The organism is Microbacterium petrolearium (genome assembly GCF_054782875.1).
This window is the reverse complement of the sequence record NZ_BAAGRQ010000005.1, coordinates 113,529-168,764: the sequence shown is the minus strand read 5'-3', so window position 1 is coordinate 168,764 and position 55,236 is coordinate 113,529. Positions and strand designations below refer to the sequence as shown.

The window sequence follows — 55,236 nt, the reverse complement described above, 5'->3', positions numbered from 1 at the left end:
CGAGTGCCTGGGTGAGGAAGGCGGTGATGTCGCGGTCGTGCGCCACGGCGGCGTCGACGCGCGGATCGGCTCCCGGCTGGTAGGCGCCGATGTCGATGAGGTCCTTGGCGCCGCGGCGCGCGGCCATGACGGTGCGCAGCTGCGTGGCCAGCCGGCGCTGGTCGGCCGTGGTGATCTTCGACGCGACGCGCGAGATCGATCCGAGCGCGTCGATGGCCGGATGATGTCCCGTGACGGCGAGCGCGCGATCGAGGACGATGTGGCCGTCGAGGATCGAGCGCGCGGCGTCGGCGATCGGCTCGTTGTGGTCGTCGCCGTCGACGAGCACCGTGTACAGGCCGGTCACCGATCCGCGGCTGCCCGTGCCGGCGCGCTCGAGGAGCCGGGCGAGCACCGAGAACGTCGACGGCGGGTAGCCGCGCGTCGCCGGCGGCTCGCCGGCCGAGAGCCCGATCTCGCGCTGGGCCATGGCCACGCGGGTGAGGGAGTCCATCATGAGCACGGCGTGCGCGCCCTCGTCGCGGAACGACTCGGCGATGCGCGTCGCCGTGAACGCGGCGCGCAGGCGGGCCATCGCGGGCTGGTCGGAGGTCGCCACGACGACGACCGAGCGCGCGAGGCCCTCCGGCCCGAGGTCGTCCTCGAGGAACTCGCGCACCTCGCGGCCGCGCTCGCCGACGAGGGCGATGACGGCGACCTCGGCCTCGGTGCCGCGCGCGATCATCGACAGCAGCGACGACTTGCCCACGCCCGATCCGGCGAACAGGCCCAGCCGCTGGCCGCGGCCCACCGTCGTGAGCGTGTCGATCGCGCGCACGCCGAGCGAGAGCGGCGTGTCGATGCGGGCGCGATCCATCGCCGAGGGCGGATCGTTGTCGAGCGTGACGCGCGGGGCGTCGATTGGGCCCTTGCCGTCGATCGGGCGGCCCAGCCCGTCGAGCACCCGTCCGCGCAGCGCGTCGCCGGCGGGCACGCGCAGCGGTCCGCCGCCCGCGCGAGCGGGGGCGCCCGCCGTGAGCCCCGTGACGGGCGCGAGCGGCATGCAGCGCGCGCCGTCGGTGCCCGTCGCGACGACCTCCGCCGCGATCCCGTCGCCGAGCGTGACGAGGTCGCCGACGGCGCTGTCGAGCCCGCGCACCTCCACGGCGAGTCCGCGCACCTGCGCGACCGAGCCCATCCGCTCCGGTCGCACGGCCTCGAGCACGGCGTCCCAGCTCATGACCCGCCACCCGTCTCGGCGGCGTCGCCGGCCTCGAGGGCGCGGCGGGCGCGGTCGAAGGCCGCCGCGACCCGCGCGTCGACGAGGCCCTCGGGCAGCACCGCGACGGCGTCGCCGCGCGCCAGCGAGGCGTCGGCCGTGAGGGCGAGCCCGTCGGGCGCGGCACCGGCCTCGCGCAGCGTCTCGAGATCGACGGGGTTGAGACGCAGCTCCCGCACCTCGGCCGCGCCGGCGCCGGACAGCGCGCGGCGCACGGCGAGCGCCGCGGCGTCGTCCGCGGTGCTCAGCTCGCGGCCGACGACGGCCTCGGCCAGATCCACCGCGAGCCGCTCGAGCGTGCGGCAGCCCGCCTCGACGAGCTCGCGCTCCCGCGCGGCGAGCGCGGCCACGGCGGCGTCGAGCGCGACGAGCGCCTGGCCGATGCGGCGCTCGGCCGCGATGCGCTCCTGCTGGCGCTCGTGCGCGAGCTCCTCGCGGATGAGCGAGACGGCCTCGTTCGCGGCGCGCATGCCCGTGGCGTGACCGGCGGCGTAGCCGCGGATGCGGGCGGCCTCGAACTCGCGCTCCAGCTCGGCGCCGCGCCGGTCGATCCGGGGGAACACCGCTGAGGTGAACGAGGGGGCGTCAGTAGACATACTCGTCCTCGTCCGAGCGGTGCACCGTGATGTCGCCCGACGCCGCGAGCGAGCGGATCGTGCGGACGATGTCCGCCCTCGCCTCCTCGACCTGCGAGACGCGCACCGGGCCCATGATCCGGATCTCCTCGTCGAGCACCTCGCGGTTGCGCTCCGAGACGTTCTTGCGGATGACGTCGGCGATCGCCTGGTTCACGCCCTTCAGCGCAAGGGCCAGCGTGCGGATGTCGACGCCGCGCAGCACGCGCTGGGCGTCGCGGTCCTCGAGCTTGACGATGTCGGCGAAGGTGACCATGCGCGAGCGGATCTCCTCGGCCAGCGCCGTGTCGCGCGCGTCGATGCTCTCGAGCAGCGCCTTCTCGATCGTGGCGTCGGAGCGGTTGATGATCTCGACGAGCGGCTGCACGCCGCCCACCGCCTCGGCCCCCTCGCGCATCGCGAACACGCCCGTGCGCGAGCGCATCGTCTCGGCCACGACCGCGATCGCCTCCTGCGTCGCCGATCCCATCGTCGCGATCGACTGCGCGACGTCGGTGCGCAGCGGATCGGGGAGGGCGGCGAGCACGTGGGCGGCGTGGCTGGTGCGCAGGTGCGCCAGGATGAGCGCGATCGTCTGGGGCAGCTCGCCCTCCAGCAGCGTCGCGAGCTGCTCGGGGTCGGCCGCGTTGAGGAACTCCAGCGAGGTGCCGGCCATGCTCGAGTTCACGCGCGTGAGCACGCCCGCGGCGCGGTCGGCGCCGAACGACGCCTCCAGCAGCGAGGCGGCGACGTCGCGGCCGCCGCGGCCCGGCGGCAGGTGCCCCTTCGCGAGCCGGTGGAACTCGCGCAGCGCGCGCGCCGTCGTGGCGGCGTCGGGCTGGCGCATCCGGATGATCTCGGCGGCGATCTCCTCGGCCTCGGTCTCGGTGAGGTGCTTCATGACCTCCACCGCCCGGGAGCGATCGAGGTTCATGAGGACGACGGCCGCCTTCTGCGTGCCGGTGAGCGTGCTCACACGCTCACCTCCTCGCCGATCATGGCGCGCAGCGCCTCGGCGGTCTTCTGCGGGTCGCGGCGCGCGATCGACTCGAGCTCGATGCGGTGGCGCTCGAGCGCGATCTGGTCGGGCTCCGGCCCCTCGGGCTCCGGGTCGATGTCGAGGCCGAGCGGAACGGTGGGCGGCGTCTCGATCTGGGGCGTCTCGAAGGCGACCGTGGGCGGCTCCGCCGCGTCCTGCGGCGTGAGCAGGAGCGTCGGGGTGGCGTCGAGGGCGGCCATCGGCTCCATCTCGTCCGCGGTGCGGCGGCGGCGCAGGCGCACGGCGAGGATGATCACGCCGATCAGCAGCGGCAGGGCGATGGCGACGGCGATCGCGGCGGTGCGCAGCAGCGCGTCCATCCGCTCGGCCTGCTCGGCCTCGCGCGCCTGCTCCAGCGCGGCCTGCGCGGCATCGGCGTCGGCCGTGCTGAAGGGCATCGTCGCCACGGTCACCTGGTCGCCGCGCGCGGCGTCGAGGCCGGCGGCGGTGGCGACGAGCTCCTCGAGCTGGCCCACGTCGAGGCCGGCGGCGGCCTCCTCGTTCACCGCGACCGAGACCGTCTGGCGCTCGATGGCCCCGGCGGGCGTCGAGACGCGCTCGGTGCTCTTGTTCACGCTGTTGTCGACGATCGTCTCGCTCGACTCGTACGATCCGGCGCCCTGGCCGTCGGGCACGGCGATGTTGTCGGGGCCGAGCACGCCGGCGCCGCCTCCCGTGCCCGTGTACGTCTCGGTGCGCGTCTCCTCCGTCGCGGGCGGCACGTCCTCCGGGTTCGTGAACGTCTCGTCCACCCGCTCGCTCGTGGCGTTGGACACGTCGGCGGCGACCGTGACGGTGGCGTTGCCGGCGCCGACGACGCGATCGAGCATCTCCTGGATGCTCGCGGCCACCTTGGCCTCGTAGGCCGAGGCCTGGTCGTCGAGACCGCCGGCCGGGCCGGTGCCCACGGCCGAGAGCGTCTCGCCCGCCTGGTCGATCACGGCGACGTTCTCGGGCGCCATGCCGCTGATCGCGGCGGAGGTGAGGTGCACGATCGCGTTCACCTGTTCGCGGCTGAGCGTCGATCCGGACTTCGTCTCGACGAAGACCGAGGCGGTGGGATCGACCGTCTCGGAGACGAATACGCTCTCCTCGGGGATCGCCAACTGCACCGAGGCCGCGCCTACGCCCTCCATGGACGAGATCGTGCGGGCCAGCTCGCCCTCGATCGCGCGCTTGTACGTGACCGACTGCTGGAACTCGCTCGTGGTCACGCCCATGTCGTCGAGCAGGGTGTAGCCGTTCGTGCCGTCGCCCGGCAGGCCCGCCGCGGCGGCGGCGAGGCGCTGGTCGTACACGTCCTGCTGCGGCACGAGCACCGTCGCGCCGCCGTCGGCGAGCTCGTACGGAACGTTCGCGGTCTGCAGCTGCTCGACCACGGCGCTCGCGTCGGTGGCGGTGAGCCCCGTGAACAGCGGCGCGTACTGGGGCCGCGTCAGCCAGCTCGTCAGGGCGATCACGCCGAGCGCGAGCACGGCCACGCCGATGATGGCGATCGTGCGCTGCGCGAGCGTGAAGCCCGAGATCGCGCGCCCGATCCGCCCGAAGAAGCCGCTCACCGCCTGGGGCATCAGGCTTGCATCCTCATGATCTCGTTGAAGGCGTCGACGCCCTTGTTGCGCACGGCCGCGACGAGCTCGAGCGTGACCGAGGCGCGCGTGGAGGCGATCATCGCCGAGTGGATGTCGTCGAGGTCACCGGTCACGGCGGCCACGGCGAGCTCGTTCGAGGTGGCCTGCAGCTTCGCCAGCTCGTCGACCGCGCCCGTGACGGAGTCCGCGAACGCGGTGCCGTCGGTGGCGGGGGCCGTGGGGCGGGGGAGCAGCGCATCGGCCGCGCCCGAGAGGGAGTCGATGGCGTCGATGGGGGGCATCAGGAGCGTCCGATCTGCAGGGCGGCCTCGTAGGTCGTCTTCGCGCGGTCCACCACGGCGGCGCTCGCCTGGTAGCCGCGCTGGGCCAGGATGAGCTGGCTCATCTGGGCGCCGAGGTCGATGTCGGGGTAGCGCACGTAGCCGTCGTCGTCGGCGAGCGGGTGGTCGGGCTCGTACACCACGCGGCCCTCCTCGTCCCCGTACGCGATGCCCGCGACGTACACGCCGGGGCTGTCCGCCGAGTTCTGGACCGTCACGTAGCGCTCCTGGAACGCCGCCTCGTCGGTGGCGCGGGCGTTGTTGACGTTGGCGATGTTGTCGCTGAGGGCGTCGAGCCACTTGCGGTGCACCGTCAGGCCGGTGCCGGCGATGCCGATCGCGTCGAAGGTCACGCGTTCCTCCTCACGAGGTCGTGCGCAGGGCCGTGCGCACGCCGTTGAACGAGCCGCCGATGGCCTGGCTGGCGAACTGGTAGCGCAGGACGGTGTCGATGTTCGACAGGGTCTCGGTGTCGAGGTTGACGTTGTTGCCGTTCAGCCGCGTGGGCTCGAGCGACTCGGCGGTCGTCGCCTCGGCGACGCCGGAGCCCTCGGCCACCGAGCGGGCGAGGGCGTCCTCGAACTGCACCCGCTTGGCGTGATAGCCGGGGGTGTTGACGTTCGCGATGTTGTCGGCGATTGCGCGCTGTCGCTGCGACAGGCCGTCGAGCGCGCTCGTGAGGGCGCTGAGGGTGACCGAGTCGAACACGAGGACGTGTGCCCTTCAATAGCAGCTGTCCGGCCGATCCGTGGCCTGAGGGTCGAGCGATCCGTGCTCACGGTGCTCTATCGGCAGCCGCGCGCCGCGCGTTAGGAGCGGGTTCTCAGCCGTCCAGATCGACGTACGCCGGGCGGCCCTCCGGGGCGCCGGGAACCCGGCGCAGCGCCGTCAGCTGCGCGAGGGTCTCGTCGCGCTCGCGGGCCAGCGCGGCCACGCGCTCGCGCTGCGCCTGCAGCACGCGGCGCGCCCGCGCCTCGAGCTCGGGCGGCAGATCGGCGGCCGGCCTCGCCCACGCCGTCGGCGCGGTGCCGGGCGCGAGGTCGCGCTCGAAGCGGTCGAGGAGCGCCGCCCATTCGCGCAGCGCGTCGCTGTCAGGCATGGGCGTGCACCGGGGCGGCCGCGGCCTGCGCGGCGCCGTGCCAGGCCTCGCGCAGCGGCGCGATGAGGTCGCGGCACTCCCGCGTGCGCTGCGGGTCGCGCCCGATGTTCGCGCCGATCAGGGTCGTGGTGAGGTGCACGTAGAGCGCCCGCAGCGAGGCGCTGCCGTCCCACGTGTCGGCGAGCGATGCGTTCAGCTCGGCGACGATCGCCTGCGCGTGCACGAGGTGGGTGGACGCGTCCTGCCAGTTCCCCGAGAGCTGGGCGGCCTCGGCGCGCTCGACGTCGAGCAGCAGGCGGTCGTACAGCATCGTGACGAGGCGCTCGGGCGTGGCCGAGAGCACGGCGTCGGTCTGGTAGCGCTGCTGGGCCGCGCGCAGCTGCGCGACGCGGGCGCCGGGTGCGAATGCGGTCATCACTTCTTCCCGTTGTTGTAGGTGGGCAGCGCGGAAAGCTGCGAGGTGAGATACGCCTGCTGCGACTGCATCTGGGAGAGCATCGTCTCGAGGCTCGCGTAGGTGCGCTCCAGCGTGGCGCGGCGCTGCTCGAGGCGCAGGTCCCAGCGCTCGATCTGGTCCTCGAGGGCGTCGACCTCGCTCTCCTGGCCCGTGATGCGGGAGGTGAGCAGGCCGTCGTAGCGGTCGGAGTACTGGTCGGCGACGGTCTCGACGCGCGTCGCGATCCCCGTGAAGACGCTCTCGACGAGGGCGGGATCGTCGGCCATGGCGGCCTCGAACTTCTCGGCGTCGAAGGTGAGCACGCCGTAGCGGTCGATCGAGATGCCGATCGACGAGGGCGAGACGCCGTCGACGGGGTACTGCACGGCGTCGGCCAGCGCGCGGCGCAGCGCCCGCACGGTGCTGTCGCCCGTGTAGACGCCGAGGGTCGTGCTCTCGCCGGCGCCGCCGACCGTCGCCTTGGAGCCCTCGTCGATGCGCTTGAGCACCGCGGCGATCGAGTCGACGAACGACTTCGCGGTCTTGGCGCTCGCGGCGGTGTCGGCGGAGACCGAGACGGTGACGGGCTCGCTCGTGACCTTCGACACGGTCACGTCGATGCCGGGCATGAGGTCGTCGAAGGTGTTCGTGGACGAGGTGACGACCTGCTCGGCCGCCGTGCCCGCCCACAGCCGCACCTGCGCGTCCTGGCCCTGGGCGACGACGGCCGCGCCGGGCTCGGTCGCGAGGTCGACGGCGGTGCCCGCGTCGACGGAGGCGGCGTCGCCCCGGTACAGCTGGAAGGTGCCGGCGGCGCCGCTGGCGTTCGCGACGAGCTGCAGGCGCTGCAGCGGGTCGCCGTTCGCGTCGACGCCGGCCGAGACGACCTGCGCGGTCACGGGCGCGCCCGCCTTGTTGATGGCGGCGGCGACCTCGGTGAGAGAGGTGCCGACCGCGACGATCTCGGTCTGGTTGCCCTCGGCGTCGACGAGCGTGAGGGTGGGCGGCTGCTCGGGCCACTCCGTCAGCGCCGACGTCACGACGGTGTGGGCCGTGGCCACGCGGTCGACGACGACCTCCATGCGCGACGCGGCGGCCCCGGCGGAGGCGGTCACGGCGACGGCGTCGCTCGAGCTCGTGGCGGTGTAGGCGGCGAGTGAGTCGGCCTTCTTCGCGCCGGTCGCCTTCGTGAGCAGGTCCTGCAGCGAGGTGTTCAGGGTCTGCAGGTGGCTGATGACGACGCCCTTGTCGTCCGCCTTGTTCTGCAGCAGGGTGCGGGGGATCGCCTGGACGTCCATGAGGGCGTCGATCAGCGCTGTCGTGTCGAGTCCGGACGCGAGTCCGTCGAGCGAGAGTGACATGTCGCCTTCCCGGTTCGGGGGATGGTGGGGGACCGCCCGGGCGAGAGCGGAGGCCGCGTCTCGCCCGGGCGGTCAGCCGGCTCACTGCAGCAGCTGCAGCACGCCCTGCGTCGACTGGTTCGCCTGCGCGAGCATGGCGGTGCCGGCCTGCGACAGGATGTTCGCGGCGGTGTACTTGACCATCTCCGACGCCATGTCGGTGTCGCGGATGCGGCTCTCCGCGGCCGAGAGGTTCTCGGCCGACACGTTGAGGCTGTTGATGGTCGACTCGAAGCGGTTCTGCGCCGCACCGAGCTCGGCGCGAGCCGACGAGATGTTCGTGATCTGCGTGTCGAGCGCCGCGATCGACGCGGCGGCGTTCGCCGCCGTGTCGAACGTCAGGGCGCCGACCGCCGTCGCGACCGCGGTCACGTCGGCACCGGTCAGGTCCACGACGATCTGGTCGTTCGCAGCGACGCCGCCGGCACCGACGTGGAACGTCAGCTGGCCGCTGCCGTCGCCCGCCGTCGCGCCCGTCAGCAGCGAGATGCCGTTGAAGTTCGTCGACGTCGAGATGCGGGTGAGCTCCGAGGTCAGCTGGTCGACCTCGGTCTGGATCGCGGCGCGCGACTTGTCGTTGTTCGAGTCGTTGCCGGCCTGCACCGCGAGGTCGCGCATGCGCTGCAGGATGGAGTGGACCTCCGTCAGGGCGCCTTCCGCGGTCTGGATGACCGAGATGCCGTCCTGGGCGTTGCGGGCGGCCACGTTCAGGCCGTTGACCTGCGAGCGCAGGCCCTCGGAGATCGCGAGACCGGCCGCGTCGTCCGCCGCGCGGTTGATCCGCAGGCCGCTCGAGAGCTTCTCGAGCGACTTCGACAGATCGTTCTGCGTGTTGGACAGGTTGCGGTAGGCGTTGAGCGCCGACACGTTGGTGTTGATCTGCATACCCATGGTGTTCCTCCGTGACTGGGTGGTGGTGCGGAGCCCGTCCGTGAGCTCCATGCAGACCTATCGGCAGCGCCCGCCCATCCGTTAGGCGCGGCGCGAGCCGATCAGGCGCCGGCCGCGCGGGGGAGGAACGCGTGGGCGAGGCGGCCGCCGCCGGCGGCGATGCGGTCGAAGTACGACTCCCGCGCGGAGGCCGACACGCGGGAGGTGGGCACGGGCAACGCGGTGGGCTCGTCGGCGTAGAAGCGGTCGAGCGCGTCGCGCAGCAGGCGCAGCGCCTCCGAGCGCTGCTGCGACACCGCCGAGTGCGACACGCCCAGCTCCGCCGCCACGTCCTTCACCGGGCGCTCCTCGAAGTACACGGCCTGCACGATGAAGCGCATCCGCTCCGGCAGCGCGGCGATCGCGCGGGTCAGCACGTCCTGCCGCTCGCCCAGCACGGCGGCGTCCTCGGGCAGCGGCTGCTCGGCGGCCACCTCGTAGACGCTCGGCTCGTCGATGCTGGTCATGGTGCGGGCTGCGTCGGCGAGGCTCTCGGCCACCGCCGCCGTGTCGACGCCCATCGCCGTGGCGATCTCGTCGTGCGTGGGCGTGCGTCCCAGGCCCGCCGCGAGCGTGTCGCGCACGGCCACGGTCTCCTTGATGCGGCGGCGGATGCCGCGCGAGGCCCAGTCCATGGAGCGCATCTCGTCGGCGAAGGCCCCGAGGATGCGCCGCCTGGCGTACGCTCCGAAGGGAACACCCTGATCGGGGTCGAACGCCTCGGCGGCGGTCACGAGCGCGAGCGCTCCGGCCGCGGCCAGATCCTCCCGCGGGATGTGGGTGGCACGCGAGCTGAGCTCGGCTGCCAGGAAGCCCACCAGGGGCAGGTTCTCGACGATGAGACGATCGCGCTCGACATGCGTCATGCCGGAGCCGCCTTTCGGGGGAACGGGGCGGTGGAGGAGCGAATCTTCAGTTTCGTATCCGGGGAGATTCTGGGGACTTCTACCCATGTACTACCCGGACACTCGTAACCGTAGTGGCAAACCTGCCGACAGTGTCAAGTGCGCGGCCATGGCGTGTCGCGTATCAGGGGGAGATGGGAATCGGTCACATGGGAGCGAACGAGCTGTCGATGCGGCTGTGGCGCGAGCGCGAGCTGCTCGAGTCCCTGCTGTTCAAGCTCGAGGAGCAGGAGCTCATCCTCGCGGCCGGCCGCTCGCGGTGGGTCCAGCTCGCCGCGGACGAGGTCGAGGACGTGCTCGGCCGCATGCGTCACGCGGGGCTGGGACGCGCGATCGAGGTGACCTCGGTCGCGGAGGAATGGGGCGCCCCCGCCGAGGCGACACTGCGCGACCTGATCGCGCACGCGCCCACCGACGCGTGGCGCGAGGTCTTCGAGGAGCATCTCGCGGCCCTGACGGCGCTCGCCGCCCAGGTCGCCGAGCGGCGCGACGCGAACACCGTGCACCTGCGCGCGGCCCTGCGCGCCACCCAGGAGGCGATCGCCGGCCTGGGCGTCGACACCGGCGAGTACGGCGCCGACGGCACCAGCACCAAGGGGGATGCCGGCCCGCGCATCCTCGACACCGCACTGTGACTTCGAGCTGTGACATTCGCACTGCGACACGGCACGTGAGCTGAGGGAGAGAGACTTGTCCACCTTCTCGGGACTGAACACCGCCGCCTCGGCGCTGGCCGCCGCGCGGCGCGGCATCGACGTGACCGGTCAGAACATCGCCAACCAGAACACCCCCGGCTACACGCGCCAGCGGCTGGAGACCTCGGCGCTGGCGCCCGTCGCGCGGGCGGGCATGTTCAGCACGGGTGTCGTGCCCGGCCAGGGCGTCTCGATGGACGGCATCGCGCGGCTCGGCGACGCGCTGCTCGACGCGCGCGTGCGCGACGCGGTGGGCGCCTCGGCGTACTGGGGCGTGCGCGCCGAGGTGGCCGGCATCGCGGAGTCCGCGCTGTCCGAGCCGACCGAGGCCGGCCTCGCCGCCGCGCTCACCCGCTTCTGGAGCGGCTGGCAGGACCTCGCCAACTCGCCGGACTCCGGGGCCGCCGCCGCCGTCGTGCTGAACAACGCGGGCGTGCTGTCGTCGCAGATCGCCGCCGGCTACACGGCGGTCACGGATCAGTGGAGCGGCCTGCGCGCGGGCGTGGACCGCACGGTGACCGAGGTGAACGTGGCCGCCGACGAGATCGCGCAGCTGAACCGCGAGATCCGCGACGCCCTGAACTCGGGCCGCTCGGCCAACGAGCTCATGGATCGGCGCGGCGTGCTGGCCGAGGAGGTCGCGCGCCAGACGGGCGCGCAGGCGACCATCGAGCCCGACGGCACCATGACGGTGCGGATCGACGGGAACGCGCTCGTCGCGGGCACCGAGTCGCGCCACCTCGTCGCGAGCGGTCCGCAGGGGCTCGCGGAGGGCGAGCCCGTCACCGTGGCGTGGGCGCACCGCCCGGACGTGCCGCTGGCCTCGGTGGGCGGCGCGCTGGGCGGCACGCTGTCGGTGCTCGCGCCCGCGGCCGACGGTGGCACGCTGGCCGGCGTCGCGGACGCCTACAACCGCCTGGCCACGAGCCTCGCGACCACCGTGAACGCGCAGCACGCCGAGGGCGTGACGTCCGACGGCACGCCGGGCGGGGCGTTCTTCGACGTCTCGGGCACCGGCGCACCCGCCCTGCTGCTGCGGGTCGTGCCGACCAGCGGCTCCGAGCTCGCGATCGCGCGCCCGGACAGCGGGGCGCACGACTCGTCCAATGCCGACGCGATCTCGCAGATCGGCACCGCCGCCGGCTCGCCCGACGCGCTGTGGGCCGACTTCGTCACGAGCCTGGGGGTCGCCACGGCCGGCGACGCCCAGCGCGCGACGGTCGCCGAGGTGGCCGCCGTGACGAGCGCCGCCGCCCAGCAGTCCGTCGCCGGCGTGGACGGCGACGAGGAGACGATCAACCTCCTCACCTACCAGACGGCCTACCAGGCCGCCGCCCGCGTGCTCACGGCCGTCGACGAGGCGCTCGACGTCCTCATCAACCGCACCGGCCTCGTGGGCCGCTGAGCCCAGAACGTCCGAAAGGCAACACGATGATCTCCCGCGTGACCGCGCAGACCATGACGCAGGCGTCGCTGCGCCACCTCCAGAGCAACCTCGCCGAGCTCTCGAAGCTGCAGGAGAAGGCCACCTCGCAGCGCGCCTTCCTCTCGCCGTCCGAGAACCCCTCGGCCGCCGCCGCGACGCTCGCGGTGCACGCCGAGCAGGAGCGCAACGAGCAGTACGCACGCAACATCGACGACGCCATGGCGTGGGTGACCACCGCCGACCAGGCCATCTCGTCGGGCGTCACCCTCATGCAGCGGGTGCGCGTGCTCACGCTGCAGGGCGCCAACGACGGCGCCCTCGACGCCACGGCGAAGGAGGCCATCGCCGTCGAGCTCGAGACGATCCGCGACGAGCTGCTCGCCGCCGCGAACACCCGCCTGCTCGGGCGCTCGGTGTTCGCCGGCACGTCGGATGCCGCATCCGCCTTCCAGGGCGGCGACTACGCGTACAACGGCGTGCCGGGCTCGGAGGTGACGCGCCGCATCTCGGACGGCGTCACGGTGCGCGTCGACGCCGACGGCGCGGCCGTGTTCGGGGCCGGCGACGACTCGGCCTTCGCCCTCGTCGACCGCATCATCGCCGACCTGCGCGCGGGCGTGAACGTGGGCGCGCACGTGACCGCGATCGACGAGCGCACCACGGCTATGCTCAGTGCCCAGGGTGCCGTGGGCGCCCGCCAGGCACAGATCGAGCGCGCGCAGGAGGTGGCCGTGAACAAGTCGGTCTCGCTCGAGACGCGCCGCGCCGCGGTCGAGGACGTCGACACCGTCGAGGTGCTCGTGCAGCTGCGGGCGCAGGAGCTCGTCTACCAGTCGTCGCTGCAGGTCACGAGCCGCGTGCTGCAGCCCACCCTGCTGGACTTCCTCGCGTGAGCGCGGCCCTGCAGTTCGTCGCCCCGCCGCCGGGGCTGGCCCCGCACACGGAGTTCGTGCTGTCGCCCGTCGACGGCGCCGACGGCCTGTTCGCGCTGCGCGCCGTCGCCGACGCCGACCTGCGCATGTTCCTCGTCGATCCGGCCGTGTCGCTGCCCGGCTACGCGCCCGTGCTCAACGACGAGCAGGCGCAGGCGCTCGCGCTCGACTCGCCCGACGACGCACTCGTGCTCGTCGTGGCGAACCCCGGCGCGGATGGCGTCCACGTGAACCTCCTCGCGCCGGTCGTCGTCAACACCGCGACGGGAGCCGCCGCCCAGGTGATCCTGGAGGGTCAGGACCTGCCGCTGCGCGCCCCCCTCGGCTGAGGCTCCCTCAGCCCTCGGGCCCCTGACCCGCGTCGAACGCCTCGCGATAGCGGGCGTCGGCCTCCTCGAGCAGCCGGTCGTCCAGTCGCGCGACGGGCACGGCGTGCGCGAGCAGCGGCTCGCAGTCGGGTCCGCGGCCCACGAGCCGGCCGGTGAGCACCCACGCGTGCCGGTCGGGGTGCGCCTCCGCGAGGTGCCGGTACTGGCACAGCTGGCGCGCCAGCCAGTCGGCGACCGGCCGCGTCCACCACGGCTCGGGCGCGAGCGGATTGACCGAGAGCCCCGGCAGCTCCAGCCCGCTCTCGGTGTCCATGCTGCCGCCGTCGCCGTCGTCCGCCGGGCCCTGCGAGTAGCGCGCGTGCAGCGCGGGCCGCGCGGCCACCAGCTCCTCCAGCTCCGCGAGCGAGCGCACGGGCTCTCGCTCGTACTCCTCCCGCTCGAGCATCCGATCCGTCATCGTGCGGACCTGCCCCTCAGGCCGCCGGGTCCAGGACGACCTTGATGCAGCCGTCCTCCTTGCGCTGGAACGTGCGGTACATGTCGGGCGCCTCGGCCAGCGGCACCCGGTGGGTGGTGAGGTCGGCGGTGCCGAGCGGATCGTCCTCCCGCTCCACGAGCTCCACGAGCTGCGGCACCCAGCGCTTCACGTTGCACTGTCCCATGCGCAGGCAGAGCTGCTTGTCGAACATCGTCTTCATGGGCAGGATGTCGGCGTCGCCCGCGTACACGCCGCTGACGGACACGGTGCCGCCGCGCCGCACTAGGTCGATGCCCGCCAGCAGCGCGGCCGTGCGATCCATGCCCAGGTGATCCATCACGGGGCGGGCGACGGCGTCCGGCAGCGCCCCGAGCGCGTGGTGGGCGGCGTGCACGGCCGGGGTGCCGTGCGCCTCGAGCCCGACGGCGTCGATCACCGCGTCGGCACCGCGGCCGTCCGTCGCGTCGCGCACGCGCTCGGCCGCCTCGTCGATGTCGTACGCGTCCACCCCGTGGCGCGCCGCCATCGCGCGCCGCTCCGGCACGGGATCCACCGCCAGCACGCGGTGCCCCAGATGCCGCGCGATGCGGGAGGCGAACTGTCCGACGGCGCCGAGCCCGAGCACGGCCACGGTGCCGCCCTCGGGCACGTGCGCGTACTGCACGCCCTGCAGCGCCGTGGGCAGCACGTCGCTGAGGAACAGGTAGCGCTCGTCCGGCAGCTCCTCGCCGACCGGGACGGTGTTGTAGTCGGCCAGCGGCACGCGCAGCAGCTCGGCCTGCCCGCCGGGAACCTGGCCGTACAGCTTGGTGTAGCCGAACAGCGCCGCGCCCGTGCCCTGCTCTCTCACCTGCGTCGTCTCGCACTGGGACTGCAGGCCGTGACGGCACATCCAGCAGTGCCCGCACGCGATGTTGAACGGCACGACCACGCGCTGACCGGGGCGCAGCGACGTGACCTCGGCTCCGACCTCCTCGACGACGCCCATCGCCTCGTGCCCGAGGATGTCGCCCGCGTCGAGGTACGGGCCGAACAGCTCGTACAGGTGCAGATCGGATCCGCAGATCGCGGTCGACGTCACGCGGACGATCGCATCGGTGGGCTCCTCGATGCGCGGGTCGGGCACCTGCTCGACCGATACGTTGCGGCGTCCCTGCCAGGTGAGCGCTCTCATCAGATCTCCTCGTCGATGTCGGTGCGGATCACGCCCGCCGGACCCGGCTCATGAGGAACCCGGATCGCGGCAGGGTGGGGAACCGGCGCAGGTCCACCCCGAGGTCCTGCGGCGGCACTTCGTAGGCGGTGCGCTGCGTGAGCAGCCGTACGATCTCCTCGAGCAGCTCGATCGCGAGCGGCTCGCCCGGGCAGCGGTGGGTGGTCGCGAGGTCGTCGCCGGCACCCTGGGCGATCAGCGCGTTCGCGGCGTGCGCGCGCCGGTCGTCGGGACCGGCGGCGGGATCGTGCCGCTCGGGGCGGAAGCGCAGCGGCTCGGGCCACAGCGCCGGATCGCGGTGGGTGGCGAAGATGTCGAGCGCCACGAGGGCGCCCGGCGCGAAGCGCTCGCCGCGCCACTCGAGCTCGTGGGTCGCGCGTCCCGCGACGAGCGGGAAGAAGGGCGCCGTGCGGCGCACCTCCTGCACGAAGCCGCGCAGGTGCTCCTCGTCGCCGGCGCGGAAGCGCTCGGCCCAGGACGGGTGCCGGTGCAGCGCGAGCGCGGCGAACACCGCGAACCGTCCGACGGCCACGGTGGGGCGCAGCAGGTTGATGAGCTCGACGGCGGCGACCTCGTCGTCCAAGCCCCTGCCGTCGGCGTCGCGGTGGGCGATCAGCCTGCCCACGACGGCGCCGCGGCTGCCGTCGCGCGCGTCGCGCACGAGCTCCTGTGCCCAGCGCTCGGTGGACCGGCGCCGCAGCCGACCGCGCCAGTTGCGCGGGCCGAAGCCGCCGGCGCCGTCGAGCATGGCCAGGAACTCCTCGGTGCGGGCGCGGGCGGTGTCGTCGTCGAGCGGCAGCCCCGCCCAGCGGCACGCCGCGCGCGTGAGCACCTCGGCGACGACCTCGTGCAGCCGCACCATGTCGGTGCGCTCCCACGCCGGCAGCGCGGCGTCCCACTCCTCGCGCACGAGCCGCGCCATCCGCTCGCGGCCCGCCGGCTCGAGCAGCTCGAGGAAGAGCGCCTTCCTGGTGCGGTGCGCGTCGCCGGCCAGTGTCTGCACGCTGCCCTCGTCCTGCAGCGAGTGCAGCACCGAGGCGGGCATGGCCGCGGTGCGCGAGAAGCGGTCGCCCTCGGCGAAGAACCGCGCCGCCTCGGGGCCGCGCACGAATGTCGCGGGCATGCCGAGCAGGCGGGTGCGGAACGCATCCGACGCCAGCCGGTCGAACCGGCGGGCGCCGAAGCCGTAGCCCTCCGCCAGGAGGGCGAGGGTCGCGTCGCCGCGCACGCGGGGGATCGGGGCGGCCGTCTGCCGGTGGATGACGGCCGTCATGCCGCCGTCGCCATCGCGTAGATCGTCAGCGCGATCGCGACGCCGACCACGGCCATCGCGCCGAGCAGGCTCGCGAAGAGCGCGCTGCGGCGCCCGCCGAGCGGCTGGGTGAGCGACACCGCGACGATCGCCGCGAAGAGCACCACCTCGAGCACGATGCCGAGCCAGGCGACGAGCCCGGCCTCGGGAACCGAGACCGCGAACAGCACGACGCAGACGGCGCCGAGGAGCCCGGCGGGGATCAGCCACCACGCGGCGCGGCCGCCGCGCATGCTGTCGCGGGAGCCGCGGCGGGGCGCCCGCCCGTCGTCGACGGGCTGTGCCGCCGATGGGCGCTCGGCCCCGCGAGCGTCCTCCCGCCGCGCGGGCCGCGGCTCCATGGATCCGTCCGCGGCGCGCGTGCCCACGCCCGGGAGGTCGTTCTGGCTCGAGACGTTCTGGATCGATCCCCGGTCGCCCGGCGACACCCGCGGCGCGTCGGCCGCGCCGCTGTCGGCACCCCCGCCGCCGGGCGGGATCTCCTCGCGCATGTCCGATCCCCTCATCTCGTCGTGGCGGTTCAGAGGTCCTCGGGGGAGACGTCGCCCTGGCCCTCGGGGCCGAGGTCGGCGAGCTCGGGGTCCTCGCCCTGCGACTCCGGCTGCACCTCGAAGCCGGGCAGGTCCTCGACGGGCACCTGGTCCTCGTCGTCGGGGATCTCGGCCGGATCGGCGCCCGTCCCCGTCACGTCCGTCCCGAGACCGCCCGTGCCCGTCGCCTCGGCATCGGAGCCCACGCCCTCCCACTCGCGCTGGGCGGGATCGTCGAGCGGGTCGGCGGTCACCGACGTGTCGCGCTCGTTCGTGCTCGGCTCCTCCAGGGGGTCGAAGTCCTGCATGTCCTCGTCCACGGCGGCGGCGCGCTCGCGGCCCTCGTCTGCGGCGTTCGTCATGTGCTCGTCCCCTTCCGGTTGGGATGTCGGGCCGGTTCGGATGTCGGGCCGGTTCGGATGTCGTGCTGCCAGCCTGGGACGCCGCGCCCCCGACCGGCAGGGGGTTGATTCCTGCGAGGCGCCGATGTAACCCTCCGGCGCCTCCGCTCGGCGCGGCTATCACGGCGCCGAGCGGGCGACAAGGGGGCGGCGCCGCCCGGCCGCGCGCGGCAGGATCGGGTCATGACGGATGCTCGATCGCTGTGGCACGCCACCGCCCCGCCCATCCCGGTCGACGAGGACCTCCCGGCGGATGTCGACGTCGCCATCGCCGGAGGGGGTCTCGCCGGCATCGCCGCCGGCCTGGCCCTCGCCGAACGCGGCCTCAGCGTGGCCATGCTCGAGGCCGAGAAGCTCGGCGCGCGCACCACCGGGGGGACCACGGGCAAGCTGAGCCTGCTGCAGGGCGGCATGTACAGCCGCATCCTGCGCCACGCCGGCGACGAGGTGCTGCGCGCGTACCGCGCGGGCAATGCGGCGGCGCGCGACTGGATGCGCGAGCGGCTGGAGGACACCCCCGGCACGATCGCGCGGCGGGACGCCGTGACCTACGCGACGACCGAGGACGGCGTGAGCGCGCTCGACGACGAGGCCGAGGCCCTCGCGGCCGCGGGGGTCGAGGTGCAGCGGCACGGCCGCGGCTCCGCGGGGCTGCCGTTCGAGGTCTCCGCCGCGCTGCGGCTGCCTGACCAGGATCAGCTGCACCCGATGCTCGCCCTCGCCGCGCTCACCGCCCGGCTGCGTCGCCGCGGGGGCGTCGTGCTCGAGCGCTGTCGCGTGCGCGCCGCCGAGCCGGGGGACTCCGGCGTGCGCGTGTCGACCGAGCGCGGCGAGATCCGGGCGCAGCGGCTCATCCTCGCGACGGGCACGCCGATCCTCGACCGCGGCCGGATGTCGTCGCGCCTGGCGGTCTCGCGCGAGTTCGCCGCGGCGTACCGGCTGCCCGACGCCGTGCGGCCGCCCAAGGCGATGTACCTCTCGGTCGACCCCGTGCCGCGCTCGCTGCGCTCGGCGCGCGGGCTCGACGGCGAGCCGGTGCTCGTCGTGGCGGGCGACCCGTTCGAGACGGGCAGGGATGACGACACGGCGGCGCGGCTGGAGGCGCTGGACGCGTGGGTGCGCGCGGTCTACCCGCGCGCGTGGCGCATCACGTGGTGGGCCGCGCAGGACTACCGCACGACATCCGCGATCCCGCACGCGGGCGAGGTGCCCGGCTCGAAGGGGCGGATCTTCGCCGCGACCGGGTTCGCGAAGTGGGGCATGACGAACGCCCCGGCGGCGGCGCTCGCGCTGGCGGGGCAGATCGCGGGCGACGAGCCCGAGTGGTCGGCGCGCCTGCGCGCGCATCGCGGCGGGCTGCGCGACGCCGCCGAGGCCGTGACCGTGAACGCCGCCGTCGCGGGGCACCTCGTGGGCGGCTGGGCGGCGCCTGGCGGGGGAGCCGACGACGAGAGCGCGACCGTCGAGCGGCGCGGCGCCGCGATCGTGGCGGAGTCGACGGTGCGCGGCGAGCGGTGCGCCGTGTCGGCCGTGTGCACGCACCTGGGCGGCATCGTGCGCTGGAACGGCGCCGAGCGCACGTGGGACTGCCCGCTGCACGGCTCGCGCTTCGCGCCGGACGGGCGCGTGATCGAGGGGCCTGCGGTCGACGACCTCGCGCCGCACGAGCCGTCCTGAGCCGCGCGGACCGGCGCCGGTGGGGTGCGGGAGGACGTACGGTCGAAGTATGCGCACGAATGAGGCAGACCGATGACCGACGCGACGGGGATGACCGACCGGTTCAAGTCCGTGTTCCGCCAGCATCCCGCCGCCGTCACCCTGATCACGGGGCTCGCGCCGGGAGGGCCCGTGGGGCTCACGGCGTCCAGCCTGTCGTCCGTGGCGGCCGCGCCGCCGGCCGTGTCGTTCTCGGTGACCCGCGCCACGGGGTCGGCGGGCGGGTTGCTCGCCGCCGGCGACCTGTCGATCCACCTGCTCGGCGCGCAGCATGCCGCCACGGCCCTGGCCTTCTCCCGCTCGGGCGAGGAGCGCTTCACGGCCGCGCAGGGGTGGGAGTGGGGCGCGGAGGGGCGCCCCTTCCTGCCCGACGCCCGCGCCACACTGCGCTGCCGCATCATCGACACCCTGCGTGTCGCCGATTCGTCGCTCGTCGTCGCGGAGGTGCTCGACGTCGTGATCGGCCCCGAGGCCGAGCCGCTGCTGTACCACGACCGCCGCTTCCACGCGTTCGATCCGGACGCCCGCCCCCTCGATCCCGCGCTGCCGGCGGCCGCGCCCGACCGGGACGTGCCGCGCGCCTGAGTCACGCTTCGTCACATCCCTCGCGGGTGTCGCCGGCCCGGGTTAGCGTGGGAGCGCCTCGCGGCGGTCCGGGCGGTCCCGGGCTCCGGCTCATACCCGGGAGCGTGGCGGGTTCGACTCCCGTCGCCGCGTCTGCTCGAGCTGCCGCTGTACGGGCACCTGGGCACGATCCGCCCCGACGACACCGTGCAGGTGACGCCGATGTGGTTCGAGTTCGACGGCGAGCACGTGCGGTTCACGCACACCACGCGCCGCCAGAAGTACCGCAACCTGCAGCACAACCCGTCGATGGCGCTGTCGATCACCGACCCGGACGACGTGTTCCGCTACCTCGAGGTGGCCGGGCGGCTCGTCGAGGTCGTGCCGGACCCGGAGGGCGCGTTCTACGTGCACCTGCAGAACCGCTACGGCAACCCCAGCCAGACCCCGCCGCCGGATGCCGCGGATCGCGTGATCCTCGTCATGTCCGTCGAGCGCGCCACCAAGCAGTGAACGGAGAACAGAAGAGCATGACCCGCATCGCCGTCATCGGGGGCACCGGCTACGCCGGCGGCCACATCGTCCGCACCGCCGCCGAGCGCGGCTTCGAGGTGGTCTCGTACAGCCGCACCCTGCCCGACGAGCCGCAGCCCGGCGTCGACTACCGCCAGGCCGACGCCCGCGATCGCGACGCGGCCCGCGCGATCGTCGCCGACGCCGATGTGGTGCTCGTCACCGTCGCCCCGCGCGGCGACATGGAGGGCCGCGTCGAGGGCACGGTCGCGCAGCTGGCCGAGCTCGCCGCCGAGGCGGGCGTGCGCCTGGGCGTCGTGGGCGGCGCGGGCTCGCTACTCGTGGCCGAGGGCGGCCCCAAGGTGATGGACACCGAGGGCTTCCCGCAGGAGATCCTGCCCGAGGTGCGCGAGGCCGAGCGGATCCTCGAGCATCTGCGCGCGGACGAGAGCGGCCTTGACTGGTTCTACATCAGCCCCGCGGGCGGCTTCGGCTCGTTCGCGCCCGGCGAGGCGCTCGGCACCTACCGCACGGGCGGCGACGTGCTGCTCGTCGACGACGAGGGCCAGTCGTTCATCTCGGGCGCCGACTTCGGCCTGGCCGTGGTCGACGAGATCGAGCACCCGGCGCACCGCCGCCAGCGCTTCACCGTCGCCTACTGACGTCGCGGTGGTCCGGGTCAGAGGGTCCGGACCACCGCGCTCCGCGTTTCGGGTCGGCCGCTCTGCGACGATGGACGGATGAGCTCCCCCAACGCCTCCGCCAACCTCACGCGCGAGGAGACCGCCGCCCGCGCCGCCGCCATCGACCTGCACGAGGTGCGGGTCGAGCTCGACCTGACGGGCGCACCCGACGCCGCGCGCGGGGGCTTTCCCGTCGCGAGCACGCTGGCGTTCGACGCCCGCGCGGATGAGACGTGGATCGACTTCCTCGGTGAGGCGGTGAGCGCGGTCACCGTCAACGGCACGGAGACCCCCGTCGAATGGGACGGCGCGCGCATCCGCGTGCGCGGCCTCGCGCACGGTCCGAACGAGGTCGTCGTCCGCGCGGTCGGCGCCTACAGCCGCTCCGGCGAGGGCCTGCACCGCTTCGTCGATCCCGTCGACGGCGAGACCTATCTCTACACGCAGTTCGAGCCCGCCGATGCGCGCCGCCTCATGCCCTGCTTCGAGCAGCCCGACATGAAGGCGCGGTGGACGTTCGACGTCTCGGTGCCCGCAGGCTGGACGGTGCTGTCGAACCAGGTGCCGAGCAAGAGGCTGAACTTCGGGGACCAGGACCGCGTCGTCTTCGAGCCCACCCTGCCCCTCTCGTCGTACATCACGGCGATCGCCGCCGGCTCTTACCACCGCGTGGACGGCGAATGGAGCCGCGGCGCGCAGCGGATCCCGCTGGGCGTGCTGTGCCGCGCCTCGCTGGCCCCGCACCTCGACGCCGACGAGATCCTCGAGATCACGCGGCAGGGCCTCGACTTCTTCACCGTCGCGTTCGGGTACGACTACCCTTGGGGCAAGTACGACCAGGTCTTCGTGCCCGAGTACAACCTCGGCGCCATGGAGAATCCGGGGCTGGTCACCTTCACCGAGTCGTACGTGTTCCGCGGCGCCGCCACCGACGCGCAGCGCGAGGGCCGCGCCAACACGATCCTGCACGAGATGGCGCACATGTGGTTCGGCGACCTCGTGACGATGCGCTGGTGGGACGACCTGTGGCTGAAGGAATCGTTCGCCGACTACATGGGGGCGCACGCCTCCGTGGCGGCCACGCGCTTCGCCGACGCGTGGACGTCGTTCGCGAACCGCCGCAAGGCGTGGGCGTACGAGCAGGATCAGCTGCCCACGACGCATCCGATCGTCGCCGACATCCCCGATCTCGAGGCCGCCAAGCTGAACTTCGACGGCATCACGTACGCCAAGGGCGCCTCGGTGCTCAAGCAGCTCGTCGCGTTCGTGGGGGAGGAGGCCTTCTTCGCCGGGGCGCGCGCGTACTTCCGGCGCCACGCCTTCGGCAACACGACGCTGGACGACCTGCTCGCCGCGCTCGAGGAGGCGTCCGGCCGCGACGTGCGGGCGTGGAGCAGGGCGTGGCTGCAGACGACGGGCGTCTCGACGCTCGCGCTGGAGCGCGAGGGCGAGGGCGCGGTGGCGCTCGTGCAGACGGATGCGCGGCCGCACCGCCTGCGCATCGGGACGTTCGAGCTGGCGGACGGGCGCCTCGAGCGGCGCGGATCGGTCGACGCGGACATCGCGGAGGAGCGCACGTCGGTCGAGGTGCCGCCGGCGGGTCTCGTGCTGCTGAACGACGGCGACCTCACGTACGCGAAGGCGCGCCTGGATGAGGAGTCGCTCGCGGCGGTGGAGGCGGGCCTGAGCGGGCTCGACGACACGCTCGCGCGCGGCCTCGTGTGGTCGTCGCTGTGGAACGCCACGCGCGACGGCGAGCTGCCCGTGCACCGCTATCTCGGGGTCGTCGCCCGGCACGCGCCGCTCGAGCCGAACGTGGGCCTGCTGGCCGGCACGATCGCCAACGCGGCCTTCGCCGTGAACCACTACGTGCCGCAGAGCTCGCGCGGCGACGCCCGCGCCCTGTGGGCCGAGACGGCGTGGCAGGCGCTCGCCGCGGCGGCGCCCGGCAGCGACGCCCAGCTGGCGTGGGCGCGCGCAGTCGGCGCGGCCACGGCGTACGACGACGCCCACGCCGCGGAGCTGAGCGCCATCCTCAACGGGGATGCCCCGGCACCCGAGGGGCTGCGGCTCGACCCCGACCTGCGCTGGGCCTGGGTGCAGGGGCTCGCGGCGATCGGAGCGATCGACGAGGCCGGCATCGCCGCGGAGCTCGCGCGCGACGACACGCTCTCGGGCCGCACCGCCGCCGTCCAGGCCCGCGCCTCGCGCCCCGACCCCGACGTGCGCGAGGCCGCCTGGCGGGCGGCGTGGGAGGACCGCGGGCTCGGCAACGAGCACCTCGGCGCCACGATCGCGGGCATCCGCGCCGGCGGGCGCCGCGACCTCGTCGCCCGCTTCGACGCCGACTACTTCGCCCGCATCCGCGGTGCCTGGGCCGATCGCAGCATCGAGATCGCGCGGCGCCTCGTCGCCGGGCTCTTCCCGGCGAGCGAGGACCTCGGCGCCGTCGACGCGTGGCTCGCCGCGCACGCCGACGCGCCCGGATCCCTGCGTCGCATCGTGCTCGAGCAGCGCGACCATCTCGCGCGCGACCTGCGCGTGCGCGCCGCGAACGAGGCCTGACCGGCGCGGGGCGTCCCGCACACGCGAAGAGGGCCGCCCGGGCATCCCGGGCGGCCCTCTCGGTGCGCGTCAGGTCACGGCTCAGGTCACGGCGCGGTGTCGACCGTGACGAGCGTGCGCACGGCCGAGTCGCCGTAGCGGACGACGCCGTAGTACGTCGTGCCGGGCACGAGTCCGTTCCACGACAGCTCGTACGCCACCTCGGCGCCGTCCTCGACGGGCAGCGGGTTCGGCGTGGCCTCGAGGCCCTGGCCGGGCGAGGCCACGGCCGCGTCCAGCGTCCACGTGAACGGCGCGTCGTACGAGTACACGTGCGACTCCACCACGTAGGTGCCGGCGGCGGGGGCCGTGATCACGACCTCCTCGTCGGCCGAGCCGGTGGCCGACTGCCACATCTCGTAGTAGCGCCAGTCGTCCTCGCTCACCACGCGGTACACCACGAGGTCGAGGTCCGATCCGGTGTCGGCGGCCGAGTCCAGCACGAAGCGCGCCAGGTCGGCGCCCTCGGGCACCTCGACGATCGAGTGCGTGAACCCGTCGTCCGCGGCGCCCGTGGTCTCGTCGCCGTCCACGAGCCGCTCGGCGGCCGCGAGGCCCGCCGTGTTCAGCGCGAGCTCGCCGGTGACGCCCGACGTGATGCCGACCTCCAGGGATCCGTCCGTGCCCGTGCCGGTGACCTCCGTCGGGGCGCTCGCCGTGACGGGGAAGACCGCGATGGGGGAGCGGACGTCGTTCGTGCCGCCCGTCCACGTGAGGAAGCCCGTCGTCCACTGCTCGGCGGGCGCGGATCCCTTCGTGAACGTGATCGCGACGGTCGCGCTCTCGCCCGCCGCCAGCGTCACGGTCGACGGCTCGACGGTCACCTCGACGCCGGGCACCTCCGCCGTGGCGGTGTACGTACCTGCCTCGGTCGCCGTGATCGTGCGCGTCACCGTCTCGGGCGCCGACAGCGATCCGATGCCGATCGACGCGAGGTTGAGGTCGCTGGGCGCCACCTCGGCCTCCTCCGGCAGCCCGAACGCGATCAGGTCGAGGCCCTGCAGGTACCCGGCCCAGTCGGTCGGGCCGCTGCTGTACAGCAGCGACGGCTGCAGCATCTTCGTCGGGTCGACGTGGCCGGCGCCCTGCGCGAACGGGTCGGTGTTCGCCGATCCGTCGGCGTTCACCGTGTCGTAGGCGGTCGTCATGAGCGCCGACTTCACGTCGGCGGGCGCCCAGTCGGGGTGCTCGCCGAGGAACAGCGCGGCCAGGCCCGCCACGTGCGGCGACGCCATGGAGGTGCCCGACAGGATGCCGAAGGTCGGCTCCTCCTTCTCGCCGCTCGTCGTCGCCGCGAGGATCGCGACGCCGGGAGCCGACACGTCCGGCTTGATGATGTCGTTCGTCTCGGCGTTCATCGGCCCGCGGCTCGAGAACCCGGCCACCTGCGGCACCGGCGTGATGACGCCGGTGATGTTGTCGCTGTGCAGCGTGGCGGTGGGTGCCTCGGCGGTGCGGGCGTGGTCGAGGATCGCGGCGCGGTGCTCGGCGGCGACGTGCACGGTGGGCACGGAGTGGAAGTCGTTGTCGAGCGACTCCCCGGCCGCGACGTTCGTGAGGATCACGCCCGCGCCGCCGGACTCGGCGATCTCCTGCGACTTCTCGACGCGCGCGTTCGAGCCGCGGTCGCACACGACGATCCGGCCGGCCGCGGCGGCGTCGTCGACGCTGCCGAGCAGGCACAGCGCCGCGTCGGCGGGCGCGACACCGGCGGCGGGGATGTCGCCGGCGTACACGAGCTCGCCCGTGACGGTCTGCCCGTCGGGGACGGAGACGGTCACACCGGGGGCCGTGAACCCGTCGCCGAGCTCCACGGCGCCCTCCCACGTGGGGATCGTCGAGGCGGCGACGGTCGTGTACCAGGGCGAGGCGTGGTCGGCGGTCGAGGCGCCAGGGCCGGAGTTGCCGGCGCTGGCGGCCACGAACACGCCCGCCGCGGCGGCGTTGAAGAACGAGATGTCCTCGGGCTGCAGCACGCTCGTGGCCGAGCCGCCGCCGATCGAGTAGTTGATCACGTCGACGCCGTCGGCGACGGCCTGGTCGATCGCGGCGACGAGGTCGCTGATCGCGCAGCCGTCGTCGTCGGTGCTCGCCGGATCCGGTCCGTTCCAGCACGCCTTGTACGAGGCGATCTTCGCCGCGGGCGCCACGCCGGAGACGGTGCCGAAGTCGACGCCCGAGACCGAGGCCTCGACGCCGAAGTTGCCCGCCGCGGTGCTCGCCGTGTGCGAGCCGTGGCCGTCGCCGTCGCGCGGCGAGAGGTAGTCGTCGTCGGTCACGGCGCCGAAGCCCTCGCCGAACCAGTGCGCGCCGATGATCTTCGTGGAGTAGTCGTGCTTGCTCCACTCCTCGCCCGTGACCATCGTGCTGCGGAACTGCGTGCCGTCGGCCTTGTCGAAGACGATCTGACCGCCGCTCGTGTACGGCACGCCGGGCTTCTTGGTCGCCGCCTGGTTCTTGAGCTTGTCGCCCGCGAACGACGGGTTCTCCGGCGCGATGCCCGTGTCGACGACGCCGACCACGATGCCCTCGCCCGCGTGCTCCACGCCGCCCGTGGCCTCCCACACGCCGCCGCGGCCGTCGGCGTCAGAGCCGAGGCCGAGGAAGTCGGTCGACGTCTGCGCGGTGACCTTGCGCAGCTCGTCGGGGAACACCCCGAGCACGTCCTTGTCGGTGCGCAGGTGCGCGACCTGCTCCGAGCTGAGCTCGGCGGCGAAGCCGTTGGCCGTGACCTGGTACGTCGTGTCGGGCAGCGCGCCGATCTCGTCGGCCAGCCGCTGCTGCTTCTTCTCGAGGTGCTCGATGTACTTCTGGGCGTTCTTCGCATGGGCGTCGAGGCGATTGCCCTTGTCGGGCTTGGTCGCCTCGATGCCGGGCACGCCGCCGTCGTACGTCGCGAGCGCGTCCTCCTTGAGGAGCACGACGTAGCGGCCGTCCTCGGCATCGACGGGGACCAGGGGATTCACCTCCTCCGCGGGTGACGCGTGTGCGGCCGTGGCCGCGGTCGCCGTGAGCGCGAGGGCGAGCGTGAGCGCCGCCGCCGCGCGCGGGAGAGGTCGGATCATCCAATGCCTCCTGTGCGGGATGGGTGTCGCGCGGGCCGTCCGCTCGCGCAGTGGCGCCGAATCTAGCTCACAGGTGTTGCACAGGAACGCGTTTCGGCGCGTCGGCTCACCGGGGATATCCGGGTATGCCGCTGGCGCCCGAGCGTGCCCGAAGGGGGAGTGGCGGCGCGTCAGGAGGGCGCGAGCAGCGCCGCGGCCTCGTTGACCGTGTCGACGAGATGGACGTGCTCCTCCATGGGCCGCCCCTTCGCCAGCGCCCGCAGCAGCGGCCACGCCGGCAGCGTCTCGGTCCAGTGCGAGCGCCCGACGAGCACCATCGGCGCGATGCGGTCCTCGGTGGCGTAGTAGTTCTCGCACGCGTCCTGGAAGATCTCCTGCACCGTGCCGCCCGCGCCCGGCAGGAACACGATGCCGGCATCGCACAGCTCCAGCAGGATCGCCTCGCGCAGCGCGTTGCGGAAGTACTTCGCGATCGCCGTGGCGAACAGGTTCGGCGGCTCGTGGCCGTAGTGCCACGTGGGCACGCCGAGCGAGTCGGCGGGATCGGGGAACCGCGCGATCACGCGCCGCGCGGCGGCCACCCACGCGTCGGCCGAGGGGTGGTACGACGGCACGGCCGAGAGCAGCTCGAGCGCCTCCTCCAGCGCGCTCTCCGGATGGGCCGACAGCCGTGCGCCGAGATTGGCGGCCTCCATCGCGCCCGGCCCGCCGCCCGTCGCGACGGTCAGCCGTGCGCCGAGGAGCCGCCCGAGCCGGGCGGCGTCGGCGTAGCCGGGCTCGCCGCGCGTCAGGGAGTGGCCGCCCATCACCCCGATCAGCCGGCGGCCCCGCACCCACCGCCCGAGCGCGCCGTCGACGCCCTCGTCGTGCAGCGCCCGCGCCAGCGCCGCGTCGGGCGCGGTGCGCTCGTGCTGCCACGCGAACGCGCGGGCGTCGAGGGAGCGCGCGTACGGCTCGGCGTCGTACAGCTCGTCGGCCGTGTACAGCGCGTCGCGGTGCGGGTCGATCGGCGCGGCGTCGACACCCGGCAGCACGAGGGCGCCTCGCCGCTCGTGCCGCTCGGCGTCGCCCGGGGCGAAGCGGCACCCGGCGAACGTCGTGCGCGACGTGTCGCACGCGGCCAGCGCGTCCGACAGCGCACGCAGATCGAGGCCGACGATCCGCCACCCGCGCAGCCTGCGGACGCCGGCCGACAGCCGCTCCTCCAGCTCGGTGAGCGATTCGACCGTGACGACCCTGCCCCGCGTGCGCCTCATCGCGCCCATCCTGGCAGGATCGCCCGCGGCGTGCGCGCGCGCCTGCCCGAGGGCCGTGCCACGCGGGTAGGCTCGCGTGGTGTGCCTGTCGCCAGGGCACGTGACGAAGGGGGCGACATGACGGATGCGGGACTGAGTCGGATCAACGGGCGGGTGATCGGGATCGCGATCGCCGCCGCTCTCGGAGGCTTCCTCTTCGGCTACGACACCTCGGTGATCAACGGAGCCGTCGACGCGCTCTCGGCCGACTTCGCGCTGGACCCGGGCCTGCAGGGCTTCTCGGTGTCGATCGCCCTGCTCGGCGCCGCGCTCGGCGCGTGGTTCGCCGGCAGCATCGCGAACATGTGGGGCCGCGTGCCGGTCATGCTCGTGGCGGCCGCGCTGTTCTTCGTCTCGGCCATCGCCTCGGGCCTGGCCTTCGGCGTGTGGGATCTGATGCTCTGGCGCGCGGTCGGCGGGCTCGGCGTCGGCGCCGCGTCGGTCATCGCGCCGGCGTACATCGCCGAGGTCTCTCCCGCCCGCATCCGCGGCCGCCTCGGCTCGCTGCAGCAGCTGGCGATCGTGCTCGGCATCTTCGCCGCGCTGCTCACGAACGCCGTGCTCGCCGCGACCTCCGGCGGCGCCGCCGAGACTCTGTGGTTCGGGATCGAGACGTGGCGCTGGATGTTCATCGTCGAGGCCGTGCCCGCCGTCGTGTACGGCGTGATGTCGCTGCGCCTGCCCGAGTCGCCGCGCTACCTCGTGCGCAAGGGCGACTACGACAAGGCGTCGCAGGTGCTGCTGGACTTCAGCGGCGAGCCCGACGTGAACAGGAAGATCCAGGAGATCAAGGACTCGCTGCAGAGCGAGAAGCGCGAGTCGCTGCGCGATCTCGTGGGCCCGGCGCTCGGGCTGAAGCCGATCGTGTGGGTCGGCATCCTGCTGAGCGTCTTCCAGCAGTTCGTCGGCATCAACGTGATCTTCTACTACTCGACCACGCTCTGGCGCTCGGTCGGCTTCGACGAGAGCAGCGCGCTCACCACGAGCGTGATCACGTCGGTGACGAACATCGTCGTCACGATCGTGGCGATCCTCCTCGTCGACAAGGTGGGGCGCAAGGCGCTGCTGATCTCCGGATCGCTCCTCATGACGGTCTCCCTCGGCGTCATGGCCGTCGCCTTCTCGTTCGCGACGACCGCCGCCGACGGATCCGTCAGCCTCGGGGCGCCGTGGTCGATCGTCGCGCTCGTGGCGGCCAACCTCTTCGTCGTCGGATTCGGCGCCACGTGGGGCCCGGTCGTCTGGGTGCTCCTGGGCGAGATCTTCCCGAACCGGATCCGCGCGAGCGCGCTCGCCGTGGCCGCCGCCGCGCAGTGGGTGGCGAACTTCGCGATCTCCACGACCTTCCCGTGGCTCAGCAGCATCTCGCTGACCCTCGCCTACGGCCTCTACGCGGGCTTCGCCGCCCTGTCGTTCGTGTTCGTGTGGTTCCGGGTGCGCGAGACGAAGGGCATGGAGCTCGAGGAGATGAAGGCCTGAGCGCCACCCGGCGCGCGCATCCGTGCGGCGCGCCGGGGGTGTCGCTCGGGGCCAGGCGCGGGGCCGCGCTTAGCCTGGGTAGGCCATGATCCGGTTCGAGCACGTCACCAAGCGCTACAAGGGGACCGCCTCACCCGCCCTCGACGATGTCTCGTTCGAGGTCCAGCGCGGTGAGTTCGTGTTCCTCGTCGGCCAGTCGGGATCGGGGAAGTCCTCGTGCCTGCGCCTCATCCTGCGGGAGGGGGTGCCGTCCTCGGGCAGCATCGTCGTGCTGGGGCGCGACACGAAGTCGCTCTCCAACCGGCGCACGCCCTACTTCCGCCGGCACATCGGGTCGGTCTTCCAGGACTTCCGCCTGCTGCCGTCCAAGAGCGTGTTCCAGAACGTGGCGTTCACGCTGCAGGTGATCGGCGCCTCGCGCGCCATGGTGAAGCAGGCCGTGCCCGAGGCGCTCGAGCGCGTCGGCCTGCAGGGCATGGCCAAGCGCATGCCGCACGAGCTCTCGGGCGGCGAGCAGCAGCGTGTGGCGATCGCGCGCGCGCTCGTGAACCGGCCGCAGCTGCTGCTGGCCGATGAGCCGACGGGAAACCTCGACCCCGCCACGTCGACCGACATCATGGAGCTGCTCGCGCAGATCAACGCGTCGGGCACGACGATCGTGATGGCCACGCACGAGGCCGGCTTCGTCGACCGCATGCAGCGACGCGTCATCGAGCTGTCGAACGGGCGCCTCGTGCGCGACGAGCGCCACGGCGGATACGGCGACACGTCTGCGATCCAGCGCCTCGAGCCGCAGATCGAGAAGGGCGCCGCCGCCGTCGCCGCCCTCACGGCGGTGCTCGAGGTGCAGCGCGAGGTCTCGGATCGGCTCGACGCGCAGGGGCGCCCGGCCTCGCCGGCGCCGGCCGCGCAGGCCGCGACCCCGCCGATCCGTCGCGCCCCCGCGCCCCGCGAGCAGGCGCCCCGCGAGCAGGCTCCCCAGGCGCCGGCGCAGACGCAGGCCCAGGCGCCCGCCCCTCAAACCCCGGCGCCCGCCCCCGCCCCCCGGGCGGAGGCGCCGCGTACCCACGTGCCGGGTACGCACGTGCCGCGGCCCACGCAGCCCGCGGCGCCGCCGGCCCCCACGCCGCCGCGCCCGCCGCCGGCCCGGCGCGCCCCGCGGAGCCGCCCCGTGTCGCGCCGATCCCGCCCGCGCGCCCCGCCGGGTCCGATGCGGGAGGCGAGGACGATCCGCTGCCGCCCGACGTCACGAAGGCGCGGCAGCGCCCCGTCGCCGAGCAGGCCGAGCGGGTCGCCGAGCTCGGCTTCGCCGAGCGGCTGGGGCTCGGGCGTGACGACGAGGACGAAGTGGGGCCGACGGCATGAGACTCGGACTGATCCTCGGCGAGGTCCTCACGGGGCTCCGCCGCAACGCGTCGATGGTCGTCTCGGTCGTGCTCGTCACGTTCGTCTCGCTGACCTTCGTGGGCGCCGCGATCCTGATGCAGGCGCAGATCGGCACGATGCGCGAGTACTTCCAGGACCGCGCGCAGATCGAGATCTACCTGTGCTCGACCCTGTCCACGCAGGAGACCTGCCTGGAGGGCGCCGCGACGGAGGAGCAGACCGCGGCCGTCGAGGCGGAGCTGCGCTCCGACACGCTGTCGTCGGTGATCCAGCGCTTCACCTACATCTCCGCTGAGGAGGCGCACGCGTCGTTCACCGAGAACTTCCCCGATCAGGCGAATCTGCTCACCCCCGAGCAGACGAACGCGTCGTTCCGCATCACGCTGGTGAACCCGGAGGACCCCCGCAACGCGGACGTGCTCGTGGAGGCGTTCTCCGGCATCGCGGGCGTCGAGGGGGTGACGAACCAGATCGAGCATCTCGAGCCGCTGTTCGCCGCGCTCACGATCGCGACGTACATCGCCGTGGGCATCGCGGCGCTCATGCTCATCTCCGCCGTGCTGCTCATCGGCACGACCATCCGCTTGTCGGCCTACGCCCGGCGCCGCGAGGTCGGCATCATGCGCCTGGTGGGCGCGTCGAACCGCTTCATCCAGACGCCGTTCGTGCTCGAGGGCGTCGTCGCGGCGTTCCTGGGCGCCGCGCTCGCGAGCGTCGCCGTGCTGCTGATGGTCCGCTTCGGCGTCGACGGCTATCTCGCCACCAGCATGGGCACCGTGCCGTGGGTGGGCATGGGCGAGGCGTGGCTCGTCGTCCCCGTCATCATCGCGCTCGGCGTCGTGCTGGCCGCAGCCTCGGCCGGCTTCGCGATCCGCCGCTGGCTGCGCGCCTGATCCAGTAGACTGGAACGCTGCCCGTCATCCGGCGGGCGGCGTTCGAGGTGCCGGATCGCGGAAGGGCGGGTGTCGCATGCCGAAGGAGAAGGGCGAGAAGGTCATCGCCCTCAATCGCCGTGCCCGCCACGAGTACACGATCGAGAAGACCTACGAGGCCGGACTGGTGCTGCAGGGCACCGAGGTGAAGTCGTTGCGCGAGGGCCACGCCAACCTCACCGACGGCTACGCGTACATCGACCGCGGCGAGGCCTTCCTCGACCAGGTGAGCATCCCGCAGTACTCGAACGGCACGTGGACGAATCACTCGGCCAAGCGCATCCGCAAGCTGCTGCTGCACAAGGACGAGATCGCCAAGCTCGCGCGCAAGGCGGCCGAGGGCGGCTACACGCTCGTGCCCATGAAGCTGTACTTCGTCGACGGCCGCGCCAAGGTCGAGATCGCGGTGGCCAAGGGCAAGACGCAGTACGACAAGCGCCAGACGCTGCGCGAGCGCCAGGACCGCCGCGAGGCTGAGCGCGCCATGCGCCTGCGCAACCGCGTGGGGGAGTGACCCACAGGCATCCGTGCCACCCCGCGCCGCGCGCCTACGATCGCACCGATCGGATGGGCGAGCCGCGGGAGGGGCGATGGATCCGGCCTCGGTCGCGCTGGGCGCGGCGTACCTGGCGTTCGGCGCCGGCGGCCTCGCGCTGATCCGCACCGACCTGGCCGAGCACCGGCTGCCGAACGCCATCATGCTGCCGACGACGGGCGTCGTCGCGGCGTTGCTCGTCGTCGCCGCGCTGCTGGCGGGGCGCACGTCCGCCATCGGGGGCGGCGCGGCGGGCGCGCTGCTGCTGGGTGGCTTCTACGCCGCGCTGTGGATCGCCGGCCGCGACAGCGGCGGGATGGGCGGCGGCGATGTCAAGCTCGCGCTGCTGGTGGGGCTGTTCCTCGGCTGGCACGGCTGGGCCGCGCTCGCGCTGGGCGCGGCGGCCGGATTCCTCGCGGGCGGCGTGGTCGCGGTCGCGCTCGTCGCCGCCGGTCGCGCCGACGCGCGCACGCGGATCGCGTTCGGTCCGTTCATGCTCCTCGGCGCATGCATAGGGCCCCTCGTGGGCTGACGCAAGGGCGGGCGACGCCGCGCGGCGGACGCTAGCCTGGCCCCATGGGGGCGCTGATCGGCATCTGGAATCGCGTGCTGGCGTGGGCGCTGCAGAGGCGGCTCGTCCGATCGCTGCTGCTCTACTCCGAGAGCAACGGGCCGGTGCTGGCGGCGAGCGTGACCTACCGGGCGCTCTTCGCACTGTTCGCGGCGGTGCTGCTGGGGTTCTCCGCCGCGGCGATCTGGCTCTCCGGCCGCCCGGAGCTGTGGAGCGCGCTCGTGGCCGGCGTCGACAACGTCATCCCCGGCCTCATCGGCGACGGCGGGGTGATCGACGCGAGCGAGCTGCAGGAGGCGCCGGGCGCCATCACGGTGGCGGGCGTGATCGCGGTCGTCGCCCTCGTGGGCGCGGCGATCGGGGCGATCACGACGCTGCGCACCGCGATCCGCGTGATGGCGGGCACGGAGAACGCGACGACCTCGCCGATCCTGCTCGCCCTGCGCGACCTGCTGTTCGCACTGGCCGTGGGCGTGCTGCTCCTCGCCTCGGTCGTCGTGACGTTCCTCGGATCGGCGTTCGTGACGACCGTGCTCGATTGGGTGGGCCTCGGCTCCGATCTCACCGCGGCCGTCGTGACGCGCCTGGTCACGATCGCGGTGACCTTCGCGCTCGACGCGGTGATCATCGCGCTGCTGTTCGCGCTCCTGTCGGGCACGCGCCCCTCGCGGCGGGCGCTGGCCGCCGGCGCCCTCGTGGGCGCCACGGGACTCGTCGTGCTGCAGCAGCTCTCCGGGCTCTTCGTCGGCGGCGCCGACTCGAACCCGCTGCTCACCTCGTTCGCCTCGCTCATCGCGCTGCTGCTGTGGCTGAACTTCTCGGCGCAGGTGATCCTCATCGCATGCGCGCATGTCATCACGACCATGGCGGAGGAGCGCGATCGCGTGGGGGAGCGCTACGGCGCCACGACGCTCGCGCAGCGCAAGGTGCGCAGCGCCGAGCGGGAGGTGCGCATCGCCACGGCGGCGCTGCGCACGGCCAGGGAACAGGAGAGCGCGGAGCGCGAGGCGAACGCGGCGCGTGAGGCATGACGCGCGCGGGCGCAACCCCCGCGCGCCGCGCGGAGGCCGGGGGTAGGCTCGGCCCATGGCCATCGCACGACTGAACGGCGGACCCCTCGACGGACAGGTCCTGCCCCTGGATTCCACCGACCAGGACCAGCTGATCATGCCCTACGCGGAGGGTCAGCTCGTCTACCGGCGCGAGGGCGACGCGGAGAACACCGGCGAGGGCGACGGGCCCACCGAGGTGGAGTTCCGCTACGCCCAGGAGCTGAACGACATCGACTCGACGGACGACGACGAGCCGAAGGCGGCCGACCGCTGAGACGCTAATCCAGCGGGAAGCCGAGATCAGCGAGGACGCGGTCGAGCCGCACCGCCTCGCCCAGGTACTCCCGCGACGCCAGCCGTGCGCGGTGCCGTTGCGTCCACGTGCCCACGGGGCGCCCCTGTGCGTCCTCGTGCGCGGAGAAGAAGCGGTCGTAACGCGCGATCTTCTCCTCCTCGCCGTCGATCGAGTAGGTCTCGTGGTGCAGCACGACGGACGGGGGCAGGCGCGGACGCACCTCGGTGTACGGAGGCGCCTCGTAGCCGAGGCAGAGCCCGAAGGCCACCCAGGCGCGCGGCGGGAGCTCGAGGATCCGCGCCACCGCGCGGGAGTCGTTGCGCAGGTTCCCGATGTAGCACGTGCCGAGCCCGAGCGTCTCGGCCGCCACGACCACGCCCTGGGCGAAGATGCCGCAGTCGATCGCGGCCGTCACGAAGGTCGTGAGCCGGGGGATCGCCCACAGGTCGGTCCCCGTGCGCTCGCCCACCCGGGTCGCCCTGGACAGGTCCACGACGAAGCAGAGCACGACGGGCGCTTCCTTCACGAACGGCTGCGTCGCGATCCTGGCCAGCCGCGCCTTGCGTGACGGATCGCGCACGGCGACGACCGAGACGAGCTGCATGTTCGATGAGGTGGCGGCCGACTGCCCGGCCGCCACGAGCGATTCGACTGCTCCCTCCGGCAGGGCGCGCGCGGTGTCGTAGCGGCGAACCGACCGGTGGCGCAGCATGACGTCCATGGTCTCGTTGAGGGCGTCCCCGGCCTCGTGTGCGAATCCCGCGTAGCGTCGCGTGAGACGGTCAGACAGCCTGTCGTCGGATTCCGAGGCTGCGGAGCGCTCGTGATCGCCGGGCGTGCGGTGCATAGGGTGCACCCCTATGCCGCGGTCACGGCGAGCGACTCCTCGGCGAAGTGGCAGGCCGCGACGCGGCTTCCCGCGTCGCCCGCGGGTCGGCGCAACGGCGGCTGCTCCTGCCGGCACACGTCGCGTGCCAGGGGACAGCGCGGGTTGAAGCGGCATCCGCTCGGCGGGTCGATGGGGGAGGGCGGCTCGCCCTGCAGCACCTGGCGGCGCGTCAGCCGGCCGCGTTCGGAGCGGCTCGCGGCGGGCACGGCCGACAGCAGCGCCCTGGTGTACGGATGCGATGGCCGCTCGTACACATCATCGGTGCCGCCCTGCTCGACGATCCGACCCAGGTACATCACGGCGATGCGGTCCGCGATGTGCCGCACGACCGACAGGTCGTGCGCGATGAAGACGATCGCGACGTCGAGCCGCTCCCGCAGGTCGCTCAGCAGGTTGACCACCTGCGCCTGGACCGACACGTCGAGCGCGGAGACGGGCTCATCGCAGATCAGGACGGCAGGATCGAGCGCGAGCGCGCGGGCGATCCCGATCCGCTGGCGCTGACCGCCCGAGAACTGGTGCGGGTAGCGCGCCGACATGTCGGGGGACAGGCCCACGAGCGAGAGCAGCTCGGCGACGCGCGCCTCGCGCTCTCCGCGGGTCCCGATGCCGGCCGCGGCGAGCGGCTCCGCGATGATGTCGCCGACCGTCATCCGCGGGTTCAGCGAGGTGTAGGGGTCCTGGAAGATCATCTGCACGCCACGGCGCAGGAGCTTGCGGTCGCTCATGCGGCCGCGCGTCACGTCCTCGCCTCGGAAGGCGAGCGTGCCGCCGTCGGGGGTGTCGAGGCCCACGAGCAGTCGCGCGAGCGTCGACTTGCCGCACCCGGACTCGCCCACGACCCCGAGCACCTCGCCCGGACGCAGCTCGAGATCCACGCCCGCCACCGCGGACACGCGCGTGCGCCGGAGTCCGCCGCCCACCGTGAAGGTGCGCTCGAGCCCACGGGCGGCGAGGATCGGCGCGGGAACGCCGGGGACGGTGTGATCAGGCGAAGGCGACATCGAGAAGCTCCTCAGTGCGATGACAGGCGGAGGCCCGCGCGCCGTCCACGTCCTCCAGGGCCGGGTCCTGTGCGCGGCAGAGCTCGACGGCCAGCGGGCACCGCGGATGGAAGGCGCATCCCTTCGGGAGCTGCGCGGGGCTCGGCGGGGAACCGGGGATCGTGTACAGCCGCTCACGGCCGCCGGCGGTCTGGGGAACCGAGCGCAGCAGCGACTCGGTGTACGGATGGGAGGGACGGGTGAGGATGCGATCCGCGTCCCCCGTCTCGACGATGCGCCCGGCGTACATGACGGCGAGGCGGTCGGCGACCTCCATCACGACGCCGAGATCGTGCGTGATCAGCAGCACGCCCATGCCGAGCTCCCGTCGCAGGCGATCGAGCAGGTCGAGCACCTGCGCCTGGACGGTGACATCGAGCGCGGTGGTCGGTTCGTCCGCGATGAGCAGGTCGGGCTCCAGGGCGATCGCCATGGCGATGAGGATGCGCTGGCGCATCCCGCCCGAGAACTGGTGTGGGTAGGCGTCGACGCGCGAGCCGGGTGAGGGGATCCCCACCAGTCCGAGCAGCTCCACCGCGCGCGCCCTGGCCTGGCGCTGGCTGACGTCGCGGTGGGCGCGGATCAGCTCGGTGATCTGGTCGCCGATCGTGAGCACGGGGTTCAGGGCCGAGAGGGCGTCCTGCAGCACCAGGCTCATCCGGTCTCCTCGCAGGCGCCTGCGCTGCTCGGGATCGGCCCTGAGCAGGTCCGTCCCCAGGAACGACAGCCGCTCCGCCGTCACCTCCGCATTCTCGTCGAGCAGCCCCATCACGGCGCGGGTGGTGACGGACTTGCCCGATCCCGATTCGCCCAGCAGCGCGACGAACTCGCCGCGGGAGACGCTCAGATCGACGTCCCGCACGGCGCGGACGTCCCGCCCTCCCGAGCGCAGTGTCACGGACAGTCCCGACACCTCGAGCAGAAGGCCCTGGCGCGGCTCGTCAGTCGGTTCCATGTCGCCATGATGACAGACGAGTGTCAGCGCATTGTTTCGCCGACGTAAACTGTGCGCCGGTTTCTCGCATTACGCTTGACTTCACTGCCGGAATCTCCCATGTTGAATCCAGCCGCTCAAGACGGGCGTGCCTCCTCCGCACCACGCCGAACGAGAAACGGAGAGCGTCAGATGCTCGAACCCTCCGAGAACTACCAGGGGTACAAGGCGTACCAGTACCTCGAAGCGGGCAAGGACTACCGCGACATCCCGCTCGCCAAGCAGGTCGGCCGCGTGCCGGCGTACCAGGGGCTGAACCTCAGCGACGAGCAGCGCGCGCGCACCGAGCGCCTGCTGCGGAACGAGATCGTCATCTCGCTCCACGAGCACGTGCAGGTGTTCCCCGAGGACATGGGAGACCTGCGCCAGTACATCCGCCAGGGACGCGAGCACACCGGATACGAGGGCCTGTCGCGCTCCGGCATGACGGCGGTGTTCGACAACGGCATGGACGGCACCTGCTGCATCTCGAGCGACGCCGGCTGGAAGTACCAGGACGTCCTCTTCGACCTGGGTGTGCGCATGGCCGACCTCGCCCACCAGGACTACGTCATCAAGGGCGAGAGCCTGAAGGACATCCGCCACGCGGCAGAGACCGGCAAGATCGCGCACGTCTTCGCTCTCGAGGCGGCGACGATGATCGAGAACGAGGTCGACCGGCTCGACGTGCTCTACGGATTCGGCGTTCGTCAGATGGGCATCGCCTACTCCGAGGCGAACACACTCGGATCGGGCCTGAAGGAGCGCGGCGACGGCGGACTGACGTACTTCGGCGAGCGCGCCGTCGAGCGGATGAACAAGCTGGGCATCGCGATCGACATCTCGCACTCGGGCGACCGCACCTGCCTCGACGTCATCAGGACGTCGGCCAAGCCCGTGTTCATCACCCACGCCGGAGCGCGCTCCGTGTGGCCGACCAGCCGCATGAAGACGGACGAGACGATCGTCGAGTGCGCCAAGCGCGGCGGCGTCATCGGCATCGAAGCGGCGCCGCACACCACGATCTCGCCGCAGCACCCGAAGCACTCGCTTCTGTCCGTCATGGATCACTTCCAGTACTGCGTGGATCTCGTGGGGATCGATCACGTCAGCTTCGGCCCGGACACGCTCTTCGGCGATCACGTCGGGCTGCACGACGCGTTCTCGTCGAACCTCTCCCTCGGCCAGGCGCACGCCAACGTCGACTACGAGAAGCAGCCCTACATCGACGGGATCGAGAACCCGGCGGAGGCGTTCTACAACATCATCGGCTGGCTCGTGGAGCACGACTACTCCGACGACGAGATCCGCAAGGTCGTCGGCGGCAACACGATGCGGGTCCTCGAGGAGGTGTGGGTCTGATGAAGACTCTTCGTATCGCCGTCACGACCGCGGTCGCGGCCCTGGCGGTCGGCCTGACCGCGTGTGCACCGAGCGCACCGCAAGCGGGCGGCTCGACGGGTGAGGGCGGCGGGCCGACCGATGAGACGCTCACCATCGCCACCACCACCGACGTGGTGAACTTCAACCCGGTGCTCGGCAACAGCCGCAGCGATCAGTGGGTCACGGGTCTGATGTACCCGAAGCTGCTGTCGATCGCCGACGACGGCTCGAAGGAGGCGGAGATCGCCGTCGACTGGGGCTACATCGACGAGGACACCGGGTACTACGAGATCCTCCCCGACCTCACGTGGAGCGACGGCGAGCCGTTCACCGCCGAGGACGTGGCCTGGACGTACAACACCGTCAAGCGGGATCAGCCGGCGGGAACGTTCTACGGACAGCTCGGCAACTTCGAGTCGATGACCGCCGTGAGCGATACGCGCGTGGAGGTCGAGCTCGTCAACCCCGACACGTCGCTGATCGACGAGATCGGCTTCTGGGGCGTGATCGTGCCGAAGCACGTCTTCGAGCCGCACGGCAGCATCGCCGAGTTCGCGAACGACGGCAGCGACGGCGGATGGGTGGGATTCGGTCCCTACATCCTCACGGACATGCAGATCGGGCAGCACTACACGATGGAGCGCGTGGAGTCGTATCCGCTCGTGGAGGGCGGGGTGCCGGGGCCGGCCAAGGTGGTCTACCGCGTCTACCCCGACGTCAACACGGAGCTCCTGGCGCTGCAGAGCGGCGAGGTCGACGTCGTGGCGAACTCGCTCCCGCCCACGCAGGTGGAGCAGATGCGCGGCACCGACGGCGTCGAGGTCGTCGAGGCCGCCGGCCTAGGGTACGCGCACATGGTCTACAACATGGAGCGCGAGCCGCTGAAGGATGTCCGCGTCCGGCAGGCGCTCGCGCACGCCGTGGACTACGAGGCGATCCGGCAGGTGGTGCTGCAGGGGCAGGCGGTGTCGACCGGCTCCAGCCCGCTCATGCCGGTGCTGGCCGACTACCACGACCCGTCGCTCACCGAGTACGAGTTCGACGTCGAGCTGTCGCGATCGCTCATGGAGGAGGCGGGCTACACCGCCGACGCCGACGGCATGTTCGACGTCAGCTTCGACCTCATCTACTCGCTGCAGGATCCCGTCACGGCCCAGTGGGCGCAGATGGTGCAGGACAGCTCGGCCGAGGCCGGCATCCGCATCGAACTCGTCGGGTCCGAGCGGAACACGTACCTCGCCCAGACCAATGAGGGCGATTACGACATCTATGCCGGCAACTTCGCCATCATGGACGATCCGATCCTGAACTTCTCCCTGTCCTACCTGCCGGGAGGTGCCATCAACTACACGCATGTCGACGATCCCGAGCTCAATGAGCTGATCGCGGCCGGCACGGTCGAGCAGGACAAGGACGCCAAGATCGAGATCATGCGCGAGGCGGCGGCGATCGTCCACGAGGAGGTCTACGACAACATCATGTACACGCAGAACCTCTACTTCGCGCACAGCTCCGAGTGGACGGGATTCGTCTCCAAGCCGAGCGAGCTGCTGTCGATCGTCAATCCGGTGTCCATCGCCAGCGCGACGCTGGCCGGCTGACCCGCGCCGCGGTCTGAGAAAGGTCTGACGTGTCTCGAGGGCTGTTTCTGCTGCGCCAGCTGGGCAGAGGCGTGTTCACGGTGTGGTTCGCCGTCACCGTCACGTTCCTGCTGCTGCGCATCCTCCCCGGTGATCCCGCGCTCGCTCTCGCGAGCCCGAACATGACCGAGGAGATCCGTCAGACCGTCCTCACCCAGTACGGGCTCGACCAGCCGCTGATCATCCAGTACGGGCTGTACATGTGGCAGCTGCTGCAGGGGAACCTCGGGGTGAGCTTCACCCAGTCCATCCCGGTCACCGACGTTCTCCTGCAGCGGCTGCCCTGGACGCTGCTGCTGGCGCTGACGGCGCTGGCCCTCACCGTGATCGTCGGCATCCCGCTCGGCGTGGCGGCCGCGTCGCGCCGCGGCGGGGTCACGGATCGGTTCGTGCAGGTGCTGGGGGTGACCGGGCAGTCGCTGTTCGTGCCGAGCGTCGGCATCCTGCTGCTGCTGTTCTTCGGACGCACGCTGGGCTGGTTCCCGATCGGCGGCGCGTACGAGCAGGGCGTGTACGGACTGGAGTGGTACGGCTCGGTGGCGCATCACCTCGTGCTGCCGGCGGTCTCCCTCATGCTCGTGCAGGTCGGGTCGTATGTGCTCACGATGCGCTCCACGCTGCTGGAGACCCTCGGCGAGGACTACATCACGCTGGCGAAGGCCAACGGGCTGCGCTACCGGCGCATCCTGTGGAAGCACGCGCTGCGCAACGCGCTGCTCCCGACGACGACGCTCATCGGGCTGCAGCTCGGGTTCCTCGTCGGGGGAGCCGTGCTCACAGAGTCGGTCTTCGCGTACCCCGGCGTGGGCCGGGGGATCTACGAGGCGGTCACGCAGCTCGACTTCCCCGTCCTGCAGGGGGCCTTCCTCATGCTCGCGATCACGGTGGTGGTCGCGAACATGATCACCGACATCATCTACGGCTATCTCGACCCGAGAGTGAAGACGTCATGACCGCCGCACCCCTCACCCTGCCGGACATCGCGGCCGAGCCGGTCGCGACCGAGAACGAGCGCGCGAGCGCGCACACCTGGAGGGTCTTCCGCCGCGACTGGCTCGGGATGGGATCGCTCGCCATCATGTTCCTGCTCGTCGCAGTGGCCGTCGCGGCGCCGCTGCTCGCCCCGTATCCCGGCGGGTACGGCACCGACGTTCTGCAGCCCCCCTCGGGTGCGCACTGGCTCGGCACCGACGCGCTCGGGCGCGATGTGTACGGCGAGCTCGTCTGGGGAACCCAGCAGAGCCTGCTCGTCGCCGCGGCGGCTTCGGCGATCGCGATCCTCTTCGGGACCATCATCGCCGTGGTGGGGGCCTACTTCCGCAGGCTCGACGGGATCATCGGCGTGCTCGTCGATCTGACGCTCTCGCTGCCCGTCCTGCCGCTCATGATCCTGATCGCGGCGCTCGTGGGACCGAGCACGCAGACGATCATCCTCGTCGTCGCGGCGTTCTCATGGCCCGAGGTGACGCGGCTCGTGCGCTCCCAGGCGCTCACCGTGGTCGACCTGCCGTACGTCGACGCTGCCCGGCTCATGACGACATCGCCGTGGTGGATCATCACCCGGCATCTGCTTCCCGCGGTCACCCCGGTCATCGTCGTCTCGGTCGTCGTCACCGCCTCGCGCGCCGTCATCTCGGCGGCGGGGCTCGCCTTCCTCGGTCTCGGCGACCCGACGACGTGGTCGTGGGGCCGCATCCTCTACGAGGCGCAGCAGGCCGGGGCGATGGTGAGCGCATGGTGGCTCACGCTGTTCCCGTCCATCGCCATCCTCCTGCTCGTGCTGTCGGCCACCCTCGTCTCCATCTCGTACAACGACGCTCGCAACCCCCGCAACCGTGGGCGATAGGACGGACATGGACGACCGCACCGGCACCGACGTGTTCGACCAGCGCCTCGACCCCTCGTTCTACGAGCGCGTGCAGGGACGCGTCGCCGGCATGATCGAGAGCGAGGACCTCGACGCGCTCCTGACCGACGACCCGGAGGACGTGGCCTACCTGACGGGCTTCTTCCACCACCCCTCGGAGCGCCCCGTCGCGGTGTGGCTCGACCGGACGGGCACGTGCGTGCTGCTCGTCCCGCAGCTCGAGCGGGAGTACGCGGCCGCTCAGCGCGCACGTGCCGAGGTGGTCGCGTTCGAGGAGTATCCCGGCGTGGTCCCGCCCTTCCGTGCGCTGTCGGATGCCGTGGGCGGGGCCGGGGGTCGCATCGGCTTCACGACGCAGATGACGCACCAGCGGCGCGCCGCCGCCGAGGCGGAGCTCGGGGGGACGTTCGTGCCCACCGAGCTCGTCTCCAGAGCGCGCTTCGTCAAGTTCGCCGAGGAGATCGCGCTCCATCGCGAGGCCGCCAGGGTCACGGACCGCATGCTCGCGGCGGGTGTCGCGCTCGTGCGCGAAGCCCTCGCCTCGGGCGGCGCCCTTCCGACGGAGGCGGAGCTCACCGCCCATGTCGTGGCCACGGGCACCGGCATCATGTACGCCGAGCACCGGAACGTCGTGGTGGTCACGCCGCTCGCGGGAGGGCTCGTCTACGCCGGTGAGAACTCCTCCTATCCGCATGGCCTGCCCTCCGCGAGGCGGCTGCGCGACGGCGACACCTTCATGCTCTCGCTCGGATGCGCGGTGGGCGGTCGCTTCGTGGAGGGGGAGCGGACCTTCGTGATCGGCACTCCGAGCGACGAGCAGCGCCGCTACCACGACGCCGTGGCGGCGGCCCAGCGGAGGGGCGCCGAGGTGCTGCGCCCGGGGCTCGAGGGGCGGCAGGCGAACGACGCGTGCCTGGACGTCATCCGCCGCGCGGGCATCGGCGGGTACCTGCGACATCGTCAAGGGCACGGCATCGGCCTGGGCATGCACGAACCGCCCTGGCTCGAGGACGGCGACGCGACCGTGATCGAGGAGGGGATGATCTTCTCGAACGAGCCGGGCATCTACATCCCCGGGCACGCCGGCTATCGCATCAGCGACAGCATGCTCATCACCGCCACCGGGGCGGAGTCGCTCACGACCTATCCGCGCGACCTCGCGTCGTGCACCATCGCGCTCTAGCGCACACGTCCGGGGCCGAGAGCGGCCCCAGTCAGGAGGAGCCATGTCATCCGCACCCGTCTCGCCCGAGTTCGCCGCGGCGGACACCGACTTCCAGTACGTCGAGGTCAACGGCAACCGGCTGGCCGTCGAGGTGCTCGGCCCCAGCGGCGCGCCGGTGATCATCGCGCACCACGGCGCGCCGGGGCTGGGTTCCCGGGCGGAGCCGCGCGCGAGCTTCGGGCGTCTCGCCGACCAGTACCGCGTCGTCGTCTTCGATGCCCGCGGCAGCGGTGCCAGCGAGGGCAAGGGCCCCTACACGCATGAGCAGTGGGCCGCCGACATCGACGGCCTCCGTGAGTGGATCGGCGCCGACCGGATCGCCATGGTCGGCGGCTCCTACGGTGGATTCATGGCCATGGAGTACACGATCCGCTATCCCGAGCGCGTGGCCGCCATGGTCCTGCGCGACACCTCGGCCGACAGCAGCAACCGGCACCTCTCCCGCGAGAACGCGCTGCGCAGCGAGCGTGTGACGGTGGACATGGAGATGTTCGACCGGATCGACACCGGCACCGTGCGCGACGATGACGACCTCCGCGCGTGCTGGCGCGAGATCCTGCCGCTCTACGACTACGTGTACGATCCGGCGGCCGTCGAGCGCAAGGTCGAGGCCACGCCCTACCGCTATGAGGCCCACAACTTCGCCTTCGCCCACAACCTGCCCTCGTACGATCTGAAGCCCCAGCTCCCGTCCGTGTCTGTGCCGACGCTGATCACCGTCGGGCGGACGGACTGGATCACGCCGGTATCCTGCTCGCAGACGATTCACGAGTTGATCCCGGACAGCGAGCTCGTCGTGTTCGAGAAGTCGGGTCATTCGCCGCAGATCGAGGAGGCTGAGGCTTGGACCGACACGGTGCGCGGATTCCTCAACCGCGTGTACCCCGTGTGAACGGGTGAGCGGCATCACCATGGGGGGATTTCCGGCGGGAGCGCTCGACGAGCTGGACCGCAAGATCGTCGTCGCGCTGCAGCACGACGGGCGGGCGAGCTGGACGTCTGTCGCGGCATTCGCGGGCGGCTCGGTGTCGACGGTGGCGCGGCGAGGTCAGCAGCTGATCTCGGCGGGCATCGTGACGGTCGGGGCGATCCCGACGCTCGGCAGCGAGGGGCCGGTGCAGTCGTTCATCGTGCGGATCAACACGACGCCCGGCCAGCAGGCGCGCGTCGCGGAGCGCCTCATCCGAAGCCCATACGTCCGCTTCCTGACCCTCGTCACGGGCAAGCACGACATCGTCGCGGAGGTGGTCGTGCCGAGCGACCGTGGACAGATCCCGCACAGCATGATGGAGCTCCAGCAGACCGAGGGCATCGAGCGCTGGCGCAGCGATCTGCTCACGCACACCTACAAGGTCTCCTTCGACTGGGGTCGTCAGCTCTACGAGCAGGACGCGTCGCCGACCCCGCCGGATCACCTCATGCCCCCGCCGAACACCTGTGAGCCCGCGCACTTCGACGAGGTCGACCGCGTGATCCTGGCCGAGCTGCGCCACGACGGCAGGGCGACGTTCCAGGCGCTCGGTCAGAAGCTCGGCATGAGCGAATCGAGCGTGCGCCGCCGTGTGGATCGGATGCGGGCGGACGGATGCCTCACGATCGTCACCTCCGTCCCGTCCTTCGCGCTCGGGATGGGCGCCGAGACGTGGATCCAGCTCCGGGTCGAGCCCGCGAGGATCAACGAGGTCGCCGAGCAGCTCGGCCGACACGTCGCCGTGCGGTTCCTGGCGGCGGGGCTGGACGAGAACTCGCTGTTCTGCGAAGTGATCCTGCCCTCGACAGAGCGGCTTCACGATTTCGTCGCCGACACGATGGGCAAGCTGCCGGGTGTGCGGGGCTGGTCGGCCTACATGGAGCTCGTGTTCCTCAAGCGGGGCTTCATGGAGACGAGGTGGTGGCGGTCGCAGTTCGGTCTCGAGGCGTAGTCTGGCGCTATGACGGAACCGACGCGCTTCGTCGAGGTCGAGCGCAAGTTCGACGTGGACGCCGGCACCCCGGTGCCGGACTGGACGGGAGTGCCCGGCGTGGCCGCGGTGACGCCGGGGGAGGAGCGCCACCTCGACGCGCTGTACCTCGACACGGCCGACCTCGCGCTCGGCCGCGCCGGCGTGGCGCTGCGCCGGCGCACCGGCGGGCCCGATGCCGGCTGGCACATCAAGGGGCCGCTCGTGGACGGCGCTCGCGTGGAGCTCGGCTGGCCCCTCGGCGAGGGAGACGAGGTGCCCGACGCCGTGCGCGCCGAGATCGCGCAGTGGACCACCGCGCCGCTGGAGCCGCTCGCGCGGATCGTGAACGACCGCACCGCCTACGAGCTGCGGGACGCGCACGGCGCGACCCTGGCGGAGTTCGTCGACGACCACGTGCGCACGACCGATCTGCGCGCGGGAGACGAGCGCGAGTGGCACGAGTGGGAGATCGAGCTCGGCCCCGCCGCGCCGGCGGACCGCGCGGCGCGCGAGGCCTTCTTCGCCGCGGTGGCGGAGGCGGCGCTGGCCGCCGGCGCCCGCGGCGCCTCGTCGGCCTCGAAGCTCGCCCGCGCCCTCGGCCGCTGATCCGCCGACGACAAAGGGCCCGGCTCCAAGGATCCGGGCCCTTTGTGCGTCTGGCTGGCTCACATGTTGATGAAGTGACCCTGGAGGCCGTGGAAGCCCTCCTGCAGCGTCTCCGAGAGCGTCGGGTGCGTGTGCACGTTGCGGGCGGCCTCGACGGCCGTGAGGTCCCACTTCTGCGCGAGCGTGAGCTCGGGCAGCAGCTCCGAGACGTCGGGGCCGACCATGTGGCCGCCGATGAGCTCGAGGTGCTCGGCGTCGGCGATGAGCTTGACGAAGCCGATCGGCTCGCCCAGGCCGTTGGCCTTGCCGTTGGCGCTGAAGGGGAACTTCGCGACCTTGATCTCGCGGCCCTCGGCGCGCGCCTGCTCCTCGGTGAGGCCGAAGCTGGCCACCTGCGGCGAGCAGAACGTGGCGCGCGGCATCATGCGGTAGTCGCCCAGCGTCTGGGTCTCGGCCTTCGCGATCGTCTCGGCGGCGACCACGGCCTGCGCCTCGGCCACGTGGGCCAGCTGCAGCTTGGCGGTCACGTCGCCGATGGCGTAGATGCCGTCGACGTTCGTGCGCATGAAGTCGTCGATCTCGATCGCGCCGCGCTCCGTGAGCTTCACGCCCGTCTTCTCGAGGCCGAAGCCCTCGACGTTGGGGGCGAAGCCCACCGACATGAGCACCTTGCCGGCCGTGATCTCGCCCGGCTGGCCGTCGCGGGTCTCGTACGTGACGCGCACCGACGATCCGCTGTCCTCGACGGTCTTGACCGCGGTCGAGGTGAGGATGTCGATGCCGTACTTCTTGTACTGCTTCTGGATCTCCTTCGAGACCTCCGCGTCCTCATTGGGGAGGGCGCGGTCGAGGAACTCGATGATCGTCACCTTGACGCCGTAGTTCGACAGCACGTAGGCGAACTCCATGCCGATCGCGCCGGCGCCGACGATCACGATCGACTCGGGCAGCTCGCGCGAGAGGATCTGCTCCTCGTACGTGACGACGTTCTCGCTCAGCTCGACGCCCGGCAGCAGGCGCACCTTCGAGCCCGTGGCGATGATCACGTTCTCGTACGTGATCTCCTCGGTGGACCCGTCGGACTTCGCCACCGAGATGGCCTTCGGTCCCGTGAAGGTGCCGCGACCCTCGTACTCGGTGACCTTGTTCTTCTTCATGAGGTAGTGGATGCCCTTGACGTGCGTCTCGGCGACCTTGCGGCTGCGGTCGAACGCCGCGCCGAAGTCGAACGAGACCTCGCCGGAGATGCCGAAGAAGTCCGCCTTGTGCGTGAAGGTGTGCGCCACCTCCGCGTTCTTCAGCAGCGACTTCGAGGGGATGCAGCCGACGTTGAGGCACACACCGCCCCAGTACTTCTCTTCGATGATCGCGACCGAGAGCCCGAGCTGTGCGCCGCGCACGGCTGCGACGTATCCGCCGGGGCCCGCGCCGAGGATGACGAGGTCGTAGTGAGCCATGGCTTCAGCCTATCGCCCGGCGGGCGGCGCGTCGTCCGCGTCGTCGGTGCGATCGCGTCGGGCACGCGCGACGAGGATCGCCACGAGGGCGCCGCCGCCGGCGGCCAGCAGCAGGCCGCCGATGATCCACGGCAGGTTGGGCACGAAGCCGTCGCCGTCGGCCGGGGTCCCGTCGGCGGGATCGGGCGTGGCACTCGGCACGGGCGTCGCCGTCGCGGCATCCGACTCGTCCGGCGTCTGCGGGGTCTGCGTGGGCTCGGGGCTCGGCTGCGGCGCGCTCGGGGCGGCGACGCTGAACGAGAAGGTGCCGTCGATCGGATGCCCGTCGCTCGAGACCACGCGCCACGTCACCGCGTACTCCCCGGCCTCCGCCGCCTCGGCCAGCGGCACGGTCACGACGGCGCCGTCGACCACGGGATCCCCGGCGGTCGCGTCGGCACCCGAGGGCGAGAGGACCTGCACGGCCGTGCCGTCGCCCGCGTCGATGAGCTCGGCGCTGTACGTGAGCGTCAGCTCCGCCGGCATCGTCTCGACGGTCGAATCCGCCGCCGGATCCGTCGATACGAGCGTGTCGTGCGCGGCGGCGGGCGAGGCGCTCGCGAGGGAGGCGGCGAGGAGGACGGCGACGGTCGCGCCCAGCACGGGCATGCGGCGCAGGGCACGGGTGGTGGCGGACATGCCACCGAACGTATGGTCGGCGGCTGAGCGAACGCTGGCGGCGCGACTGCCGATAGTGGGCCCGGGATCGTCGAGCTGTCCGCCATCCGGGGGACGAACGGATCCCGCGCCCGGCGGTCCATCCGATACGCTGGACGAAAGGAAGGATCGAGCGTGACGGATTCGGAGTTCCAGCCCACCTCTGCGGCGTCGGTGCGACGCGACGGCGGCCACGACGGCTCTGGCGATTCCACGCAGTCGTTCGGCCACGAGTCCGACCTGTCGTTCGTGCCGTTCCACGGCGAGCTCAGCGAGACGGAGCTCGAGGCGATCCAGGCGCTGCCCGCGGGCTCGGCGCTGCTGCTCGTGCGTTCCGGCCCCACCGCCGGCGCCCGCTATCTGCTCGACGGCGACGTGACGACCGTCGGTCGCCACCCCGAGGCCGACATCTTCTTCGACGACGTGACGGTGTCGCGTCGCCACTGCGAGGTCCTGCGCACGGAGGCGGGCTTCGAGATCGTCGACCAGCGCTCGCTGAACGGCACGTACGTCGACGGCTCGCGCGTGGACCGCGGCGTGCTGCGCAACGGCGACGAGGTGCGCATCGGCAAGTTCCGCGTGAACTTCTTCGCCTCGCCGCAGGATCTGCCGGCGACGGGGGCCTGATGGCGGCTGCCCACGCCCGTCTGCCGCATCGGGAGCCGGGAGATGGCGCGCTCCTCAGCATCGGCCAGGTGCTCGCCAAGCTCACCCCCGAGTTCCCGCAGCTGACCTCGAGCAAGCTGCGCTTCCTCGAGATGCAGGGGATCGTCAGCCCGCAGCGCACGGCCGCGGGCTACCGCAAGTTCTCTCCCCACGATCTGGAGCGGCTGCGCTTCGCGCTCACCCTGCAGCGCGATCACTACATGCCGCTCAGCGTCATCCGCGAGCACCTCGCCGACGTCGACGCGGGCCGCGACGTGCAGACGCCGGTCGCGCCGCCGTCGATCCACCCGTCCGAGCGCCGCTACAGCAGGGCCGACCTGCTGGCCGAGGCCGGCGCGGCCCCCCAGCTGTTCAACGACGCGGTGAGCACCGGGGTGCTCACGCCGGCCGAGACCTACGACGAGCAGGCCGTCGCGCTGATGCGCGCGCTCGTCGCCCTCGATCGCCACGGCATCGAGCCGCGGCACGTGCGCGGCCTGCGCCAGAGCGCCGAGCGCCAGGTGTCGCTCGTCGAGACGGCCCTGTCGACCGTGCGCCGCCGCACCGACGCCCGCTCCCGCGCGACCGCGGCGGAGCTCGCGCCCGAGCTGGCCGCGCGCCTGGACGAGGTGCGGGCGATCTTCGTCAAGTCGGCGCTGAGCCGCCTGCTCGACTGATCGTCACCGTTCGATAACGGCTCGCGACACGCCACCCGCGCGCGGCCGGATGTCGTTGCCGGGGCACACACGGGGGCGTACGTTGGGAAGGTCGAATCGGACCACGAGGGGGACACATGAACGCAGGCACTCCGACCGGTGAGCCCGGCTTCACCGTCGACCTGCTCTTCACCGACGGTCTCCCGGAGCTGGACCCGCAGATGGGCTACCGCGGCGCCGTCGCCGCGCGTGCCGCGGGCATCACCTATCGGCAGCTGGACTACTGGGCCCGCACCGAGCTGGTCGTGCCCACCATCCGCAGTGCCAGCGGCTCCGGATCGCAGCGCCTCTACGGCTTCCGCGACATCCTCGTCCTGAAGCTCGTCAAGCGACTGCTCGACACGGGCATCTCGCTGCAGCAGATCCGCACGGCGGTCGAGCAGCTGCGTGCGTCCGGCATCGAGGACCTCGCGGGCACGACGCTCATGAGCGACGGCGCCTCGGTGTACCTCTGCACATCGAACGATGAGGTCATCGACCTCGTCAGCCGCGGCCAGGGCGTCTTCGGCATCGCCGTGGGCAAGGTCCTGCGCGAGGTCGAGTCGACGCTCGTCGAGTTCGACCCCACCGCCCCGGACCCCGTCGACGAGCTCGCCGCCCGCCGCACGCGGAAGAGCGCTTAGTTTTTTCGATCTGCGCGCGCTCGGGCACCCGCTTCGCGGGCGCCACTCGCGTGCTCGCGCTGTCGCGTCCCGCGACAGCGCGGCGGCGCTGCGCGCCGCGGGGCGGCCGCATTGGCGGCCGCACGCTCGCTTCGCTCGCACAGTGATCGGTGGGAGCACCATCGGTTGAACTCATCGGTTGAAGCCATCGGGTGAAGCCCGTCGGTTGCTGAACGGAGCGGCGCAGCCGCGGAGATGAAGCGACCACCGCAGCGTCATGGACTTGCTGTGGTCGCTTCATCTTCGTTCGCTGACGCTCACTTCGTTCAGCAACCGTGGGGTTTCACCGGTCGGTTGGGCCCATCGGTTGCTGAGTGGAGCGCCGGAGGCGCGGAGATGAAGCGACCACCGCAACCGTCATGGAGTTGCTGAGGTCGCGTCCGCTTTGCGCAGGAACCGGGGGTTTCACCGTCCGGCTACATTCATCGGTTGCTGAACGGAGCGCCGGAGGCGCGGAGATGAAGCGACCAGCGCAACCGGTCGTCGACCGAGCGAAGCGAGCGGAGTCGGCTTGAGCGGAGGCCGCGCAGCGGCCGGAGTCGAAAGCAGGGGCTCAACCCCTTGGCTTCGACTCGCTTCGCTCGCCCGGCCCGTCTCCGCTCCGGCGCTTCGCGCCTCCGGTCGACGAGCGGGACGTTGCTGAAGTCGCTTCGTCTTCGTTCGCTGGCGCTCACTTCGTTCCGCAACCGTGCGGTTGAACTGATCGGTTGCTGAACCGAGGCGCGAAGCGCCGGAGAGGAAGCGACCAGCGCAAGCCGGTCGTCGACCGGAGCGGCGCAGCCGCGGAGCGGAGACGGGCCGAGCGCAGCGCCGGAGGTCAAGTCCCGTGGCGTGGTGTCACTTCGTTGTTCCCGTGATGGATGGGGTCAGGCTGTGAGGTAAAGCTCGGGGCGGGCGGGTTCTGCGTGGTCGTGGAGGGTGTGGATGAGTTTGCGCATGGAGATCTCGGAGAAGTAGCGGCGTTCGCCGTACTGCCATTCCTCGTGCTGTTCCTGCAGGACGGCGCCGATGAGGCGGGTGACGCTGTCGCGGTCGGGGAAGATCTGGACGACGTCGGCTCGGCGCTTGATCTCGCGGTTGAGGCGCTCGATGGGATTGTTGGACCAGATCTTCTGCCAGTGCTCGCGCGGCATGCTCGCGAAGGCGGTCAGGTCGGCCTCGGCGGCCTGGAGCATCTCGGCGATCTCGGGGAACGAGGCGCGCAGGCTGTCGGTGACCTGCCGGTATTGAGCGGTCACGGCCTCCGGGTTGGTCTGGGCGAAGATCGTCGTGATCAGCGCGTTGACGGGCTTGGAACGAGCCGAGCCGAGCCGCTGGGTGGCGTTGCGGGCGAAGTGGACACGGCAGCGCTGCCAGGCAGCTCCCGGCAGGATCGCCTTGACAGCGGCTTTCAGGCCGGCATGCGCGTCACTGGTGACCAGGGCAACGCCCAGCGGGTCGGCGTCAGTGGCGACCTTCAGTCCCCGCTCGCGCAGGGAACGCAGGAACTCGGTCCAGAAGTCCGTCGTCTCCGCGTCGCCCAGGCTCATGCCGAGGATCTCACGGCGGCCGTCACCGGAGACGCCGGTGGCGACCACGAGGGCTTGAGAGACGACGCGGCCGCGGAGACGGACATCGAGGTAGGTGGCGTCGAGGAACAGGTACGGGAACCAGGTGTGGTCGATGCGACGGTGCAGGAACTCCGCGACGGCCTCGTCGATCTCCTGGCAGATCCGCGAGACGGTCGAGCGTGAGATGCCGGTGTCGTTGCCCAGGGCCCGCATCAGCTGGTCGACCTTGCGGGTGCTGACCCCGTCGACCCAGGCCTGGCAGATCACCGCGTAGAGGGCCTTGTCGACCCGGCGCCGCGGGGACAGCAGCGACGGGAAGAACGACCCCTCCCGCAGCTTCGGGATCGCCAGGTCGACCTCCCCGGCGGGAGTGGCGAGGGACTTCGGGCGGGTGCCGTTGCGGCGCGTGACGCGCTCGGGTGTGCGTTCATGCGGGGCGGCGCCGATCTTCGCGGTCGCCTCCGCGTTGATCAGGTCCTGCAACCCGGCCTGCAGCATCCGCCGGAACACGTCCGAGTGGGCGAGGTCGGGGTCGGCGAGGACTTCGCCGATCAGGGTCGTCAAGGCAGACTGGTTATGGGTCATCGTGGGATCACTTCTTTGCTTCTTGCCGGAAACAACTGGGGTTCCCACGATGGCCCCTTCTACGTCAACGACGACGAGAGCCTCGCGGGAAGTGACACCACGCTAAGAGACGCACGCGCGCCGGAGGCGCGGAGCCTAGGCCGAGGGGGCGACGGCGCGCAACCCGGCCACCGAGCCGGAAACGGCCCGGAGCGGCTTACTGCTCGCGGGGGTCGGGGATCCGGCCCGATCGCATGATGCGGTCCAGCAGTGCGTCGAAGTCCGTGGCGAGCTCCTGCGCCGACTCGCCCGGCCACACGTGCAGCGGCTTCGCGGCGCCCTGCGCCTGCTGCAGCGAGGTGCGCTCGGGCAGCTGGGGCTCGAGCACGAGCGGCCCGAACATGTCCCGCAGCTCCTTGATGCGGAACTGGTGCTCGATCGACTGCGGGCGCACGCGGTTCACGACGATGCCGAGCGGCTGCAGGCGGGGCGAGAGGCCGCGGCGGATCTCCTCGATCGCGCGCAGCGCGCGGTCGGCAGCGGCCACCGAGAACAGCCCGGGCTCGGTCACGACGGCCACGCGGTCGCTCGCGGCCCACGCCGTGCGCGTGAGGGCGTTGAGCGAGGGCGCGCAGTCGATGAGCACGAGGTCGTACTCGCTCTCGATGAGCGCGAGCGCCTCCTCGAGCTTCCACACGTCCTTCACGCTCGGGTGCGGGCCGTCGAAGTTGATCGCCGACGGGCTGCCGATCATCACATCGATCGTGCCGGGGTGCGCCTTCGCCCAGCCGCTGTGCGTGATGGCCTGACGGACCGTCTTCTCCTTGGGGGAGGTGAGCACATCGGCGACGTTCAGCTTGCCAGCGGCCTGGATGTCCATGCCGGTCGAGACGTCGGACTGCGGGTCGAGATCGACGACCAGCGTCCGCAGCCCACGGGCGAACGCGGCGGACGCGAGGCCGAGGGTCACGGTCGTCTTGCCGACGCCGCCCTTGAGGGAACTGACGCTGAGTACGTGCACGATCCCCACGTTATCGCCCCTATGCTGTGGAGCACGTGCGGACGCCCCGAACCCACGGCCGAAGGAGGCACATGTTCTCGAAAGTCCTCGTCGCGAATCGCGGAGAGATCGCCATCCGTGCCTTCCGCGCGGCCTACGAACTGGGAGCGCGCACCGTCGCGGTGTTCCCCTTCGAGGACCGCGGATCGCTGCACAGGCAGAAGGCCGACGAGTCGTACGAGATCGGCGAGCCGGGCCGCCCGGTCCGCGCCTACCTCGACGTGGACGAGATCATCCGGGTGGCGCTGCACGCCGGCGCCGACGCCATCTACCCCGGCTACGGATTCCTCTCCGAGAACCCGGAGCTCGCGGCTCGCGCCGCCGAGAACGGCATCACGTTCATCGGCCCCTCGGCGAAGGTGCTCGAGATGGCGGGCAACAAGGTCACCGCCAAGGAGCACGCGATCGCGGCCGGCGTGCCCGTGCTGCGCTCCACCGACGCCTCGGACGACGCCGACGCCCTCATCGCGCAGGCCGAGTCGATCGGCTTCCCGATCTTCGTCAAGGCCGTCGCCGGCGGCGGCGGGCGCGGGATGCGCCGCGTCGAGACGCCCGACGAGCTGCGCGGAGCGCTCGAGGAGGCCATGCGCGAGGCGGGCGCCGCGTTCGGCGACGCGCGCGTGTTCCTCGAGCAGGCGGTCGTGCGTCCCCGGCACATCGAGGTGCAGGTGCTCGCCGACCGCACGGGCGCGACCGTGCACCTGTTCGAGCGCGACTGCTCGGTGCAGCGCCGCCACCAGAAGGTCATCGAGATCGCCCCGGCGCCGAACCTCGACGACGACATCCGGCAGGACCTGCACCGCTACGCCGTGGCGTTCGCCGAGTCGATCGGCTACGAGAACGCCGGGACCGTCGAGTTCCTCCTCGAGACGGCGGGGGAGCGCGCGGGCGAGGTCGTCTTCATCGAGATGAACCCGCGCATCCAGGTGGAGCACACCGTCACCGAGGAGGTCACCGACGTCGACCTCGTGCAGTCGCAGATGCGGATCGCGGCGGGCGAGACGCTGGAGGACCTGGGCCTCACGCAGGATCGGATCACGCTGCGCGGCGCCGCGCTGCAGTGCCGCATCACGACCGAGGACCCGTCGCAGGGCTTCCGCCCCGACACGGGCCGCATCACGACCTACCGCTCCCCGGGCGGCGCGGGCATCCGCCTGGACGGCGGCACGACGGCCGCGGGATCGCAGATCAGCGGCCACTTCGACTCGATGCTCGCCAAGCTCACCTGCCGCGGGCGCGACTTCCCGGCGGCCGTCGCGCGCGCCCGGCGCGCGCTGGCGGAGTTCCGCATCCGCGGCGTCGCCACGAACATCCCGTTCCTGCGCGCCGTGCTCGACGACGACGGCTTCGTCTCGGGCGACCTGAGCACGTCGTTCATCGACGAGCGGCCCGACCTGCTCACCAGCAACCCGTCGCGCGACCGCGCCACGAAGCTGCTGAACTGGCTCGCCGACGTCACCGTGAACCGGCCGTACGGTCCCAAGCCGAAGATGCTCTCGCCCGGCAGCAAGCTGCCCGACATCGACCTGTCGGCGCCCGCCCCCGACGGCAACCTGCAGCGCCTGCGTGAGCTCGGGCCCGAGGGATTCGCCCGCGCGCTGCGCGAGCAGAAGGCGCTGGCCGTCACGGAGACGACGTTCCGCGACGCCCACCAGTCGCTGCTGGCCACCCGCGTGCGCACCCGCGACCTCGTGCGCCTCGGCCCGCACGTGGCGCGCATGACGCCGCAGCTGCTGAGCGTCGAGGCCTGGGGTGGCGCGACGTACGACGTGGCGCTGCGCTTCCTCGCGGAGGATCCGTGGGAGCGCCTGGCCGCGCTGCGCGAGTCGATGCCGAACATCCCGATCCAGATGCTGCTGCGCGGGCGCAACACCGTGGGCTACACGCCGTACCCGACCGAGGTGACCGACGCCTTCGTGCGCGAGGCCGCCGAGACCGGCGTCGACATCTTCCGGATCTTCGACGCCCTCAACGACGTCTCGCAGATGCGCCCGGCCATCCAGGCCGTGCGCGAGACCGGCACGGCCCTGGCGGAGGTCGCCGTCTGCTACACCGGCGACCTGCTGAACCCGGCCGAGGACCTGTACACGCTCGACTACTACCTGCGCCTCGCGGAGCAGATCGTCGACAGCGGCGCGCACGTGCTCGCGATCAAGGACATGGCGGGGCTGCTGCGCCCCGCGGCGGCCGCGACGCTCGTGACCGCGCTGCGCGAGCGCTTCGACCTGCCCGTGCACGTGCACACGCACGACACCGCCGGCGGGCAGCTCGCCACCCTCCTGGCGGCGAGCGCGGCCGGCGCCGACGCCGTGGACGCGGCGGCGGCCCCCATGTCGGGCACGACGAGCCAGCCCTCGCTCTCGGCCCTCGTCGCCGCGCTCGCGCACACGGAGCGCGACACGGGCCTCGACCTGCAGGCCGTGTCCGACCTCGAGCCGTACTGGGAGGGCGTGCGCCAGCTGTACCGCCCGTTCGAGTCGGGACTGCCCAGCCCCACCGGCCGCGTGTACCGGCACGAGATCCCGGGCGGCCAGCTGTCGAACCTGCGCCAGCAGGCGATCGCGCTCGGGCTCGCCGACCGGTTCGAGCGGATCGAGGATATGTACGCCGCGGCGGATCGCATCCTCGGGCGCATCCCCAAGGTCACGCCGTCGTCCAAGGTCGTGGGTGATCTCGCGCTGGCGCTCGTGGCCGCGGACGCCGATCCGGCGGACTTCG

Annotated in this window: 53 protein-coding genes, 1 tRNA gene and 1 pseudogene (2 of these 55 running past the window's edge); 29 read left to right on the top strand and 26 right to left on the bottom strand. The window is 72.2% G+C overall.

The features are described from left to right. From ACYVJ0_RS06215 to ACYVJ0_RS06160, 12 genes are all read right to left on the bottom strand, one after another. Window positions 1-1,219 carry the 5' portion of a FliI/YscN family ATPase gene (locus ACYVJ0_RS06215; protein WP_460816698.1) on the bottom strand. It extends 74 nt beyond the left edge of the window, so the window shows 1,219 of its 1,293 coding nt (coding positions 1-1,219); its start codon is at window positions 1,217-1,219; the stop codon falls past the left edge of the window. Then, window positions 1,216-1,854, bottom strand: coding sequence for a FliH/SctL family protein (locus tag ACYVJ0_RS06210; RefSeq protein ID WP_460816696.1), 639 nt, complete (start codon window positions 1,852-1,854; stop codon window positions 1,216-1,218). The genes ACYVJ0_RS06215 and ACYVJ0_RS06210 overlap by 4 nt, the downstream gene beginning before the upstream one ends. Next, complete coding sequence (gene fliG, locus ACYVJ0_RS06205) at window positions 1,844-2,848, bottom strand: flagellar motor switch protein FliG (RefSeq protein WP_449853951.1); 1,005 nt, start codon at window positions 2,846-2,848, stop codon at window positions 1,844-1,846. The genes ACYVJ0_RS06210 and fliG overlap by 11 nt, the downstream gene beginning before the upstream one ends. Continuing rightward, window positions 2,845-4,482, bottom strand: a complete 1,638-nt coding sequence (fliF, locus tag ACYVJ0_RS06200; protein WP_460816694.1) for a flagellar basal-body MS-ring/collar protein FliF — start codon at window positions 4,480-4,482, stop codon at window positions 2,845-2,847. The genes fliG and fliF overlap by 4 nt, the downstream gene beginning before the upstream one ends. Then, on the bottom strand, window positions 4,482-4,784 hold the full coding sequence (gene fliE, locus ACYVJ0_RS06195) for a flagellar hook-basal body complex protein FliE (RefSeq protein WP_460816692.1): 303 nt from the start codon (window positions 4,782-4,784) through the stop codon (window positions 4,482-4,484). The genes fliF and fliE overlap by 1 nt, the downstream gene beginning before the upstream one ends. Then, window positions 4,784-5,176: a flagellar basal body rod protein FlgC gene (locus ACYVJ0_RS06190; protein ID WP_460816690.1), complete on the bottom strand. Its 393-nt coding sequence runs from the start codon at window positions 5,174-5,176 to the stop codon at window positions 4,784-4,786. Before ACYVJ0_RS06190 ends, fliE begins: the two co-directional genes overlap by 1 nt. 10 nt (window positions 5,177-5,186) lie before the next feature. After that, window positions 5,187-5,531 carry a flagellar basal body rod protein FlgB gene (locus ACYVJ0_RS06185; protein ID WP_460816688.1) on the bottom strand — a complete coding sequence of 115 codons (345 nt, stop codon included), beginning with the start codon at window positions 5,529-5,531 and terminating at the stop codon, window positions 5,187-5,189. A gap of 115 nt (window positions 5,532-5,646) precedes the next feature. Further along, the gene (locus ACYVJ0_RS06180) at window positions 5,647-5,922 is read right to left on the bottom strand and encodes a hypothetical protein (protein ID WP_460816686.1); all 276 of its coding nucleotides are present in this window, start codon (window positions 5,920-5,922) and stop codon (window positions 5,647-5,649) included. Continuing rightward, a complete protein-coding gene (fliS, locus tag ACYVJ0_RS06175) occupies window positions 5,915-6,337 on the bottom strand; it encodes a flagellar export chaperone FliS (protein WP_460816685.1) in 423 nt (140 codons plus the stop codon). Before fliS ends, ACYVJ0_RS06180 begins: the two co-directional genes overlap by 8 nt. Further along, window positions 6,337-7,719 (bottom strand): flagellar filament capping protein FliD, encoded by a 1,383-nt coding sequence (fliD, locus tag ACYVJ0_RS06170; protein WP_460816683.1) that lies wholly within the window; start codon window positions 7,717-7,719, stop codon window positions 6,337-6,339. The genes fliS and fliD overlap by 1 nt, the downstream gene beginning before the upstream one ends. A gap of 81 nt (window positions 7,720-7,800) precedes the next feature. Then, window positions 7,801-8,649 (bottom strand): flagellin N-terminal helical domain-containing protein, encoded by an 849-nt coding sequence (locus tag ACYVJ0_RS06165; RefSeq protein WP_460816682.1) that lies wholly within the window; start codon window positions 8,647-8,649, stop codon window positions 7,801-7,803. Window positions 8,650-8,750: 101 nt separating this feature from the next. Then, window positions 8,751-9,554 (bottom strand): sigma-70 family RNA polymerase sigma factor, encoded by an 804-nt coding sequence (locus tag ACYVJ0_RS06160; protein WP_460816680.1) that lies wholly within the window; start codon window positions 9,552-9,554, stop codon window positions 8,751-8,753. 188 nt (window positions 9,555-9,742) lie between these two features. Here ACYVJ0_RS06160 and flgN point away from each other — a divergent pair, with 188 nt between their 5' ends. The 4 genes from flgN to ACYVJ0_RS06140 are packed head-to-tail and all read left to right on the top strand — an operon-like array spanning window position 9,743 to window position 12,975. After that, entirely contained in the window at window positions 9,743-10,228 is a 486-nt protein-coding gene (gene flgN / locus ACYVJ0_RS06155; RefSeq protein ID WP_460816678.1) for a flagellar export chaperone FlgN, read from the top strand. 55 nt (window positions 10,229-10,283) lie between these two features. Beyond that, window positions 10,284-11,693, top strand: a complete 1,410-nt coding sequence (flgK, locus tag ACYVJ0_RS06150) for a flagellar hook-associated protein FlgK (RefSeq protein ID WP_460816676.1) — start codon at window positions 10,284-10,286, stop codon at window positions 11,691-11,693. A gap of 38 nt (window positions 11,694-11,731) precedes the next feature. Further along, on the top strand, window positions 11,732-12,607 hold the full coding sequence (gene flgL, locus ACYVJ0_RS06145) for a flagellar hook-associated protein FlgL (RefSeq protein ID WP_460816674.1): 876 nt from the start codon (window positions 11,732-11,734) through the stop codon (window positions 12,605-12,607). Further along, on the top strand, window positions 12,604-12,975 hold the full coding sequence (locus ACYVJ0_RS06140) for a flagellar assembly protein FliW (protein WP_460816672.1): 372 nt from the start codon (window positions 12,604-12,606) through the stop codon (window positions 12,973-12,975). Before flgL ends, ACYVJ0_RS06140 begins: the two co-directional genes overlap by 4 nt. 7 nt (window positions 12,976-12,982) lie before the next feature. Here the strand turns inward: ACYVJ0_RS06140 and ACYVJ0_RS06135 are convergent, their stop codons facing one another. Genes ACYVJ0_RS06135 through ACYVJ0_RS06115 form a run of 5 tightly spaced genes read right to left on the bottom strand, consistent with a single transcriptional unit; the run spans window position 12,983 to window position 16,870 of the window. Beyond that, the gene (locus ACYVJ0_RS06135) at window positions 12,983-13,432 is read right to left on the bottom strand and encodes a DUF6098 family protein (RefSeq protein WP_460816670.1); all 450 of its coding nucleotides are present in this window, start codon (window positions 13,430-13,432) and stop codon (window positions 12,983-12,985) included. Between the two features lie 16 nt (window positions 13,433-13,448). Continuing rightward, entirely contained in the window at window positions 13,449-14,627 is a 1,179-nt protein-coding gene (locus ACYVJ0_RS06130) for a zinc-dependent alcohol dehydrogenase (protein WP_449853936.1), read from the bottom strand. A 28-nt stretch (window positions 14,628-14,655) separates the two neighbouring features. Next, on the bottom strand, window positions 14,656-15,939 hold the full coding sequence (locus ACYVJ0_RS06125) for a cytochrome P450 (RefSeq protein WP_460816668.1): 1,284 nt from the start codon (window positions 15,937-15,939) through the stop codon (window positions 14,656-14,658). After that, window positions 15,936-16,469: a hypothetical protein gene (locus tag ACYVJ0_RS06120; protein WP_460816667.1), complete on the bottom strand. Its 534-nt coding sequence runs from the start codon at window positions 16,467-16,469 to the stop codon at window positions 15,936-15,938. The genes ACYVJ0_RS06125 and ACYVJ0_RS06120 overlap by 4 nt, the downstream gene beginning before the upstream one ends. A 29-nt stretch (window positions 16,470-16,498) precedes the next feature. Then, a complete protein-coding gene (locus ACYVJ0_RS06115) occupies window positions 16,499-16,870 on the bottom strand; it encodes a sugar ABC transporter ATPase (protein WP_460816665.1) in 372 nt (123 codons plus the stop codon). Between the two features lie 222 nt (window positions 16,871-17,092). On the opposite strand from ACYVJ0_RS06115, the gene ACYVJ0_RS06110 reads away from it, so the two are divergent. The 6 genes from ACYVJ0_RS06110 (at window position 17,093) to pepN (ending at window position 22,950) form a co-directional block, all read left to right on the top strand. Further along, entirely contained in the window at window positions 17,093-18,586 is a 1,494-nt protein-coding gene (locus ACYVJ0_RS06110; protein ID WP_460816663.1) for an FAD-dependent oxidoreductase, read from the top strand. Window positions 18,587-18,658: 72 nt separating this feature from the next. Next, window positions 18,659-19,210 carry a flavin reductase family protein gene (locus ACYVJ0_RS06105; RefSeq protein WP_460816662.1) on the top strand — a complete coding sequence of 184 codons (552 nt, stop codon included), beginning with the start codon at window positions 18,659-18,661 and terminating at the stop codon, window positions 19,208-19,210. A gap of 59 nt (window positions 19,211-19,269) precedes the next feature. Then, window positions 19,270-19,342, top strand: a tRNA-Met gene (locus tag ACYVJ0_RS06100). Next, window positions 19,343-19,702 carry a PPOX class F420-dependent oxidoreductase gene (locus ACYVJ0_RS06095; protein WP_460816715.1) on the top strand — a complete coding sequence of 120 codons (360 nt, stop codon included), beginning with the start codon at window positions 19,343-19,345 and terminating at the stop codon, window positions 19,700-19,702. It abuts the tRNA gene before it with no gap. 17 nt (window positions 19,703-19,719) lie between these two features. Beyond that, window positions 19,720-20,364, top strand: coding sequence for an NAD(P)-dependent oxidoreductase (locus tag ACYVJ0_RS06090; RefSeq protein ID WP_460816660.1), 645 nt, complete (start codon window positions 19,720-19,722; stop codon window positions 20,362-20,364). 78 nt (window positions 20,365-20,442) lie between these two features. Next, the gene (pepN, locus tag ACYVJ0_RS06085) at window positions 20,443-22,950 is read left to right on the top strand and encodes an aminopeptidase N (protein WP_460816659.1); all 2,508 of its coding nucleotides are present in this window, start codon (window positions 20,443-20,445) and stop codon (window positions 22,948-22,950) included. A gap of 86 nt (window positions 22,951-23,036) precedes the next feature. Here the strand turns inward: pepN and ACYVJ0_RS06080 are convergent, their stop codons facing one another. Both ACYVJ0_RS06080 and ACYVJ0_RS06075 read right to left on the bottom strand, forming a co-directional pair. After that, window positions 23,037-26,054: a S8 family serine peptidase gene (locus tag ACYVJ0_RS06080; protein WP_460816657.1), complete on the bottom strand. Its 3,018-nt coding sequence runs from the start codon at window positions 26,052-26,054 to the stop codon at window positions 23,037-23,039. Between the two features lie 170 nt (window positions 26,055-26,224). Continuing rightward, window positions 26,225-27,310, bottom strand: coding sequence for an LOG family protein (locus ACYVJ0_RS06075; protein WP_460816656.1), 1,086 nt, complete (start codon window positions 27,308-27,310; stop codon window positions 26,225-26,227). Between the two features lie 117 nt (window positions 27,311-27,427). Here ACYVJ0_RS06075 and ACYVJ0_RS06070 point away from each other — a divergent pair, with 117 nt between their 5' ends. The 7 genes and pseudogenes from ACYVJ0_RS06070 (at window position 27,428) to ACYVJ0_RS06040 (ending at window position 33,578) form a co-directional block, all read left to right on the top strand. Further along, window positions 27,428-28,828: a sugar porter family MFS transporter gene (locus tag ACYVJ0_RS06070; protein WP_460816654.1), complete on the top strand. Its 1,401-nt coding sequence runs from the start codon at window positions 27,428-27,430 to the stop codon at window positions 28,826-28,828. 85 nt (window positions 28,829-28,913) lie between these two features. After that, window positions 28,914-29,679 (top strand): annotated as a pseudogene (gene ftsE, locus ACYVJ0_RS06065) (cell division ATP-binding protein FtsE); the annotation flags it as partial. Between the two features lie 510 nt (window positions 29,680-30,189). Further along, window positions 30,190-31,107 (top strand): permease-like cell division protein FtsX, encoded by a 918-nt coding sequence (gene ftsX, locus ACYVJ0_RS06060; protein WP_449853924.1) that lies wholly within the window; start codon window positions 30,190-30,192, stop codon window positions 31,105-31,107. Window positions 31,108-31,183: 76 nt separating this feature from the next. Continuing rightward, window positions 31,184-31,660, top strand: coding sequence for an SsrA-binding protein SmpB (smpB, locus tag ACYVJ0_RS06055; protein WP_449853923.1), 477 nt, complete (start codon window positions 31,184-31,186; stop codon window positions 31,658-31,660). Between the two features lie 76 nt (window positions 31,661-31,736). After that, the gene (locus tag ACYVJ0_RS06050; protein ID WP_460816652.1) at window positions 31,737-32,213 is read left to right on the top strand and encodes a prepilin peptidase; all 477 of its coding nucleotides are present in this window, start codon (window positions 31,737-31,739) and stop codon (window positions 32,211-32,213) included. A 44-nt stretch (window positions 32,214-32,257) separates the two neighbouring features. Continuing rightward, complete coding sequence (locus ACYVJ0_RS06045) at window positions 32,258-33,283, top strand: YihY/virulence factor BrkB family protein (RefSeq protein WP_460816651.1); 1,026 nt, start codon at window positions 32,258-32,260, stop codon at window positions 33,281-33,283. Window positions 33,284-33,338: 55 nt separating this feature from the next. Further along, window positions 33,339-33,578 (top strand): response regulator, encoded by a 240-nt coding sequence (locus tag ACYVJ0_RS06040; protein ID WP_449853920.1) that lies wholly within the window; start codon window positions 33,339-33,341, stop codon window positions 33,576-33,578. 4 nt (window positions 33,579-33,582) lie between these two features. Here ACYVJ0_RS06040 and ACYVJ0_RS06035 read toward each other — a convergent pair whose 3' ends face one another. Genes ACYVJ0_RS06035 through ACYVJ0_RS06025 form a run of 3 tightly spaced genes read right to left on the bottom strand, consistent with a single transcriptional unit; the run spans window position 33,583 to window position 36,486 of the window. Further along, window positions 33,583-34,446 (bottom strand): nitroreductase family protein, encoded by an 864-nt coding sequence (locus ACYVJ0_RS06035; protein ID WP_460816649.1) that lies wholly within the window; start codon window positions 34,444-34,446, stop codon window positions 33,583-33,585. An 11-nt stretch (window positions 34,447-34,457) separates the two neighbouring features. After that, window positions 34,458-35,492 carry an ABC transporter ATP-binding protein gene (locus tag ACYVJ0_RS06030; protein WP_460816647.1) on the bottom strand — a complete coding sequence of 345 codons (1,035 nt, stop codon included), beginning with the start codon at window positions 35,490-35,492 and terminating at the stop codon, window positions 34,458-34,460. Further along, window positions 35,476-36,486: an ABC transporter ATP-binding protein gene (locus tag ACYVJ0_RS06025; RefSeq protein ID WP_460816646.1), complete on the bottom strand. Its 1,011-nt coding sequence runs from the start codon at window positions 36,484-36,486 to the stop codon at window positions 35,476-35,478. The genes ACYVJ0_RS06030 and ACYVJ0_RS06025 overlap by 17 nt, the downstream gene beginning before the upstream one ends. Before the next feature lie 171 nt (window positions 36,487-36,657). On the opposite strand from ACYVJ0_RS06025, the gene ACYVJ0_RS06020 reads away from it, so the two are divergent. The 8 genes from ACYVJ0_RS06020 to ACYVJ0_RS05985 are packed head-to-tail and all read left to right on the top strand — an operon-like array spanning window position 36,658 to window position 45,168. Beyond that, complete coding sequence (locus tag ACYVJ0_RS06020; protein WP_460816644.1) at window positions 36,658-37,866, top strand: dipeptidase; 1,209 nt, start codon at window positions 36,658-36,660, stop codon at window positions 37,864-37,866. After that, window positions 37,866-39,488, top strand: coding sequence for an ABC transporter substrate-binding protein (locus tag ACYVJ0_RS06015; RefSeq protein ID WP_460816643.1), 1,623 nt, complete (start codon window positions 37,866-37,868; stop codon window positions 39,486-39,488). The genes ACYVJ0_RS06020 and ACYVJ0_RS06015 overlap by 1 nt, the downstream gene beginning before the upstream one ends. A gap of 29 nt (window positions 39,489-39,517) precedes the next feature. Continuing rightward, the gene (locus ACYVJ0_RS06010) at window positions 39,518-40,480 is read left to right on the top strand and encodes an ABC transporter permease (protein ID WP_460816641.1); all 963 of its coding nucleotides are present in this window, start codon (window positions 39,518-39,520) and stop codon (window positions 40,478-40,480) included. Then, window positions 40,477-41,373: an ABC transporter permease gene (locus tag ACYVJ0_RS06005; protein ID WP_460816640.1), complete on the top strand. Its 897-nt coding sequence runs from the start codon at window positions 40,477-40,479 to the stop codon at window positions 41,371-41,373. Before ACYVJ0_RS06010 ends, ACYVJ0_RS06005 begins: the two co-directional genes overlap by 4 nt. A 7-nt stretch (window positions 41,374-41,380) precedes the next feature. Continuing rightward, complete coding sequence (locus ACYVJ0_RS06000; RefSeq protein ID WP_460816638.1) at window positions 41,381-42,577, top strand: M24 family metallopeptidase; 1,197 nt, start codon at window positions 41,381-41,383, stop codon at window positions 42,575-42,577. A 43-nt stretch (window positions 42,578-42,620) separates the two neighbouring features. Continuing rightward, entirely contained in the window at window positions 42,621-43,511 is an 891-nt protein-coding gene (locus tag ACYVJ0_RS05995) for an alpha/beta fold hydrolase (protein WP_460816636.1), read from the top strand. Between the two features lie 19 nt (window positions 43,512-43,530). Beyond that, window positions 43,531-44,541, top strand: coding sequence for an Lrp/AsnC family transcriptional regulator (locus tag ACYVJ0_RS05990; protein ID WP_460816635.1), 1,011 nt, complete (start codon window positions 43,531-43,533; stop codon window positions 44,539-44,541). A 9-nt stretch (window positions 44,542-44,550) separates the two neighbouring features. Continuing rightward, a complete protein-coding gene (locus ACYVJ0_RS05985; RefSeq protein ID WP_460816633.1) occupies window positions 44,551-45,168 on the top strand; it encodes a CYTH domain-containing protein in 618 nt (205 codons plus the stop codon). Between the two features lie 59 nt (window positions 45,169-45,227). On the opposite strand, the gene lpdA is transcribed toward ACYVJ0_RS05985, so the two are convergent. Both lpdA and ACYVJ0_RS05975 read right to left on the bottom strand, forming a co-directional pair. After that, window positions 45,228-46,625: a dihydrolipoyl dehydrogenase gene (gene lpdA, locus ACYVJ0_RS05980; protein ID WP_460816632.1), complete on the bottom strand. Its 1,398-nt coding sequence runs from the start codon at window positions 46,623-46,625 to the stop codon at window positions 45,228-45,230. Between the two features lie 9 nt (window positions 46,626-46,634). Then, on the bottom strand, window positions 46,635-47,303 hold the full coding sequence (locus ACYVJ0_RS05975; protein WP_460816630.1) for a copper resistance CopC family protein: 669 nt from the start codon (window positions 47,301-47,303) through the stop codon (window positions 46,635-46,637). A gap of 192 nt (window positions 47,304-47,495) precedes the next feature. On the opposite strand from ACYVJ0_RS05975, the gene ACYVJ0_RS05970 reads away from it, so the two are divergent. The 3 genes from ACYVJ0_RS05970 (at window position 47,496) to ACYVJ0_RS05960 (ending at window position 49,305) form a co-directional block, all read left to right on the top strand. Next, entirely contained in the window at window positions 47,496-47,948 is a 453-nt protein-coding gene (locus tag ACYVJ0_RS05970) for an FHA domain-containing protein (RefSeq protein WP_460816714.1), read from the top strand. After that, window positions 47,948-48,643 carry a transcriptional regulator FtsR gene (gene ftsR, locus ACYVJ0_RS05965; RefSeq protein WP_449853915.1) on the top strand — a complete coding sequence of 232 codons (696 nt, stop codon included), beginning with the start codon at window positions 47,948-47,950 and terminating at the stop codon, window positions 48,641-48,643. Before ACYVJ0_RS05970 ends, ftsR begins: the two co-directional genes overlap by 1 nt. Before the next feature lie 116 nt (window positions 48,644-48,759). Further along, the gene (locus ACYVJ0_RS05960; RefSeq protein WP_460816628.1) at window positions 48,760-49,305 is read left to right on the top strand and encodes a MerR family transcriptional regulator; all 546 of its coding nucleotides are present in this window, start codon (window positions 48,760-48,762) and stop codon (window positions 49,303-49,305) included. 905 nt (window positions 49,306-50,210) lie between these two features. Here the strand turns inward: ACYVJ0_RS05960 and ACYVJ0_RS05955 are convergent. Both ACYVJ0_RS05955 and ACYVJ0_RS05950 read right to left on the bottom strand, forming a co-directional pair. Then, window positions 50,211-51,479 (bottom strand): IS256 family transposase, encoded by a 1,269-nt coding sequence (locus ACYVJ0_RS05955; protein ID WP_460816712.1) that lies wholly within the window; start codon window positions 51,477-51,479, stop codon window positions 50,211-50,213. Window positions 51,480-51,675: 196 nt separating this feature from the next. Next, on the bottom strand, window positions 51,676-52,479 hold the full coding sequence (locus ACYVJ0_RS05950) for a ParA family protein (RefSeq protein ID WP_460816711.1): 804 nt from the start codon (window positions 52,477-52,479) through the stop codon (window positions 51,676-51,678). 71 nt (window positions 52,480-52,550) lie between these two features. Between ACYVJ0_RS05950 and ACYVJ0_RS05945 the strand changes: the two genes are divergently transcribed. Next, window positions 52,551-55,236: the 5' portion of a pyruvate carboxylase gene (locus ACYVJ0_RS05945; RefSeq protein WP_460816626.1), read on the top strand. 722 nt of this gene lie beyond the right edge of the window; 2,686 of the gene's 3,408 nt are visible here — the first part of the coding sequence; the start codon lies at window positions 52,551-52,553; its stop codon lies off the right edge, out of view.

What these genes read in the sequence shown, in the direction of transcription:
- ACYVJ0_RS06105 (WP_460816662.1), top strand. Translation starts at nt 18,659, where the DNA reads ATGACCGACGCGACGGGGATGACCGACCGGTTCAAGTCCGTGTTCCGC.
- ACYVJ0_RS06160 (WP_460816680.1), bottom strand. Translation starts at nt 9,554, where the DNA reads ATGACGCATGTCGAGCGCGATCGTCTCATCGTCGAGAACCTGCCCCTG.
- ACYVJ0_RS06080 (WP_460816657.1), bottom strand. Translation starts at nt 26,054, where the DNA reads ATGATCCGACCTCTCCCGCGCGCGGCGGCGGCGCTCACGCTCGCCCTC.
- ACYVJ0_RS05955 (WP_460816712.1), bottom strand. Translation starts at nt 51,479, where the DNA reads ATGACCCATAACCAGTCTGCCTTGACGACCCTGATCGGCGAAGTCCTC.
- ACYVJ0_RS06125 (WP_460816668.1), bottom strand. Translation starts at nt 15,939, where the DNA reads ATGACGGCCGTCATCCACCGGCAGACGGCCGCCCCGATCCCCCGCGTG.
- ACYVJ0_RS06005 (WP_460816640.1), top strand. Translation starts at nt 40,477, where the DNA reads ATGACCGCCGCACCCCTCACCCTGCCGGACATCGCGGCCGAGCCGGTC.
- ACYVJ0_RS06115 (WP_460816665.1), bottom strand. Translation starts at nt 16,870, where the DNA reads ATGACGAACGCCGCAGACGAGGGCCGCGAGCGCGCCGCCGCCGTGGAC.
- ACYVJ0_RS06075 (WP_460816656.1), bottom strand. Translation starts at nt 27,310, where the DNA reads ATGAGGCGCACGCGGGGCAGGGTCGTCACGGTCGAATCGCTCACCGAG.
- ACYVJ0_RS06045 (WP_460816651.1), top strand. Translation starts at nt 32,258, where the DNA reads ATGGGGGCGCTGATCGGCATCTGGAATCGCGTGCTGGCGTGGGCGCTG.
- ACYVJ0_RS06110 (WP_460816663.1), top strand. Translation starts at nt 17,093, where the DNA reads ATGACGGATGCTCGATCGCTGTGGCACGCCACCGCCCCGCCCATCCCG.
- ACYVJ0_RS06180 (WP_460816686.1), bottom strand. Translation starts at nt 5,922, where the DNA reads ATGCCTGACAGCGACGCGCTGCGCGAATGGGCGGCGCTCCTCGACCGC.
- fliF (WP_460816694.1), bottom strand. Translation starts at nt 4,482, where the DNA reads ATGCCCCAGGCGGTGAGCGGCTTCTTCGGGCGGATCGGGCGCGCGATC.
- ACYVJ0_RS06120 (WP_460816667.1), bottom strand. Translation starts at nt 16,469, where the DNA reads ATGCGCGAGGAGATCCCGCCCGGCGGCGGGGGTGCCGACAGCGGCGCG.
- smpB (WP_449853923.1), top strand. Translation starts at nt 31,184, where the DNA reads ATGCCGAAGGAGAAGGGCGAGAAGGTCATCGCCCTCAATCGCCGTGCC.
- ftsR (WP_449853915.1), top strand. Translation starts at nt 47,948, where the DNA reads ATGGCGGCTGCCCACGCCCGTCTGCCGCATCGGGAGCCGGGAGATGGC.
- ACYVJ0_RS06030 (WP_460816647.1), bottom strand. Translation starts at nt 35,492, where the DNA reads ATGTCGCCTTCGCCTGATCACACCGTCCCCGGCGTTCCCGCGCCGATC.
- fliD (WP_460816683.1), bottom strand. Translation starts at nt 7,719, where the DNA reads ATGTCACTCTCGCTCGACGGACTCGCGTCCGGACTCGACACGACAGCG.
- ACYVJ0_RS06025 (WP_460816646.1), bottom strand. Translation starts at nt 36,486, where the DNA reads ATGGAACCGACTGACGAGCCGCGCCAGGGCCTTCTGCTCGAGGTGTCG.
- ACYVJ0_RS05960 (WP_460816628.1), top strand. Translation starts at nt 48,760, where the DNA reads ATGAACGCAGGCACTCCGACCGGTGAGCCCGGCTTCACCGTCGACCTG.
- flgN (WP_460816678.1), top strand. Translation starts at nt 9,743, where the DNA reads ATGGGAGCGAACGAGCTGTCGATGCGGCTGTGGCGCGAGCGCGAGCTG.
- ACYVJ0_RS06090 (WP_460816660.1), top strand. Translation starts at nt 19,720, where the DNA reads ATGACCCGCATCGCCGTCATCGGGGGCACCGGCTACGCCGGCGGCCAC.
- ACYVJ0_RS05985 (WP_460816633.1), top strand. Translation starts at nt 44,551, where the DNA reads ATGACGGAACCGACGCGCTTCGTCGAGGTCGAGCGCAAGTTCGACGTG.
- ftsX (WP_449853924.1), top strand. Translation starts at nt 30,190, where the DNA reads ATGAGACTCGGACTGATCCTCGGCGAGGTCCTCACGGGGCTCCGCCGC.
- ACYVJ0_RS05995 (WP_460816636.1), top strand. Translation starts at nt 42,621, where the DNA reads ATGTCATCCGCACCCGTCTCGCCCGAGTTCGCCGCGGCGGACACCGAC.
- ACYVJ0_RS05990 (WP_460816635.1), top strand. Translation starts at nt 43,531, where the DNA reads ATGGGGGGATTTCCGGCGGGAGCGCTCGACGAGCTGGACCGCAAGATC.
- ACYVJ0_RS06135 (WP_460816670.1), bottom strand. Translation starts at nt 13,432, where the DNA reads ATGACGGATCGGATGCTCGAGCGGGAGGAGTACGAGCGAGAGCCCGTG.
- ACYVJ0_RS06040 (WP_449853920.1), top strand. Translation starts at nt 33,339, where the DNA reads ATGGCCATCGCACGACTGAACGGCGGACCCCTCGACGGACAGGTCCTG.
- ACYVJ0_RS06035 (WP_460816649.1), bottom strand. Translation starts at nt 34,446, where the DNA reads ATGCACCGCACGCCCGGCGATCACGAGCGCTCCGCAGCCTCGGAATCC.
- ACYVJ0_RS06020 (WP_460816644.1), top strand. Translation starts at nt 36,658, where the DNA reads ATGCTCGAACCCTCCGAGAACTACCAGGGGTACAAGGCGTACCAGTAC.
- fliS (WP_460816685.1), bottom strand. Translation starts at nt 6,337, where the DNA reads ATGACCGCATTCGCACCCGGCGCCCGCGTCGCGCAGCTGCGCGCGGCC.
- ACYVJ0_RS05975 (WP_460816630.1), bottom strand. Translation starts at nt 47,303, where the DNA reads ATGTCCGCCACCACCCGTGCCCTGCGCCGCATGCCCGTGCTGGGCGCG.
- ACYVJ0_RS06050 (WP_460816652.1), top strand. Translation starts at nt 31,737, where the DNA reads ATGGATCCGGCCTCGGTCGCGCTGGGCGCGGCGTACCTGGCGTTCGGC.
- ACYVJ0_RS06070 (WP_460816654.1), top strand. Translation starts at nt 27,428, where the DNA reads ATGACGGATGCGGGACTGAGTCGGATCAACGGGCGGGTGATCGGGATC.
- pepN (WP_460816659.1), top strand. Translation starts at nt 20,443, where the DNA reads ATGAGCTCCCCCAACGCCTCCGCCAACCTCACGCGCGAGGAGACCGCC.
- lpdA (WP_460816632.1), bottom strand. Translation starts at nt 46,625, where the DNA reads ATGGCTCACTACGACCTCGTCATCCTCGGCGCGGGCCCCGGCGGATAC.
- ACYVJ0_RS06165 (WP_460816682.1), bottom strand. Translation starts at nt 8,649, where the DNA reads ATGGGTATGCAGATCAACACCAACGTGTCGGCGCTCAACGCCTACCGC.
- ACYVJ0_RS06130 (WP_449853936.1), bottom strand. Translation starts at nt 14,627, where the DNA reads ATGAGAGCGCTCACCTGGCAGGGACGCCGCAACGTATCGGTCGAGCAG.
- ACYVJ0_RS06000 (WP_460816638.1), top strand. Translation starts at nt 41,381, where the DNA reads ATGGACGACCGCACCGGCACCGACGTGTTCGACCAGCGCCTCGACCCC.
- ACYVJ0_RS06210 (WP_460816696.1), bottom strand. Translation starts at nt 1,854, where the DNA reads ATGTCTACTGACGCCCCCTCGTTCACCTCAGCGGTGTTCCCCCGGATC.
- ACYVJ0_RS06015 (WP_460816643.1), top strand. Translation starts at nt 37,866, where the DNA reads ATGAAGACTCTTCGTATCGCCGTCACGACCGCGGTCGCGGCCCTGGCG.
- fliE (WP_460816692.1), bottom strand. Translation starts at nt 4,784, where the DNA reads ATGCCCCCCATCGACGCCATCGACTCCCTCTCGGGCGCGGCCGATGCG.